The organism is Aequorivita sp. 609, assembly GCF_014212065.1.
Classification (GTDB): domain Bacteria; phylum Bacteroidota; class Bacteroidia; order Flavobacteriales; family Flavobacteriaceae; genus Aequorivita; species Aequorivita sinensis.
In genome coordinates this window covers 1-57,671 of sequence record NZ_JACJVM010000033.1, presented here as the reverse complement: position 1 = coordinate 57,671, position 57,671 = coordinate 1, and the positions used below count along the sequence as shown (strand labels likewise).

51 protein-coding genes and 3 tRNA genes (1 of these 54 running past the window's edge) are annotated in these 57,671 nt (G+C 35.0%); 27 read left to right on the top strand and 27 right to left on the bottom strand.

What is annotated here, in order from left to right:
* The 3 genes in view from H4O20_RS09220 to H4O20_RS09210 are tightly spaced (at most 9 nt apart) and all read right to left on the bottom strand, a layout consistent with a single transcriptional unit that may run on beyond the window.
* Positions 1-1,178: the beginning of a CHAT domain-containing tetratricopeptide repeat protein gene (locus H4O20_RS09220; protein ID WP_185099061.1), read on the bottom strand. 2,077 nt of this gene lie to the left of the window's left edge; only the first 1,178 of its 3,255 coding nucleotides appear in the window; it begins with the start codon at positions 1,176-1,178; the stop codon falls past the left edge of the window.
* On the bottom strand, positions 1,175-1,921 hold the full coding sequence (locus tag H4O20_RS09215) for a tetratricopeptide repeat protein (protein ID WP_139853831.1): 747 nt from the start codon (positions 1,919-1,921) through the stop codon (positions 1,175-1,177). The genes H4O20_RS09220 and H4O20_RS09215 overlap by 4 nt, the downstream gene beginning before the upstream one ends.
* A gap of 9 nt (positions 1,922-1,930) precedes the next feature.
* The gene (locus tag H4O20_RS09210; RefSeq protein WP_139853830.1) at positions 1,931-2,503 is read right to left on the bottom strand and encodes an RNA polymerase sigma factor; all 573 of its coding nucleotides are present in this window, start codon (positions 2,501-2,503) and stop codon (positions 1,931-1,933) included.
* A 289-nt stretch (positions 2,504-2,792) separates the two neighbouring features.
* Between H4O20_RS09210 and H4O20_RS09205 the strand changes: the two genes are divergently transcribed.
* The 3 genes from H4O20_RS09205 (at position 2,793) to H4O20_RS09195 (ending at position 6,043) form a co-directional block, all read left to right on the top strand.
* Complete coding sequence (locus H4O20_RS09205) at positions 2,793-3,884, top strand: diphosphomevalonate/mevalonate 3,5-bisphosphate decarboxylase family protein (RefSeq protein WP_139853829.1); 1,092 nt, start codon at positions 2,793-2,795, stop codon at positions 3,882-3,884.
* A 166-nt stretch (positions 3,885-4,050) separates the two neighbouring features.
* Positions 4,051-4,989: a mevalonate kinase gene (locus tag H4O20_RS09200; protein ID WP_139853828.1), complete on the top strand. Its 939-nt coding sequence runs from the start codon at positions 4,051-4,053 to the stop codon at positions 4,987-4,989.
* Positions 4,990-5,131: 142 nt separating this feature from the next.
* The gene (locus tag H4O20_RS09195; RefSeq protein WP_185099060.1) at positions 5,132-6,043 is read left to right on the top strand and encodes a geranylgeranylglycerol-phosphate geranylgeranyltransferase; all 912 of its coding nucleotides are present in this window, start codon (positions 5,132-5,134) and stop codon (positions 6,041-6,043) included.
* A gap of 38 nt (positions 6,044-6,081) precedes the next feature.
* On the opposite strand, the gene H4O20_RS09190 is transcribed toward H4O20_RS09195, so the two are convergent.
* Positions 6,082-6,615, bottom strand: coding sequence for an RNA methyltransferase (locus H4O20_RS09190; RefSeq protein ID WP_185099059.1), 534 nt, complete (start codon positions 6,613-6,615; stop codon positions 6,082-6,084).
* Positions 6,616-6,834: 219 nt separating this feature from the next.
* On the opposite strand from H4O20_RS09190, the gene mutS reads away from it, so the two are divergent.
* The 4 genes from mutS (at position 6,835) to H4O20_RS09170 (ending at position 10,503) form a co-directional block, all read left to right on the top strand.
* On the top strand, positions 6,835-9,471 hold the full coding sequence (gene mutS / locus H4O20_RS09185; protein ID WP_185099058.1) for a DNA mismatch repair protein MutS: 2,637 nt from the start codon (positions 6,835-6,837) through the stop codon (positions 9,469-9,471).
* 183 nt (positions 9,472-9,654) lie between these two features.
* Positions 9,655-9,727, top strand: a tRNA-Gly gene (locus H4O20_RS09180).
* 64 nt (positions 9,728-9,791) lie between these two features.
* Positions 9,792-9,875, top strand: a tRNA-Leu gene (locus H4O20_RS09175).
* Between the two features lie 121 nt (positions 9,876-9,996).
* On the top strand, positions 9,997-10,503 hold the full coding sequence (locus tag H4O20_RS09170) for a hypothetical protein (RefSeq protein WP_139853824.1): 507 nt from the start codon (positions 9,997-9,999) through the stop codon (positions 10,501-10,503).
* A 76-nt stretch (positions 10,504-10,579) separates the two neighbouring features.
* On the opposite strand, the gene H4O20_RS09165 is transcribed toward H4O20_RS09170, so the two are convergent.
* The 3 genes from H4O20_RS09165 to H4O20_RS09155 are packed head-to-tail and all read right to left on the bottom strand — an operon-like array spanning position 10,580 to position 12,940.
* A complete protein-coding gene (locus tag H4O20_RS09165; RefSeq protein ID WP_139853823.1) occupies positions 10,580-10,840 on the bottom strand; it encodes a hypothetical protein in 261 nt (86 codons plus the stop codon).
* Positions 10,841-10,892: 52 nt separating this feature from the next.
* Positions 10,893-11,660, bottom strand: a complete 768-nt coding sequence (locus H4O20_RS09160; RefSeq protein ID WP_139853822.1) for a TIGR03915 family putative DNA repair protein — start codon at positions 11,658-11,660, stop codon at positions 10,893-10,895.
* Positions 11,657-12,940, bottom strand: coding sequence for a putative DNA modification/repair radical SAM protein (locus H4O20_RS09155; RefSeq protein WP_139853821.1), 1,284 nt, complete (start codon positions 12,938-12,940; stop codon positions 11,657-11,659). The genes H4O20_RS09160 and H4O20_RS09155 overlap by 4 nt, the downstream gene beginning before the upstream one ends.
* A gap of 100 nt (positions 12,941-13,040) precedes the next feature.
* Here H4O20_RS09155 and H4O20_RS09150 point away from each other — a divergent pair, with 100 nt between their 5' ends.
* The gene (locus tag H4O20_RS09150) at positions 13,041-13,808 is read left to right on the top strand and encodes a LexA family transcriptional regulator (protein WP_179951764.1); all 768 of its coding nucleotides are present in this window, start codon (positions 13,041-13,043) and stop codon (positions 13,806-13,808) included.
* A 52-nt stretch (positions 13,809-13,860) separates the two neighbouring features.
* Here the strand turns inward: H4O20_RS09150 and H4O20_RS09145 are convergent, their stop codons facing one another.
* The 3 genes from H4O20_RS09145 to H4O20_RS09135 form a co-directional block, all read right to left on the bottom strand.
* Positions 13,861-14,109, bottom strand: coding sequence for a hypothetical protein (locus tag H4O20_RS09145; protein ID WP_139853820.1), 249 nt, complete (start codon positions 14,107-14,109; stop codon positions 13,861-13,863).
* Between the two features lie 52 nt (positions 14,110-14,161).
* The gene (locus H4O20_RS09140; RefSeq protein WP_139853819.1) at positions 14,162-14,377 is read right to left on the bottom strand and encodes a hypothetical protein; all 216 of its coding nucleotides are present in this window, start codon (positions 14,375-14,377) and stop codon (positions 14,162-14,164) included.
* Positions 14,378-14,524: 147 nt separating this feature from the next.
* Positions 14,525-15,769 carry a 3-deoxy-D-manno-octulosonic acid transferase gene (locus H4O20_RS09135; protein ID WP_139853818.1) on the bottom strand — a complete coding sequence of 415 codons (1,245 nt, stop codon included), beginning with the start codon at positions 15,767-15,769 and terminating at the stop codon, positions 14,525-14,527.
* A gap of 137 nt (positions 15,770-15,906) precedes the next feature.
* Here H4O20_RS09135 and H4O20_RS09130 point away from each other — a divergent pair, with 137 nt between their 5' ends.
* The 3 genes from H4O20_RS09130 to H4O20_RS09120 all read left to right on the top strand — a co-directional run bounded on the left by H4O20_RS09130 (position 15,907) and on the right by H4O20_RS09120 (position 18,478).
* Positions 15,907-17,067: a DegT/DnrJ/EryC1/StrS aminotransferase family protein gene (locus tag H4O20_RS09130; protein ID WP_185099057.1), complete on the top strand. Its 1,161-nt coding sequence runs from the start codon at positions 15,907-15,909 to the stop codon at positions 17,065-17,067.
* A 33-nt stretch (positions 17,068-17,100) separates the two neighbouring features.
* Entirely contained in the window at positions 17,101-18,123 is a 1,023-nt protein-coding gene (galE, locus tag H4O20_RS09125) for a UDP-glucose 4-epimerase GalE (protein WP_139853816.1), read from the top strand.
* A gap of 163 nt (positions 18,124-18,286) precedes the next feature.
* On the top strand, positions 18,287-18,478 hold the full coding sequence (locus tag H4O20_RS09120) for a hypothetical protein (RefSeq protein WP_139854400.1): 192 nt from the start codon (positions 18,287-18,289) through the stop codon (positions 18,476-18,478).
* A gap of 96 nt (positions 18,479-18,574) precedes the next feature.
* Here H4O20_RS09120 and H4O20_RS09115 read toward each other — a convergent pair whose 3' ends face one another.
* Complete coding sequence (locus H4O20_RS09115) at positions 18,575-19,042, bottom strand: hemerythrin domain-containing protein (RefSeq protein ID WP_139853815.1); 468 nt, start codon at positions 19,040-19,042, stop codon at positions 18,575-18,577.
* A gap of 166 nt (positions 19,043-19,208) precedes the next feature.
* On the opposite strand from H4O20_RS09115, the gene H4O20_RS09110 reads away from it, so the two are divergent.
* Complete coding sequence (locus tag H4O20_RS09110; protein ID WP_139853814.1) at positions 19,209-19,553, top strand: cupin domain-containing protein; 345 nt, start codon at positions 19,209-19,211, stop codon at positions 19,551-19,553.
* A 57-nt stretch (positions 19,554-19,610) separates the two neighbouring features.
* A complete protein-coding gene (locus H4O20_RS09105; RefSeq protein ID WP_139853813.1) occupies positions 19,611-20,936 on the top strand; it encodes a D-serine ammonia-lyase in 1,326 nt (441 codons plus the stop codon).
* 111 nt (positions 20,937-21,047) lie between these two features.
* Here the strand turns inward: H4O20_RS09105 and H4O20_RS09100 are convergent, their stop codons facing one another.
* From H4O20_RS09100 to H4O20_RS09085, 4 genes are all read right to left on the bottom strand, one after another.
* Positions 21,048-22,091 carry a hypothetical protein gene (locus H4O20_RS09100; RefSeq protein ID WP_139853812.1) on the bottom strand — a complete coding sequence of 348 codons (1,044 nt, stop codon included), beginning with the start codon at positions 22,089-22,091 and terminating at the stop codon, positions 21,048-21,050.
* Between the two features lie 229 nt (positions 22,092-22,320).
* Positions 22,321-23,202 carry an ACP S-malonyltransferase gene (gene fabD, locus H4O20_RS09095; protein WP_185099056.1) on the bottom strand — a complete coding sequence of 294 codons (882 nt, stop codon included), beginning with the start codon at positions 23,200-23,202 and terminating at the stop codon, positions 22,321-22,323.
* Positions 23,203-23,308: 106 nt separating this feature from the next.
* Positions 23,309-24,163: a fructosamine kinase family protein gene (locus tag H4O20_RS09090; protein WP_221442809.1), complete on the bottom strand. Its 855-nt coding sequence runs from the start codon at positions 24,161-24,163 to the stop codon at positions 23,309-23,311.
* Positions 24,164-24,193: 30 nt separating this feature from the next.
* On the bottom strand, positions 24,194-25,639 hold the full coding sequence (locus H4O20_RS09085; protein ID WP_185099055.1) for a M28 family peptidase: 1,446 nt from the start codon (positions 25,637-25,639) through the stop codon (positions 24,194-24,196).
* A gap of 167 nt (positions 25,640-25,806) precedes the next feature.
* On the opposite strand from H4O20_RS09085, the gene H4O20_RS09080 reads away from it, so the two are divergent.
* Together H4O20_RS09080 and H4O20_RS09075 are read left to right on the top strand one after the other, a co-directional pair.
* Positions 25,807-26,355, top strand: a complete 549-nt coding sequence (locus tag H4O20_RS09080; RefSeq protein WP_139853809.1) for a sigma-70 family RNA polymerase sigma factor — start codon at positions 25,807-25,809, stop codon at positions 26,353-26,355.
* A gap of 6 nt (positions 26,356-26,361) precedes the next feature.
* Entirely contained in the window at positions 26,362-26,616 is a 255-nt protein-coding gene (locus H4O20_RS09075) for a hypothetical protein (RefSeq protein WP_139853808.1), read from the top strand.
* On the opposite strand, the gene H4O20_RS09070 is transcribed toward H4O20_RS09075, so the two are convergent.
* Positions 26,613-27,431 carry a hypothetical protein gene (locus H4O20_RS09070; RefSeq protein WP_185099054.1) on the bottom strand — a complete coding sequence of 273 codons (819 nt, stop codon included), beginning with the start codon at positions 27,429-27,431 and terminating at the stop codon, positions 26,613-26,615. The genes H4O20_RS09075 and H4O20_RS09070 overlap by 4 nt on opposite strands.
* Before the next feature lie 244 nt (positions 27,432-27,675).
* Between H4O20_RS09070 and gcvP the strand changes: the two genes are divergently transcribed.
* From gcvP to H4O20_RS09035, 7 genes are all read left to right on the top strand, one after another.
* Complete coding sequence (gene gcvP, locus H4O20_RS09065; RefSeq protein ID WP_185099053.1) at positions 27,676-30,525, top strand: aminomethyl-transferring glycine dehydrogenase; 2,850 nt, start codon at positions 27,676-27,678, stop codon at positions 30,523-30,525.
* 115 nt (positions 30,526-30,640) lie between these two features.
* Complete coding sequence (locus H4O20_RS09060) at positions 30,641-31,699, top strand: 3-oxoacyl-ACP synthase III family protein (RefSeq protein WP_139853805.1); 1,059 nt, start codon at positions 30,641-30,643, stop codon at positions 31,697-31,699.
* A gap of 41 nt (positions 31,700-31,740) precedes the next feature.
* Entirely contained in the window at positions 31,741-32,262 is a 522-nt protein-coding gene (locus tag H4O20_RS09055) for a methyltransferase (protein WP_185099052.1), read from the top strand.
* Positions 32,262-33,116, top strand: a complete 855-nt coding sequence (locus tag H4O20_RS09050) for a glycosyltransferase family 2 protein (RefSeq protein WP_185099051.1) — start codon at positions 32,262-32,264, stop codon at positions 33,114-33,116. The genes H4O20_RS09055 and H4O20_RS09050 overlap by 1 nt, the downstream gene beginning before the upstream one ends.
* 102 nt (positions 33,117-33,218) lie before the next feature.
* A complete protein-coding gene (locus H4O20_RS09045; RefSeq protein WP_185099050.1) occupies positions 33,219-34,322 on the top strand; it encodes an alkaline phosphatase in 1,104 nt (367 codons plus the stop codon).
* Positions 34,323-34,539: 217 nt separating this feature from the next.
* Positions 34,540-35,280 carry an ABC transporter permease gene (locus tag H4O20_RS09040; RefSeq protein ID WP_179951763.1) on the top strand — a complete coding sequence of 247 codons (741 nt, stop codon included), beginning with the start codon at positions 34,540-34,542 and terminating at the stop codon, positions 35,278-35,280.
* Positions 35,277-36,047 (top strand): ABC transporter ATP-binding protein, encoded by a 771-nt coding sequence (locus H4O20_RS09035; protein WP_139853800.1) that lies wholly within the window; start codon positions 35,277-35,279, stop codon positions 36,045-36,047. The genes H4O20_RS09040 and H4O20_RS09035 overlap by 4 nt, the downstream gene beginning before the upstream one ends.
* A gap of 13 nt (positions 36,048-36,060) precedes the next feature.
* On the opposite strand, the gene H4O20_RS09030 is transcribed toward H4O20_RS09035, so the two are convergent.
* The 3 genes from H4O20_RS09030 to H4O20_RS09020 form a co-directional block, all read right to left on the bottom strand.
* The gene (locus tag H4O20_RS09030; protein WP_185099049.1) at positions 36,061-37,497 is read right to left on the bottom strand and encodes a DUF389 domain-containing protein; all 1,437 of its coding nucleotides are present in this window, start codon (positions 37,495-37,497) and stop codon (positions 36,061-36,063) included.
* On the bottom strand, positions 37,498-38,619 hold the full coding sequence (locus tag H4O20_RS09025; protein WP_185099048.1) for a mannose-1-phosphate guanylyltransferase: 1,122 nt from the start codon (positions 38,617-38,619) through the stop codon (positions 37,498-37,500).
* Positions 38,620-38,737: 118 nt separating this feature from the next.
* The gene (locus H4O20_RS09020; RefSeq protein WP_185099047.1) at positions 38,738-39,334 is read right to left on the bottom strand and encodes a SprT-like domain-containing protein; all 597 of its coding nucleotides are present in this window, start codon (positions 39,332-39,334) and stop codon (positions 38,738-38,740) included.
* A gap of 253 nt (positions 39,335-39,587) precedes the next feature.
* Here H4O20_RS09020 and H4O20_RS09015 point away from each other — a divergent pair, with 253 nt between their 5' ends.
* Complete coding sequence (locus H4O20_RS09015; RefSeq protein ID WP_185099046.1) at positions 39,588-41,969, top strand: TonB-dependent receptor; 2,382 nt, start codon at positions 39,588-39,590, stop codon at positions 41,967-41,969.
* 70 nt (positions 41,970-42,039) lie between these two features.
* Positions 42,040-43,194, top strand: a complete 1,155-nt coding sequence (locus tag H4O20_RS09010) for a PepSY domain-containing protein (protein WP_185099045.1) — start codon at positions 42,040-42,042, stop codon at positions 43,192-43,194.
* A gap of 14 nt (positions 43,195-43,208) precedes the next feature.
* Here the strand turns inward: H4O20_RS09010 and H4O20_RS09005 are convergent, their stop codons facing one another.
* The 6 genes from H4O20_RS09005 to porU form a co-directional block, all read right to left on the bottom strand.
* Positions 43,209-43,889: an SDR family oxidoreductase gene (locus tag H4O20_RS09005; RefSeq protein WP_185099044.1), complete on the bottom strand. Its 681-nt coding sequence runs from the start codon at positions 43,887-43,889 to the stop codon at positions 43,209-43,211.
* 128 nt (positions 43,890-44,017) lie between these two features.
* The gene (locus H4O20_RS09000) at positions 44,018-45,652 is read right to left on the bottom strand and encodes a pyruvate dehydrogenase complex dihydrolipoamide acetyltransferase (protein ID WP_185099043.1); all 1,635 of its coding nucleotides are present in this window, start codon (positions 45,650-45,652) and stop codon (positions 44,018-44,020) included.
* 3 nt (positions 45,653-45,655) lie between these two features.
* The gene (pdhA, locus tag H4O20_RS08995; protein ID WP_185099042.1) at positions 45,656-46,654 is read right to left on the bottom strand and encodes a pyruvate dehydrogenase (acetyl-transferring) E1 component subunit alpha; all 999 of its coding nucleotides are present in this window, start codon (positions 46,652-46,654) and stop codon (positions 45,656-45,658) included.
* Between the two features lie 177 nt (positions 46,655-46,831).
* On the bottom strand, positions 46,832-47,314 hold the full coding sequence (gene cdd, locus H4O20_RS08990) for a cytidine deaminase (RefSeq protein WP_185099041.1): 483 nt from the start codon (positions 47,312-47,314) through the stop codon (positions 46,832-46,834).
* A gap of 73 nt (positions 47,315-47,387) precedes the next feature.
* Positions 47,388-48,569 (bottom strand): type IX secretion system outer membrane channel protein PorV, encoded by a 1,182-nt coding sequence (gene porV, locus H4O20_RS08985; RefSeq protein WP_185099040.1) that lies wholly within the window; start codon positions 48,567-48,569, stop codon positions 47,388-47,390.
* Positions 48,570-48,603: 34 nt separating this feature from the next.
* Positions 48,604-52,443, bottom strand: coding sequence for a type IX secretion system sortase PorU (gene porU / locus H4O20_RS08980; protein WP_185099039.1), 3,840 nt, complete (start codon positions 52,441-52,443; stop codon positions 48,604-48,606).
* A 226-nt stretch (positions 52,444-52,669) separates the two neighbouring features.
* Between porU and gldJ the strand changes: the two genes are divergently transcribed.
* Positions 52,670-54,343, top strand: a complete 1,674-nt coding sequence (gene gldJ / locus H4O20_RS08975; protein ID WP_139854396.1) for a gliding motility lipoprotein GldJ — start codon at positions 52,670-52,672, stop codon at positions 54,341-54,343.
* A gap of 78 nt (positions 54,344-54,421) precedes the next feature.
* On the top strand, positions 54,422-55,702 hold the full coding sequence (gene murF / locus H4O20_RS08970; RefSeq protein WP_185099038.1) for a UDP-N-acetylmuramoyl-tripeptide--D-alanyl-D-alanine ligase: 1,281 nt from the start codon (positions 54,422-54,424) through the stop codon (positions 55,700-55,702).
* A 126-nt stretch (positions 55,703-55,828) separates the two neighbouring features.
* On the opposite strand, the gene H4O20_RS08965 is transcribed toward murF, so the two are convergent.
* Positions 55,829-56,809: a YitT family protein gene (locus tag H4O20_RS08965; RefSeq protein WP_139853785.1), complete on the bottom strand. Its 981-nt coding sequence runs from the start codon at positions 56,807-56,809 to the stop codon at positions 55,829-55,831.
* A 147-nt stretch (positions 56,810-56,956) separates the two neighbouring features.
* On the opposite strand from H4O20_RS08965, the gene H4O20_RS08960 reads away from it, so the two are divergent.
* Positions 56,957-57,034 (top strand) — tRNA-Val (locus tag H4O20_RS08960).
* Between the two features lie 158 nt (positions 57,035-57,192).
* Here H4O20_RS08960 and H4O20_RS08955 read toward each other — a convergent pair.
* Complete coding sequence (locus H4O20_RS08955; RefSeq protein WP_185099037.1) at positions 57,193-57,516, bottom strand: hypothetical protein; 324 nt, start codon at positions 57,514-57,516, stop codon at positions 57,193-57,195.
* Positions 57,517-57,671: the final 155 nt, after the last annotated feature.

Here is a 57,671-nt window from a genome sequence, read left to right as displayed (position 1 = left end):
AACTTAGCTTTTTCTAAATCTCCCATTTCTTCATATAGAGTGCCGCCAACAGAATAAGCTGAAGCTTTCCAATAAGAATCAGCAACCTCGTTGTTTTTGTAATAATCAATTACTTTTTTTAAGTGTAGTTCAGCGTCTTTAAAATTTTGATTCGTTGTTTTAGCTTGAGTTAAAATGATATGTGATATAATCAAATTCATATCGTTTTCTTCATATTCTTTTTGCTTAAGAGCATAGGAATACTCTAAGATTTCTTCGGTTCGTTTAAATTCACCTAAGGTGTTGTGATAAGAACCTAGATTGTCTAATGTGCTAAAAACAAAACCCTTTGCTTGTTTTACGGCATGTTCGTCATTAGAGGTTTTAATGAACTTTTGAAAGTCTTCAATTGCCTCATAGGAAATAGAAATAGCCTCTCGGTTTTTTCCCATTGCATTGAATAAAACAGACATATTCATTTTAAGTAAGCTCGGTCTAAACAGTTCGTTTTTTAAATCGGTGGAGTCGGTTTTATTTAAAGCATTTAAAGCTTTCTCGAAGTAATATTTCGAACTGTCTAATTTAGATTCTTGCCATAATATTCCACCAAGAGCTGTATAAACCTGATTGAAAGATGTGTAGTTTTTTGTTGTGCTTTTATTGTAAAGGGCCAATGACTTTAAATAATGGTTTTTAGCTAATACATAATCTCCAGTTCTCATTTTGTAGTACCCCAACATATATTGAACTGAAGCTGCATCGGTATTTTCAGGATCAGTAATACGTGAAGTTGGTGCTACGGCTTGTTTGAGAATGTTGTATGCTTTTTCTGTTTGCCCTGAATTGTGGTGAACAGATGAAAGTTCGTGCAGCGCTATTTTAATATAATGTGGGTTATTTGATGAGATTATATAATCTGAAAGTTGTTTCGCTTTATCTAATGCTTGTTGTGTTTCTCCATTGTTGAGTTTTAAACTACCTTCAAGCTTTATGTATTCGGAAAGACTGTCGTATTTCTTTATATTTTTATATAATTGAATGTTATTTTTTACAATGGTTTTAGCTTTTTCTAATGAATCTTGACTAATGAGATTTTGAATTTCACTAACCGTCAGAATTTTTTTTTGGGAATAAGATGAAACAGTGCCGAGAAAGCAAAGTAGGGCAAATACACCTATTATTTTGACAATTTGTTTCATTCTTTCTCAAGTTGTCTGAGGAGTTTAGTGTTTTGAATTGATGGGGTGTTTTTAAGTAAGTTTTTGGCTTCTTCAATTTTACCTTCCTTTATCTTAGCTAAAGCCGCATAATACGCAGCTTCTTCTTTAAACATACCTTCTTGAAAACGCTCTTGATTTGTCAAGTACTTTAATGATTCGCTAGCATCTCCTAAAGCTAAATTTGCTACTCCTAAGAAGTAGTTTAATGTGTCGTTTTCTGGGTTGTCTATTAGTAAAACCTCCCATTTCGAAATTGCTTTTTTATAATTTTCTTGCTTGTAGTCTAACATCCCTTCATAAAATTCATAACTATCTGCACTTCCCATTTTTAAAGGTAATCCGATATCGGGTTTAAAGTTTTCTGCAAAAATCTTTTCAGCAGTGTTGTTGCTATCTAACATCCAAAATATACCAAACAACAATATCAATATTGCAGCAGCTGAATACCACATTGTATAGGATTTTGTTTTGGGAGATGACAGGCTTTTTACTTTCGAATTTTCAGTTTCGTCTACGTGTTTGTGAAAATCATTCATTTTGGAACGTCTAATGCTGTCTTCTATCTCTTCACGTATTTTTTTTATGTGTTCTATTTTTTGTTCAAAATCAGGTATTTGTTTTATTTCTTTAGAAATAGAATATTTGTTTAAATCGTTTTCTCGATCTAAATAGGTTTCAATCATATCCCACTCTACTTGGGTGATTTCTATTTGGGTTTTCATTGTGGGGGATTATTTATAATTTAATGCTATTTCTTTTAACTTTTGAATGCATCTGTATTTCTTATTCTTGGCAGAAGCTTCTTCTATACCAAGGTTTTCTGCTATTGTTCTTAAGGGGGCTTTATAAAAATAAAACTGAGTTAAAATGTCTTTACAGGATTGCCCTAAGTTGTTGAATGCATTTAGTGTAATAGACATTTGTAATTCGGCTTTTTCTATTTCATTAGTTTGTACATTGTCTTCAATTGAAAATTGATACAACTTGTCGTTTATAGATGTTGTTTTCTTTTTTGTTGCACTTCTTGTGTAATCTATCCACTTGTTCTTCGCTATGGTAAACAAGTAGGCTTCTATTTGTTGTTCGTTAATAGGTTTAAAATCTCCAGAACATATTTTTTTCCAACAGATTAAAAAAGCCTCTTGGAATATATCTTTTGCATTATCTACGGCACCTCCATTTTTTAATATATAATACTTAGTTTTAGGGTATTCGGCCAGGTAAAATTTTTGCATAGGCATTTCTTTATTGGTCAAAAAAGCATCCAATAGCACGAATTTTTCCTTATTTAGTGTATTATTCATAGAAATTACTATGAAATATACAACATTTTTAAATTAGATTGTTAAAACACCTTATATTCTATATTGTGCTTTTGTGTTTTTTATATGTTACCAATGAATTGTTTATTGTTATAATGGGAAAATCTAAAAAGGTCATCACTAAAAAGCATTTATTTTGAAAAAAGTTTATTTCTGCTGGAAAGGGTGTGATTTTCAGATGAAGAGATAATCACCTCAAGAAGCAAAGGATTTTAAATTGTTATCGCATTCATCAAAAAGTATTTTACTTTTGTTTTCTTAATTTTTAATTATGGCAATAGATCGTTTTGTTGGTTCAAGTTATTCTCAAAAACTTTCCTCAGGGAGTGTTTCGTGGCAATCGCCTAGTAATATCGCATTGGTGAAATATTGGGGAAAGTACGGAGAGCAATTACCAATGAATTCTTCTATTAGCTTTACGCTTAAAAATAGTCATACAAACACCACAATATTCTTCGAGCCAAAGAGTTCTGGCGAATTCGAATTTGAAGTGTTTCTTGACGGAAAGAGGGAATCTTCTTTTGAACCGAAGATTTTAAAATTTTTTGAAAGAATAGAAAAGTACATCTCTTTCTTAAGAGATTATAAATTTAGAATTGAAACCTCAAATAGCTTTCCGCACAGTAGTGGCATTGCTTCTTCCGCTAGTGGAATGAGCGCTTTGGCACTTTGTTTAGTGGATATGGAGCATCAACTGCGCTCAGCTCCCGATGGCTCACCTTCATTGAGCGAAGCAGATATACAAAAAGCTTCATTTCTTGCTCGTTTAGGGTCGGGTAGTGCTTGCCGTAGTTTGCAAGGACCAATTATTGTTTGGGGAGAACATCCCGAAATAGAAGGAAGTAGTAATCTTTATGGAACGCAATACAAGTTCGAGGTACACGAGAATTTCCACAATTATCAGGATACCATTTTACTAGTAGATAAAGGTGAAAAACAAGTTAGCAGTACTGTAGGTCACGAGCTTATGCACGACCATCCTTTTGCGAAACAACGTTTTGAACAAGCTAATTCCAATCTTTCTAAACTCATTCCCGTTCTAAAAAATGGCGATGTTTCTGAATTTATAAAAATCGTAGAGAGTGAGGCGCTCTCATTACACGCGATGATGATGACTTCTATGCCTTATTTTATTTTGATGAAACCAAACACGCTCGAAATTTTAAATCGTATTTGGGCATTTAGAGAGGAGACAGGTAGTAAGGTTTGTTTTACCCTCGATGCTGGTGCAAACGTACACGTTCTTTATCCCGAAGCTGAAAAGGAAAGTGTGCTAAACTTAATAAACACCGAGCTTTCGCAATTCTGCAAAAACAATGAGTTTATTGTGGATGAGGTCGGTTTTGGAGCAGTAAAAAAATGATAAATAAATCATACTTTGTTTTAAGACAGATAATTGTATAAAATAGAATTTAGTTTTAGGACAAAATAATTTACGCTTGTAATTCTTAAAAACTGTATCTTTGCAGCTCATATAGGTTAATTATTACTAAAAATAGTATTTTTAGACCTCACTAAGAATTTATCATATGCACGGCCCCTTATTTTACTCTAAGATTTTACTTTTCGGAGAATACGGAATTATAAAAGATTCTAAAGGACTTTCTATACCGTATAATTTTTATAACGGGGCGTTAAAGATTGATAAGCATCATACAGTTTCCACACACAAGTCGAACGCTAGTTTAAAGCGATTTGCAGATTATTTGGAAAATCTTCAAAGTGAAAATCCTGAATTGGTTTCTTTCGATATGCAGGCGTTAAAAAATGATATTGAAGCCGGATTGTATTTTGACAGTAGTATTCCACAGGGATATGGAGTAGGGAGTAGTGGTGCATTGGTAGCTGCCATATATGATAAATATGCTACCAATAAAATTACTGTTCTTGAAAACCTTACACGTGAAAAACTATTAACCCTTAAGAATGTTTTTGCCGAAATGGAATCTTTTTTCCACGGAAAATCATCGGGTCTTGATCCTTTAAACAGTTATTTAAGCCTGCCTATCTTAATCAATTCTAACGATAATATTGAACCTGCAGGTATTCCATCTCAAACCGAAAATGGCAAGGGTGCAGTTTTCTTATTAGACAGTGGAAGCACAGGTGAAACAGCGCCAATGGTTCAGATTTTCATGGAAAATATGAAGCAGGAAGGTTTTAGAAATATGTTGAAAGACCAATTTGTGAAACATACAGATGCTTGCGTTGAAGACTTTCTTCAAGGCGATGTAAAATCACTTTTTGGAAATATTAAACAACTTTCTAAAGTTGTTTTGGAAAATTTTAAACCTATGATTCCTGCACAGTTCCACAAACTTTGGAAAAAAGGAATAGACAGTAACGCCTACTACTTAAAACTATGTGGCTCTGGCGGAGGTGGATATATGTTAGGTTTTACCGAAGATATCGATAAAGCTAAAGAAGCGCTAAAAGATTACAAGCTAGAAGTTGTTTATAATTTCTAATCTAAGGATTACAAGTTATTTACAATCGTGAATCTGTCTGGTCGAGCACATTCGGATCCTCACCATAAGTATATGTTATTATCGACTTCGTTCAAGTAGTATTGATAATTATTTAAGCATCCTATTTTCAACCTTATAGTTTATGCTCAACCGAAAACAAAAGCTCCTTTTTCTTAAGTTTTTTAGCCTGTTTTCAGTGGTTCGTGGATACAATATTTTAATAATTGTAATTGCCCAATACCTTACTAGCATTTACATTTTAGCACCCGAACTCCCCGTTCGAGAAGTTTTATTCGACGTTAATTTATTAATGCTAGTGCTAGCTTCATCTACTGCGATAGCAGGGGGTTACATCATCAATAGTTTTTACGATAGCGAGAAAGACCTTATCAACAGACCTAGAAAAACAATGTTGGACAGACTGGTAAGTCAGCGTACAAAACTTTCTACTTATTTTGTTTTAAACTTTCTTTCGGTAGTATTTGCTAGCTATGTTTCATTTAAATCGGTTGTCTTTTTCTCGATTTATATCTTTATGTTGTGGTTCTATTCGCACAAACTCAAGAAATATCCTTTTATAGGAAATATGGTGGCAGCCATACTTGCAGTAGTGCCCTTCTTTGCAATTTTTGTACACTATGCCAATTTCGATATAGTGATTTTTGTTCACGCAACTTTTCTGTTTCTACTTATATCTATGCGTGAGTTGGTCAAAGATTTAGAAAACCTAAAAGGAGATATCACGCACGGATATAATACAATTCCTGTGGTTTATGGTGAAAAGACTTCTAAACTTATGCTTACGGCTTTAAGCCTGTTAACGCTAGTGCCAATAGTATTACTAATTACAAAGTTTAAAGGTGAAATAGGGTATATGGATTTCTATTTTTACGCAAGTATTGTCGGCTTAGTATTGTTTTTAACAGTTCTGTGGAAATCGAAAAATAAGATTCATTATCTTATTTTACACAATATACTAAAGCTTGCCATTGTAATTGGGGTGTTTAGTATTGTATTGATTAACCCAGGCTTCTTAGCAAATAAATTGTTTTAAAAGAAAAAAACTAACCACTCACCACTCATCACTAACATCTACTTCATTTTAACAAATAAATCCCAAACCACTACGCCAGCGCTTACTGAAATATTAAGTGAATGTTTTGTGCCAAACTGTGGGATTTCAATAACTGCATCGCTTGCAGAAACAACTTTTTGCTGCACGCCTTTAACTTCATTTCCAAAGATTATAGCGTAAGTTTTGTCTTTTGCTACAGTAAATTCGTTGAGGTTTATTGAGTCCTCAGCTTGTTCGATAGACGCTATATAAATGTCTTCTTCCTTCAATTTAGAAATAACATCAAGTGTGTTTTCGGCGTATTCCCAATCTACACTTTCTGTTGCACCAAGTGCGGTTTTATGGATGTCTTTGTGCGGAGGTTGTGCGGTGATACCACAGAGATAAATCTTCTTAACTAAAAAAGCATCGGAAGTGCGAAATACAGAACCGATATTATTCAAGCTTCTAATATTGTCGAGAATAATAATTAACGGAGTTTTTTCTGAAGCTTTGTATTCTTCAGGATTAATACGGTCTAATTCGCTATTTTTTAGTTTGCGGTTTTTCATAGGCCGGCAAAGTTAATTCTAATAAATTAAAAGTGGAAGGCTAGTTTGTGCTACTTCATAAAAAGATAGGGTTAAGAAAAAGGTGAATTAAAAAATCATTCAACGCGAGTTTTACAAAATCTCGGTTTATTGTTGATAAAACAAGATAATTCATATACACTTCATTTTAAAGGAAACTGCAATTTCGTTACTTTTATCGGTTAAAGAATAATTAGAGTTATGGCGAAGAAGGTTACCCCATTAATGAAGCAATACAACAATATTAAAGCTAAGTATCCAGATGCTTTGCTGTTGTTTCGTGTAGGGGATTTTTATGAAACCTTTGGTGAAGATGCTATTCGTGCTGCCAAAATATTAAACATCACTCTTACGGCACGAAATAATGGGGGCGATAAGATGGAGCTTGCAGGATTTCCTCATCATTCACTAAATACGTATTTGCCAAAGTTGGTTATGGCCGGTTGTCGTGTGGCAATTTGTGATCAGTTGGAAGATCCAAAAATGACCAAAACCATTGTAAAACGCGGAGTGACCGAATTGGTTACTCCAGGTGTTGCCTTTAACGATGATATTCTTCAATCAAAATCAAATAACTTTTTAGCTGCGGTGCATTTCGGTGCTTCAAAGGGATCGGCCAAATCACAAAATATTGGTGTTTCATTTTTAGATGTGTCTACAGGTGAGTTTTTAGTTTCTGAAGGCCCGGCAGAATATGTAGATAAATTACTTCAGAATTTTAGCCCATCTGAAGTGCTCTTTTCAAAACAGAAACGCAAGCTTTTTGCTGAAACTTTTGGAAATGAATATCACGTGTTTCACCTTGAAGACTGGATTTTTCAAGGAGATTATTCTTTTGAAACCCTTACGAAGCATTTCAACACCAAAAACTTAAAAGGCTTTGGAGTTGATCATTTAGAAGAAGGGATTGTTGCTGCAGGGGCTGCGCTTCATTATTTAAGTGAAACTAGACACACCAAGCTTCAGCATATTTCAAGGTTGTCTAGAATAGCCGAAGACGAATATGTTTGGATGGATCGATTTACAATTCGCAATTTAGAGTTGTATCACTCCACACAACAGAATGCTGTTACGCTTTTAGATGTTATAGACAAAACTATTTCACCAATGGGTGGAAGGCTTTTAAAACGCTGGATGGCGCTGCCACTGAAAAACGTTGAAAAAATAAATAGACGACACGAAGTTGTTAGCTTTCTACTTGAGAATCCTGCAGTTTTAGAGAAAATTCAACAATACACAAAGCGGATTAACGATTTGGAGCGACTGATATCTAAAGTTGCCACTGCTAAAGTAAATCCGCGAGAGGTTATTCAGTTAAAAAACTCTTTGGAAGCCATTGTGCCTATTAAAGCACTATCGTTAAACTCAAAGAATGAATCGCTAAAAATTATAGGCGAACAATTACACGATTGTGAACTGCTACGAAATAAAATTAAAGAAACACTTTTTGAAGAAGCACCTGTAAATGTTGCTAAAGGAAATGTAATTGCAGAAGGTTTTTCAGAAACACTTGATGACCTTCGTAATATATCAGTAAATAGTAGAGGATATTTAGATGAAATGCTAGAGCGTGAAACCAATCGCACAGGTATTTCTTCTCTTAAAATAGGTTCAAATAATGTTTTCGGATATTATATTGAAGTTAGAAACACTCATAAAGACAAAGTACCAGCAGAGTGGATACGCAAGCAAACCCTTGTAAATGCCGAGCGTTATATAACCGAAGAACTTAAAGAATACGAGGCTAAAATTCTTGGTGCTGAAGAAAAAATCTTAGCCTTAGAACAAGAGTTTTTTGCTAAGTTAGTAGAGTGGATGCTAGAATATATAGCTTCAGTACAGCAAAACGCTGCCTTGATAGCGCAATTAGATTGTTTGTGCTCTTTCGCAACTCAGGCTAAAGAAGCGAACTATAGTCGTCCGCTACTTGATAATTCCTTCGATTTAGAAATAAAAGACGGACGTCACCCCGTTATTGAAAGGCAATTACCACCCGATTCCCCTTATATTGCAAATGATGTTTTCTTAGATAGGGAATCTCAACAAATTATTATGATTACCGGTCCTAATATGAGTGGTAAGTCGGCAATACTTAGGCAAACAGCTTTAATAGTATTATTGGCACAGATGGGGAGTTTTGTTCCTGCATCGGCTGTTAGGATGGGTTGTGTAGATAAAATTTTTACCAGAGTAGGGGCTAGCGATAATATTTCGATGGGCGAATCTACTTTTATGGTTGAAATGAATGAAACAGCAAGTATTCTAAATAACCTATCGGAGCGCAGTTTAATTCTATTAGATGAAATTGGACGTGGTACTAGTACTTATGATGGGATATCGATTGCTTGGGCGATTAGTGAATACTTACACGAGCATCCTTCTCGCGGGAAAACACTTTTTGCTACGCATTACCACGAGTTGAATGAAATGACTGAAACTTTTCAGCGAATCAAAAATTTCAATGTCTCGGTAAAGGAATTAAAAGACAATGTGCTTTTTCTGCGAAAATTGATTCCTGGTGGTAGTCATCACAGTTTTGGGATACACGTTGCAAAAATGGCTGGAATGCCACAAACGGTCCTTCAGCGCGCAAATAAAATCTTAAAAAGGCTAGAAAAAAATCACGGATCGGAAGAATTGACTGAAGAAATGAAGTCTATTTCACAAGATGAAATGCAATTGAGCTTTTTAAAATTAGACGATCCTCTGCTTGAAGAATTGCGTGAAGAAATATTAGATATTGATATTGATACACTTACGCCTGTGGAAGCTTTAATGAAGCTAAATGAAATTAAGCGAATGTTAGAGCGGAATGCAACGTTAAAAATAAAAAAGTAAATTTTGAAAATAATTTCTCAAAAAACACTTTGTGATTGAAGTAAAATTTATAAATTTGCCTCCGCTTTGAATAAGAAGCGACGTTCATTAAAAATCTTGCGAAAATAACCTTCTCAGGTAAAATTGAGAAAATAGAGTATCTTCAAATTTATTGGAGGTGCTTGTTTCGGTTTTTAAGAATACGCGAAAATAGCTCAGTTGGTAGAGCGCCACCTTGCCAAGGTGGAGGTCGCGGGTTCGAATCCCGTTTTTCGCTCAACTGAAATCCCGTTTTTCGGTGTTTTTGTTAAGTCCAGGTTGTATTAGACAACCTCTTTTAAGCTCGAGTGGTGGAATTGGTAGACACGCCGGACTTAAAATCCTGTGACCATTTGGTCGTGCGGGTTCAAGTCCCGCCTCGAGTACGAAATCCCCTTTGTTGTAAAACATTGGGGATTTTTTTTATCTGTTATTTATTAACCTTTTATTTCTCCCTAATTCTCTTCTATTCCGTAAATTTGCCATTCATCAAAATGCTAAAAGCTAATGGCTAATTTGATATTGAATATTCTTTCTCTTGGCACAAAACCACTCATCGAAAAACAGCGAAAGTTCCACAACTTAATCGTTGAATTTAGACATAGGTTTTCAAATCCACAGCGAGCTTCCAGGGCTTTAGATGATATTAAGGAGTTCTATGAAAAATTAGACAACCTCGATTTCAACTATGTTTTCTTTAAAGATTACTATCGTGAATATATAGAAAACCTAAACAGGTTTAGACCACAGGACAACAATCCCGATCTAACTTTTATCCGAATAGCGCTTACAGAGAATAAGTGGAAGCCAACCGAACCATTGCCAATATTTGTTCACCATTTAAAATATAAGAATAGACTAACTTCTGGATTGTTTATTTCTCGAGAGAAAAAACTAAATCTCAAAAAAATAAAAGATACCAAGGTAATTACTGAAGCGAGCAGTAAGTCTGAATCGGATAAAAAATGGACTAGGATTCCAATTAGAGAAGAAAGAGAGAAGATGTTAAGATAATCTTCGATTAAACTATAATGCAAAAAAAAGCCTTTTCAATTAAGAAAAGGCTTAAATTTTATAGCAAATTTATTGCTTACTGACCGTCAGTTGCGTCTTCTACAGCATCTTTAGTGTCTTCAGCAGCATCTTCGATAGCATCTCCTGCATCTTCCATTGCATCTCCTGTTGCATCAACAGCATCATCAATAGCGTCACCAGCGTTATCTAGTGCGTTTTCAGTTTCAGTTTCAATAGACTCAGCAGTTTCGTCAACTTTTACTTCAGTAGTTTCTCTACAAGAGTAAACAGAAGCAACTAAAGCAAGAGCTGCAAGTGATAAAAATATTTTTTTCATTTTGGTAATATATTAGTGATTAATAATGAGCAAAAGTAAGTAAAAAAATGATTCAAAATTTTTTTTCTGTTAAAAATTTCCAATACCGCTTAGGAATATGCTTAATATGTAGCTTAATATTCTTTCTTGAGCCTATATTACTGCTATTAAAGTAATTGAACCATAGCTTTTGAAACTCTATTTCTTCATACGTAAAATATAAAGAAGCTTTATCTCCTCTGTGGATATCTTTTGATAGCTCTAAGGTAATGGTTTGAACGTTTAATAAGTCGTAAAATATTCCATAATTTCTTTTTATATCGTAAATCAACCACCTTTGATCTGCATATCTACTTTTGAAGTGGGATGTGTTTAAAGGTAAAACATCAAAATCTGGTTCTATTGTAGCGAAGTATATTCCGTCCTTAGTAAGTTGAAATCGTACAAATGCATCCATTCTGTGTTTTTCTCTATCTACCTTTTTTACGGTTTTTTCTAAATGTAAAATTTCCGAATCGGTAAAATCATTTTCTATACTTACACTCGCGGATAACGCTTTTCTTATATAATAGAGAATAGTATTTTCAATATTTAAGGTTTCACTTAAAAATGCTTTATAAAGCTTAGTCTTCGCCTTAGGTGATATTTTCTTAGACAAGCCCTGCCAGACTCGCTTGGCTTTTTTTGGTTCAGAAAGTATTGTTATGCTATGGTCGAAAAAGTTAGGTTCGTAGTGCTCTTCTTTTATAATTGAAACTTCTTTTAACTTGTGTTCATAAACATAGAACACACTCGACAAAAGACCTTCAAAAGAACCATCGTATTTTAAAATGGTTTTCACGCAGATAGTGTATTCGGATTGTCGAAAAGGCTTAATTGATTGCTTAAAGTTGCCGAAAACTTGGAACTCGAGTTTGATAGAATTATGCTTTTGAGTTGTGCGGAGGTTCTATCCTTTGTTTCAAAAGTAGTAGAATCGCAAACAATAAAATATTTAGCTCGGTTTAAGGAAGCTCCAATAGATTTTAAGTTTTCCCAATTTAACTTTCGATATCTGCGTGCCTTGATAATTTTATTTACAGATTTTAGTCCTAAGCCTGGCACGCGTAATAACATTCTCATATCAGCTTTATTGACATCTATAGGAAACTGATCTAGATTTCTCAACGCCCAACTTAATTTTGGATCTATATCCGACTCTAGATTTGGGTGTTCTTTGTTTAACAGTTCACGAACGTCAAATCCATAAAAGCGAAGAAGCCAATCGGTTTGGTAGAGTCTGTTTTCGCGCAAGATTGGAACGGCCGATCCGATTGTGGGTAAGCGACTATCGTTGCTGATTGGGACGTAGCCCGAATAATAAACCCTTTTTAGATTAAACGATTTGTAAAAATATGCTGAAGTGTACATTATTTCAGCATCGGTTTCGCCACTAGCCCCAACTATCATTTGAGTACTTTGCCCAGCGGGAGCGTAAATGGGAACTTTTTTCAGAAGTTTCTTTTCATTTTTATATTGAATGATTTCATTTTTCACTTTTTCCATAGGTTTTATAAAATCCTTTCTATCCTTTTCAGGTGCAAGGAGTTTTAAACCTTTTTCAGTTGGAATTTCAATATTCACCGACAGTCTATCTGCATAAAGTCCGGCTTCTCGCATCAATTCATCACTCGCACCGGGAATAGATTTTAAATGAATATAACCGTTGAAATTTTCTTCTTGCCTGAGCTTTTTTGCCACTGCAATTAGACGCTCCATGGTGTAATCGGCATTCTTGAAAATTCCACTGCTAAGAAACAGGCCTTCTATATAATTTCTTCTGTAAAAATTAATAGTTAGATCTACCACTTCTTGAACTTTAAAAGCAGCTCGTTTTATGTCGTTACTTTTTCGAGTTACACAGTAAGCGCAATCAAAAATGCAGTGATTGGTTAAGAGTATTTTTAATAGCGAAACACATCTGCCGTCTTCGGTATAGCTATGACATATTCCCATGCCATTGCTATTGCCTAAACCTTTATATGTGTTCTTTCTATTACTACCGCTAGACGAGCAGGAAACATCATATTTTGCTGCGTCTGCCAGTATTTCTAACTTTTCATTTATTCTTTTAAAATCCATACAATATTGGAATATTGCCAAAATTAAGGAAATAATCCTAGAAAGTAGGTTTAAATCCAAAATTAATTTGGATATATTCCAAAATGAAGTATATTTGTGTATGGAATCTAAACTAACCATTGAGGCACAGCGATTTAAGAAAATTCGCGAAGAACAAAGACACACCCAGCAATCGTTTGCTGAACTTTTAGATATTGGGTCTACCACCGCTGATATTGAGCGTGGTAAAACAAAAATTACTGGGAAAGTAGTAATGGAGTTAATGGCGCAATTTAATATTAATCCATTGTGGCTTTACGGCAAAAGTTATGAGAAGCACATCGATTCTTCCAGAGGAGATGTTAGTCCAAAAATTATCACTTTAGATACCGAAGGCAATGACAGTATTCTTTTAGTGAATCAAAAAGCTGCGGCTGGTTATCCTAACAACATTCAGGATACAGGTTGGTATCAAACTTTACCAGCATTTAATATTCCTTTGCCAGAATATAGAAATGCCTCATATAGAGGTTTTCAAGTAGAAGGAGATAGTATGTTGCCAAATATAAAACCTAATGAATGGGTTTTAGGTAGGGCAGTAGCAAGTATTAATGAGGCTACCGATTCTAAAATTTATATTGTTGTTTTAAGAGATTCTGTTTTAGTGAAAAAATTACAGAAAATACCTGGTAACCCTCAGTCTATTAGGCTGATTTCACTAAACGAAAGTTATTTACCTATAGAAGTAAAAGTAAGAGACATTCAAGAGCTTTGGATGGTAAATAGTAAGTTGAGCTTCGGTGTAGATGAGCCTTCAGAAAGTAGTTTGCTAAGACAATTGCAGCAATCTATGGATGAATTAAAAGGACAGATAAGCGGGTTGAAATAAAAAAGGATGCTCATTTCTGGGCATCCTTTAATTTGTATAGGCAAGATGAAAATTAGTCTCTATCCTTTACTTTAATTTTAGTATCACCGTCTTCGTCGGTTTTAATTTTCACCTTTTCGTCTTCGGTTTTCATTTTAATTTTGTCACCGTCGTCTTTTACTTTAATATCTGCGCCCTTGTCTTGCATGTCCTCAATTAAAGTTTCTTCTAAGGTTTCTTCTTTAGTTTCTTGATCTCTACAAGATGTAAGAGAAACTGTTAAAAATCCTGCAAATAAGGCAATCATTGTTAATTTTTTCATTGTTTGATTTAGTTTTAGTTAGTGATTAGTTTATGTTAAAATTACAAAGTGATTAGTCGTTTCCGATTTCATCAATTGTTTTGTCTATTTCTTCATTTACTTCCTTGTCTACTTTTTTAGCAGCTCTTTCTAAAATTCCCTCGTTGTCTGTTTTTTCAGGAGTTTCAACTTTTACTTCGCGAATTACTTCTTTAGTTTCAGTTTTAGTTTCACGACAAGAACCAAGTGCTACAGCAGATATAGCAAATAATAAAATTAATTTTTTCATATATAGATTTAATTAGATTGTTTGGACAAATCTAAGGTAATTAAAAATACACTTATGGTAATTAAATACTAAAAAATGTGAAAGAATTACTAATATAAAAGAGGATTTTTAAATAAGTACGACGTAAATCGTGAAATAAATGAGGGTTTAATTGTGGTGTTTGGCAATGTAATCCAGCACTTTATTGGTGGCTCCAGTGTTTGAGTTAACAAAGTGTCCACTAATCATTCCTGTTTTCTTTCTATAGTTTGCGTCAGAGACCAACTTTGTTAAAACATCACTAAGTTCTAGGGGATTTGAAATTGAAAATAGGCCAGCTAAATTGCGGAGTCGTATGGCTTCGGGGAACTCATTGTAATTCTTTCCAATTATAATAGGCACTCCAAAAGTTGCTGGTTCTAAAATGTTATGTAATCCCGTTCTACCCATAGCACCACCTACATAGGCTATATCTGCATAGCTGTATAACTTGGTAAGAAGACCAATGCAGTCAATAATTAATACGGAGTATTCGGCGAGATTAACATCGTCTTTCTGTGAATGAAGAATAACTTTTTGTTTGTATAGTTTTTCGGTAAACGCCTCAATTTTACTTTGTTCAATTTTATGAGGCGCAATAATAAATTTCACATTTCTTGGTGCTGAATTTATATAATCTAAAAGTACAGCTTCATCTTCTGGCCAAGTACTCCCGCAAACAATACAAAGTGAGTCTCCTTTAAATTCCTTAGCAAACTTTAGCGTATTGTTCATTTCAATTTGATGAGATACTCTATCAAATCGAGTGTCGCCACTTAAGGTTGTGTTTTTAAAACCTATGCTATTTAATAGTTTAACCGAATTTTCTTCTTGTAAGAAAAAGTGGTTGAAACTTTTTAGCGCTTTCCGCATAAATCCTCCATAAGGTTTAAAAAAGATTTGATTATCTCTGAATACCCCAGAAACAAGTAGGGTAGGGATGTTTTTCTTTTTTAATTGAAGAAGGTAGTTTGGCCAGAACTCATATTTTACAAAAATTGAAAGCGATGGATGTATAGCATCTATAAATCGCTTAGCATTTAAAGGTGTGTCCATAGGTAGATAAACAACTACATCTGCTAAAGATGTGTTTTTCTTAATCTCATAACCCGAAGGTGAAAAGAAACTAACTATGATTTTATGATCGGGTTTTGCCTTTTTCATCTCCTCCATAATCGGTACTCCCTGTTCAAACTCACCTAAGGATGCGCAGTGAAACCAAATAGTTTTATCGGAAGTCGAGATGTTTTTACCAAGAATATGCACCACATCTTTTCTGCCATCAACAAACAATTTTATTTTTTTGCTGAATAGCGCCACAATCCTCAAGGCGAAGGAGGCTAAATAAATAAGTAGGTTATAGATTATGTGCATCGCGTGTAAAAATACCAAAATTCGACATCCAAATTCTAAAATATCCTCTCAATAATCTAAATCGCCAATAACTCGTTAAGTTGAAGTTTACAAACTTCATTTTTCGTAATTTTACAAATTCAATACTATTACAAAAAATGAGAAAAATTCAAATGGTAGACCTTAAGGGTCAATATAAAAATATTAAGGAGCGTGTAGATAGTTCTATTATGAACGTAATTGAAACTACAGCTTTCGTAAATGGTCCAGAAGTTCACCAATTTCAAAAGGAGCTTGAAGATTACCTTGGGGTAAAACACGTTATTCCTTGTGCAAACGGTACCGATGCCCTTCAAATTGCTATGATGGGTCTTGGCTTAAAACCTGGTGATGAGGTTATCACTGCCGATTTTACTTTTGCCGCAACTGTAGAGGTTATTGCACTTTTACAGTTAACTCCGGTTTTAGTTGATGTGGATCCGGTTAACTTCAATATTGATATTGAAGCAATTAAAAAAGCCATTACTCCAAAAACAAAAGCTATTGTTCCTGTACATCTTTTTGGTCTAGCGGCCAATATGGATGAAATTATGGAAGTTGCTGAACAACACAATCTTTATGTAATTGAAGATAACGCCCAAGGAATTGGCGCAGATTATACTTCAAAAGATGGCACTAAGAAAAAAACTGGTACTATTGGGCACGTTGCTTCTACTTCATTTTTCCCTTCTAAGAACTTAGGATGTTATGGTGATGGTGGAGCAATTTTCACAAATGACGATGATTTGGCGCACATAATTCGCGGCATTGTAAATCACGGTATGTACGAACGTTATCACCATGATGTTGTAGGCGTTAATAGTAGATTAGATTCTATTCAAGCTGCTGTGCTTCGTGCAAAATTACCTCATTTAAATGACTACAATAAAGCTAGAAAAATTGCAGCTCAAAAGTATTCTGAAGCTTTTAAAAATCATAAGAACATCATCACACCTACTGGCTGTGGAAAGTGTTCGAATGAAGAAATAGATGGATGTAACTGTCACGTTTACCACCAATACACCTTAAAGATTGTAGATGCAGATCGCGATGCTTTAGTGAAACATTTGAATGAAAACGAAATTCCTTGCGGTGTTTATTACCCAATTCCGTTACATCTTCAAAAGGCTTACAGAGATGAGCGATATAAAGAGGAAGATTTTGAGGTTACCAATCAGTTAGTTAAAGAAGTTATTTCTTTACCAATGCATACCGAGCTTGATGATGAGCAGATAGATTATATCACAAAAACTGTCATCGAATTTATGGAGAATAATTAATAAAGAAATAGCCTGAGTTACAGGAGTAGAATTATGAAAAAAATATTAGTAACAGGAGGATTAGGATATATAGGTAGTCACACTGTAGTTGAATTACAAAAAACAGGATATCAAGTTGTAATTATAGATAACTTATCCAATTCGTCTTTAGACGTTTTGGAAGGTATTACAGATATTACTAAAACTCCACCCACTTTTGAACGTTTGGATCTTCGTGAGAAAGCGGCAGTATCCGACTTTTTTAAGCGCAATAATGATATTGATGGTATTATTCACTTTGCAGCAAGTAAAGCTGTAGGGGAAAGTGTAGATAGACCATTATTGTATTACGAAAATAATCTAAACACTCTTATTTATTTGCTTCAGGAGTGTAACACTCATCATATCAATAATTTTATTTTCAGTTCATCTTGCACTGTTTATGGTGAGCCAGATTCGTTGCCAATTACCGAAGATGCTCCTGTAAAACCTGCTACTTCACCTTATGGTAATACCAAGCAAATTGCTGAGGAGATATTAAAGGACACTTGTTCTGTTTCTTCTTTAAAAACTATTGCACTACGCTATTTCAATCCAATTGGAGCACACGAAACTGCGTTAATTGGTGAGCTACCTGCGGGAGTGCCTCAAAATTTAGTTCCGTTTATCACTCAGACTGCAGCTGGAGTTCGCGAACAACTTTCTGTATTTGGTGACGATTATCCAACTGAAGATGGTAGCTGTATTCGCGATTATATTCATGTTGTAGATTTAGCAAAAGCACACGTTATTGCTTTAGAACGCCTTCTTTCAGAAAAAAACAAATCGAATTATGAAGTTTTCAATTTAGGTACAGGAAGAGGAAGTTCTGTGCTGGAGGTAGTAAATTCGTTTGAAAAAACTACAGGGGAAAAATTGAATTACAAAATTGTAGATCGTCGCCCAGGTGATGTTATTTCTGTTTACGCCGATACTAAAAAAGCTAATGAAGAACTAGGTTGGAAGGCACAAAAAACAATGGAAGAAGCCTTAGCATCTGCCTGGAAATGGGAGCTGAAAGTACGTGAAAATTCATAGAAACGTAAGGGTTTATAAAATCGTTTATTTAAACTTAAGATAGGTTTAACGCTCATTTTTTGGAATTAGGAGCTAATATTTGTTTCTTTGCACTCGAATAGTACTCTGGACTTCTGCTTCAAAATGAATGCTTTGCGAGCTGAAGGGGGTCAAAAAAAATATGATGAAGTTAGTTTCAGTGAAACGACAAACAAAAACAGAAAAACGATTTACACAAAAAATGGGAATGTTCACAACAAGTGTGATTTACATTAAAAAAACATTTTTAAACATCCCTTTTAAAACATTACACAAATATCGCGAAACCTATTATGGTGAAATTAAAGATTGCGAAGATTGTGTTATAAGTGCTTAGAAAAATTGTGAATTCATAATTTTGAATTCAAAAGAAACGCCGAATGATTCCTTATCATTCGGCGTTTTTTATTTTAGTTGATTTAAGATATACACATCAAACCTCCCAAAACCGGTCTGTCCACTCATCATCCGAAAACTTTAATTGGGAGTGTTTTTCCTCGACTTCCTTCCACGCTTCTTGAGTAGTAATAGCTCGTATTTCTTGGTATAATATGCGTTCTTCAAAGCCTATATAAGTAGTTAGTTCCTCTTCAATTTTGTGAAAAACTGTATGGAGGCTAGACGTTTCATTAAACAATCGATTTAGTCGTCGGTGATTTGCAATAGCCCTTTTCACTCGAACATTATTATTCCCTAATATTGGAAAAATAAATTCTTGTTCAATTTCAAAATGTGGATCTAGATAAGTTTCTTTAAACCAATCGATATAACCCTTAATCCGATTACTATCAATTTTTCTTTGAAGCGCTTCTCTTATTCGTTCACAAAAAAGAATCACCTCATCGTGATCTTCAATAAGAGGTGTAAGTGATAAATATTTATTTTCGATTCCTTTATGCATTTTTTTTATCCATTCTTAAACAATTAAACAAATTTCATAAAACTGATTTCTAATAGTTATGAGGTTAATCATAAGTAGAAAACTTGTTGTTTTAATTTAGGACAATAAGGTAATTTTATTTAATTTTGAATGATTCTAAATAACGAAACTAAAAAATGTATTAATTATGAAACTAGCATCACTTATAGACAATCTAGAATACAATGAAAACAGACCAGCGATTCAGGTTTTAATAGATACCGATTCAGGGAAGGAAATCAGGATTACTTTTAAGGAAGGTCAGGTAATGAAAGAGCACAAAACGCCATTCCCAATTGTGGTGGAAATTTTTGAAGGCGCCATAGATTTTGGAGTAAATGGGACAATTCATAATTTAAAGAAAGGTGATTTAGTAGCGCTTGAAGGTGGAGTGCCACACGATTTAAAAGCACTTGAAACGAGTACTGTTAGGTTGAGCTTAAACAAAGCTGATTCAGCTACTCGTGTAGAAGGTGTAGCCAAAAATTCATAATTGCTATTCTATTTAGTTATTAAGTTATCACCGGTTTTATTATAAAAACTAGAAAAAATGTATTCATCAAATAAAATAGATTCATTTGTAGAAAAGTCGCCTATTCTCAAGGAAGTAATCGACTTAAAACCTGTGGTTTGGCTTAACGACAAAAAGAAACGCCATTCTGAAATGCCTAAATTTCCTATAAAAATGAAGGATATACAGGCTGCGGAAGAATTGTGGAAACGATTTGCTCCGTTTTTTGTTAAAGCTTTTCCAGAAACTGAAGCTACAAACGGCATTCTTGAATCTCCTTTAAAGGAAATTCAAAATATGAAAGAGCTTTTAAACCAAGAATCGCCAAAGATTGAAGGTCGTTTATTTTTGAAATGTGATAATGCCTTACCTATTGCTGGATCTATTAAGGCTAGAGGAGGTTTTTTTGAGGTGTTACACTATGCAGAAGAATTAGCCTTAAAGGCTGGAATCTTAAATAAAGTAGATAGCTATGAAGTTTTTCTTTCTGATAAATTCAAGCAATTTTTTAGCAAATATAAAATAGGCGTTGGCTCTACAGGCAACCTCGGGTTGAGTATTGGAATTATTAGTGCTAAGCTCGGTTTTCAAGTAACGGTTTATGTTTCTGCCGATGCTAAACCTTGGAAAAAAGATTTGTTGCGCTCCAAAGGAGTTCAAGTAGTAGAGTTTGCAGGAGATTTTAGTGAAGCAATTTTGGCAGGAAGACAAAAAACAAAAGCCGACCCAATGGCTTATTTTGTTGATGATGAAAATTCTAAAAAACTGTTTTTAGGCTATACAGTTGGGGCGCTTCGATTGGCGGAACAATTAGAAAAAGCTAATATTAAGGTGAACGATTCGCATCCGTTGTTTGTATATTCTCCTTGTGGTGTTGGTGGCTCTCCCGGAGGAACTGCCTTTGGGCTAAAACAAATTTTTGGCGATAATGTACATTGTTTCTTTGTAGAACCTACACATTCACCTGCGGTGTTAACAGGTTTAGTTACGGGTGAAATGAGTAATATTAGTGTACAGGATATTGGGATAGACAATAAAACTGAGGCCGATGGCTTAGCAGTAGGACGTCCTTCAAAATTTGCAACTTCGGTTAGTGAACATTTAATTAGTGGTATTTATACTCTTGAAGATCATCGTCTCTTTAGGCTATTAAGTCAATTGATGGACACTGAAAAAATATTCTTAGAGCCTTCAGCTACTGCTGGCTTATGCGGTCCGCAGATTATTTCAAAAACAGAGTATGCCGAAAATAATAATATTAATATGAACAATGCCACCCATATCATTTGGGCTACAGGTGGTGACTTAGTACCAGATTTTGAAAGAAAAGAGTTTTATAATAGAGGTAAAAGTATTACAGAGTAAAGCATAGTGTTTACTAAAAAAAGCGAGAGAAACTTTGTTTCTACTCGCTTTTAATTTGAAGGCCCCCTCAACCTTCAAAGATGTATTATGGCTAATTCTATAAAGGGTTTTTTAATCTATAAGTTCTATTCCAAAGACATAATCGTTGAAAACCTGAGTGTTTGAAATTGAATTTGCCACTAAATCAAATTCAAAATAATTGGTTTGTACAGTATTTCCGTTAGCCAAAGAAGTGAGATAGTAAGTCTTGTTGCATTCACTGTAAACTGTAGAATAAAATTCAGTATTTATATTTGTCGGAATTGAAAGTAAATCTGAATACGTTCCGTTAGTAGGATCTATTTTTACGATTTTTCTCGAATTGATATCAGGCATATCCATTATTGCTAACAGTCCAAAGCTTTTAGAATATTCTAATCCGATAAATCTCACAAAATCTGTATTTGAAAATGATGGATATAAATCAACATGAGAGCTTGTATTATTAGATACATTTACGGTTATCAAATTCGTTCCTGAAACAAAATACAATTCGTTTACACCGTTTGAAGCTGCACTCATAGATTCTACGTGAAAGAAACTGTTATTGTTAAAAGTGGTGTTTATCGCTGGAATTGTAAGTGCTGTACTTGTAGTTCCATTGCTCATATTAAATGGTTTTACAGAAAAGTGATTGTCGGTTCCAGAATTTGCGTAACCAGAGTTTGAAACTTCAATTACATAACTTTCTCCACCGACAATTATAGGTGCAGCTATATTTGATGGAGTAGTAAATTCCTGTCCTGTCCCCGTATTTGTGTTGAAAGTGAAATATTTTCCAGCTCTCGTTACAAGAATACCGTGTAGCCTACTATTATCATTATATAAGGAAGTACTTGTAGGTAATTGATAAGTGAGATTGGTATTAGTTGTTAAACTTCCCTCAAAAATAGGAGCGGAACTGTCTAGGTCGTTTATAAGAAACGAATTGTAATCTATAACAGCATTTACATTGTTGTCGAATACTGTATTTAAAGCCAGTAGATTTTTATTGTAATTGAAACATGGTGAATTGTTTGTGTCATCGTTTATAGTACTGTCGTCATCAGAAGAGCAACTAGTAAATATTAAGCAAGTTAGAACTGCAAAGCTGAAAATTGATAAAAAAGTTTTCATAGTATTGATATTTTTGATGTTATATCATTATATCAACACGGGTTATAAATTGTTACCCTTAAAAAATAAAATAAATAGAAAATTAATGGGAACTCGATATCGAGTTATAAGTGTATAGCCTTTAATATCTAGGCTAAGATTAATAATACATCTTAAGAAAAGGAATAAAAAAACGTCGAAGCAAATTGGCTTTCGACGTTTTAGATTATTTTAAATATGAAGTTTTGCTTTACATTTCTGCTTTTTCAGTTTCTGCCGAACGGTCAATTTTCTTTACCAAACCTTGTAATACATTTCCTGGTCCAACTTCAATAAATTTTGTTGCGCCATCTTTAATCATATTCTGAATGCTTTGAGTCCATTTTACTGGAGCTGTAAGTTGGAATATAAGATTTTTCTTTATTTCAGAAGGGTCTGTAACTGCGAATGTTGACACGTTTTGATAGATAGGGCAAGCTGGAGCTGTAAATTGAGTAGCTTCAATGGCAGCAGCAAGTTCTTCTCTTGCTGGCTCCATTAATGGGCTGTGGAATGCACCACCTACTGGTAAGATAAGTGCTCTACGTGCTCCTGCTTCTTTTAAACTTTCACAAGCTGTGCCTACAGCATCAATTTCACCAGATATAACTAATTGTCCTGGGCAATTGTAATTTGCAGCAACTACAATTCCTGGAGTATTTGCACAAATCTCTTCAACTAAATGATCTTCTAAACCTAAAACAGCAGCCATAGTCGAAGGTGTTTGCTCACAGGCTTTTTGCATTGCTAAAGCACGCTTGTAAACCAACTGCAATCCATCGCTAAATACTATGGTTCTATTTGCTACTAAAGCTGAAATTTCCCCTAATGAATGTCCAGCAACCATATCAGGTTGAAATCTGTCGCCCATTACTTCTGCTAATATTGTAGAGTGTAAAAATATAGCTGGTTGTGTAACTTTTGTTTCCTTCAATTCGTCGGCAGAACCTTCAAACATAATTTTGGCAATATCAAAGCCTAAGATTTCATTGGCTTGATTAAATAATTCTTTTGCTTTCGCAGAATTATCGTAAAGGTCTTTACCCATTCCAGTGAATTGAGCACCTTGTCCAGGGAAGATATATGCTTTCATTTAATTCGTTTTTTTATTTGAGTTGCAAAAATAGGAATTAATTCCACGATTTTACTTGCTAACCATAAAGGATTGGTTTTGCGATAAGCGACACGTTTTTATTAAATCAAGAATATTTATTTATAATTGATTTCACTTTCGGTAAATAACTACTTCCAAATAGATTAAGATGCACGAGTAAGTAGTAAAGTTGCCAAAGAGAAACCCTGTCTTCCCAACCTTTTTCTAAAGGAAAAATAGAATTGTAGTTGATGATTAATTCTTCTGAAAATCCTCCAAACAACTCCATCATTGCAATATCCATTTCCCGAGGAGCAAAGGCGACTGCAGGATCTATTAAAACAGCTTGACTTTTTTTACTGACCATATAGTTGCCACTCCACAAATCACCGTGAATTAAAGATGGTGCTTCATTTGGGATTATTTTGGAAATGGTTTTATAAAAGCTAGCTAGCTTTTTAAACTGAAATCCATTTTCTGACGCCATATTGAATTGTGGCTCTAACCGATTACTTATATAAAATTCTGAAGCAGATTTACTAAAGTTGTTTTTTTGAGGCAGACTACCTATATAGTTATCGTGGTCTAATCCAAAATCTGTTTGTGTTACCTGGTGAAGCTTTGCTAAATTATCGGCAAAAGATTCCCAAAAACCAGCATTTAACTCTCCATTTGAGATATATTGGAGTAATAAATATGAGGTGTTTTCAATTTCCCCATTTGCTAAAACCTTAGGGATTTTAAAACTATTCGAATCTCTCAAATAGTTTAAACCTTTTGTTTCAGCAGTAAACATTTTAGGGAATTTTGTAGCATCATTCAATTTAACTACAAAATCCCCTTCTTTACATTTCAGTAGGAATACTTCATTGATATCTCCACCAAAAAGTTGCTTAACCTCAATTAGATTTAAGTTGTTTTGGGTCGCAATATTTTGAATTCTACTGATATAAATAGACAAGCTATTAAGGTGTCCTGTTGATTACGAGAATTAATTTAGAATAAACTTTTTACTCAATGTTCTACCGTTAGTAAAGTTGAATTTTACAATGTAAAAACCTTTGTCTAAGGCTGTAAGATTAACACTTCCAGATTGAGAATTTGCTTTTTCATTGATAACACTTTGTCCGCCTATATTGTAAATAGAGATATCGCCAACGTTTGTAGTTAGATTGTTTAGTCGGTAATTAAGTATGTTTTCATTTATAAATACAGCAATAGCGTTTTCTGAAAAATCATTTACCGACATTGTTTGTGGCTTGGCAGCTTCAATTAAGAATTGTAAGCCTAGTTTGGTAAATTTTGCTGAATGTTCAGGGGTGTCGAAAAAAGAATAAACATCCTCATCTGTATGTATTTTTGGATTAGACTCGCTGAATTTAGCTTCAAAAGGAAATGCCGCTTCGTAACCATTGTTTGCCCAGCTTGCGTGATCTGAACAACCGTATCCACATTCGGTAAAGTTATAGGTAAAAGCGTGGTTACCGGTTCCGTTATAATGATCCATTAAATCAACCAAAAAGTTGTTTAATGCGCTACTGTTGTACCAATCTGTAGAAATCCAAACATCTTCGTTAGAACCATTGTAGCCTGTCATATCAAACTGAACGTAGGCCCCAACATTTATTCCGTTGCTTGCATATTCTGAAGCAATTTCTTCTGAACCTACAAGTCCAATTTCTTCAGCAGCATAAGCCATAACTTCAATAGTGCGATTTGGAACAAACTCCTTTGCTATAAGCACACGAATCATTTCGTTTAAAGAAGAGATTCCCGAAGCATTATCATCGGCACCAGGAGCATCATTAATATCCCAAAATGAAGTTGAATCTAAATGTCCACCAATAATAACATATTCATCTGGAGTGTTGGCTCCATCAATAGTTAGAATTACAGAAGGCATTGGTGTGTTTTGATGATTGTAAATACGAGTGTGAATGTCGGTTCTGCCGGATTGTGCAATCATAGCATCCCATTTGGCTTTTAAGTCGTGAACAGATTGTTCGCCTTGAGATGTTTCGTGATGACGGGTTCCGTAAGCTTGCAATTCTAGAATATCATCTTCTATGTTTTGGTTATTAACCAGATCTAGGCATTCATTTACCAAATCGGTTTCTGTGATTGTGTATTCTAAAAATGAATTTCTGCTTTGAACTCTATTTAAAGCTTGTAGCGCCTTTTCTTTAGAAGGTCTAAAAATATATCCTGGACCGTGAACTTGAACGTTTTCGTGTATTTTGTGAGAAACTTCCTCAGTAAGATAAACAGCACATTCGTTGTTTTTTGTATCTAAAATCTGAATATCATTTGGATATAACTGCTTAAATTTTAAAGCAGTCTCTCCACTCATTGTTGCGTAAAATGAATTGTTGTTTTGTGCAATTACCGCAGTTGCTATAAAAAAGAATAAGATAAAGGTTGTTGTAAGGTTTTTCATTGGGAAGTTTGTAAGTTAATTTACGTAAAATTAAAACTTTTAATGAATTTAATCTCCTAATAATGAAGTTTAAATTTTTTGACGTATCTTATGGTGTTAAATAAGAACTTAACTTAAGTCTAAATTAATATCCTCCTCTATTTTGAAAAAGATAAAACAATTATATAGTGGAAGTATTAAATCCGAGTAAGTGGGTAGATAATTACGCCGATTATCTTTACAATTATACAATTGTAAGGGTGAATGATGCTGTGATTGCGCAAGATTTGATTTCAGAAACTTTCCTAGCAGGACTAAGGTCCAAACACAATTTTAAAGGTGAAGCTAGTGAACGCACATGGCTTATTTCGATTTTAAAGCGGAAAATAATTGATTATTACCGTAAAAAAAATTCGAATAAAGGGAAGGCTGAAGTTCTTGTTTCATATAAAAACGATGATATAGAAGGTAATTGGCTTGAGGAAAATGCTGCAGATTTATTTGACAGAACTGCCGAAGATAGGATGGAGAATAGTGAACTGGGACTCGCCATTATAAAGTGCTTAAATAAACTACCAACAAAACAAGGCGAAATTTTTAAAAAGAAAACAATCGAAAATCAAGATACGGATGTTCTTTGTAAAGAATACAATATTACTCCGTCTAATCTGTGGGTTATTATCCACAGAGCACGTAAGAATTTGATGGAGTGTTTAGAAAAAAACTGGTACAATTAATATTCTATGAAGTTATTTTTAAAATGTCACGAAGCAGCATATTTGTGTGACAAAAACCAATATAAGGAGATTAGTATATCCGAAAAATTAAAACTTAAACTACACCTCTTGCTTTGTAAACTTTGTAACAAATATGCGAGGAAGAATCAAAAACTTACAAATACTTTAAAAGCTGTAGAGATTAAAACTCTTAATCCCGAAAGTAAATTACAGTTAAAAGAGAAACTTCAAAAAGAGCTAGCCGATAAGCTTAATTCTTAGATTGTTTTAAGAGTGACATACATTACAAACCAGAGTATCGGTAAACCCTCAACCCAAAATGAAGAGAAATATCTCTTCTGTTCTTTTTTTGAAATAAATACAGCCCAACCTAGAATTATTGAGAATAATAGCAAACTTGTGATATAAGCAGCTTCTGATGCTTCTTTAAAAAACTCAATAAATAAACTAATTGATAAAGCAGCTAAACCTGCTTTTTTAGTGTTTTTAATACCAAGTTGTTGTGGAATAGTTTTTAAGGCTAACGCATCATAATGAATATCGCGAATTTCAAAAGGTAAAATAAGCACAACTACAATTAAAAAACGTTGTATAAAAGTAAGAATCACATCAGTTGTGATTGCTGATTCCGAAGCTATAAATGGAATAATAACCGTAATTCCTGCCCAAACAAATGCAACTACAAATATTTTTAATCCTGAAAACATTCGCAGACTCCTGTGTTGTGCAAAAGGAACTGCATATAGTACCGTTGTGACTCCAAATAATGCGATAAAGAGAATTGTTGTAAATGAAAGTTGAAGCGCTAGAAAAATCCAGAGCAGAAAGCATACTGCAGAAAAAATTTGAATCGCCCGTAAAGAATTGGTAAGACTTCTGTGATGTAAACCTGCTATTGAAGCGTATTTTACAAAGTTGTAAGCCGATATTGTTCCTAGAAAAATAAAGGCTGAGGTGGTAGTTGATGGTTTTAAATTATACTCTAAAGCGGTTATGAAATAGAAGGCTAAAACAGCTAAAGCAACGTGTATGCTGCTGTTTATATAAAACCTGAAAACACCTCTCAGAAAATTCATGATTTCAAAATTAGACAAACTGTTAGTAACCTATTGATTTAGTTGAAAAAATTAATTTTTCAAATCACTAAAAAGGAATTGATTCTCGTTAAAAATCGTAATTTTGCGCCGCATTGCAAACTATTGAGTTTTAATAGTCTGCTCATATTAAAAATCTAAATGTTATTATTATATAAATCCTAAGTTTTTTTGATCGTTTTATTTGGCAATCAATAAGGCTAAGGATTAAAATTCGGCAATTTTTATGAACACAGATTCTTTTGCATTAAGACATATTGGCCCAAGGGAAAGTGACCTTCCTGAGATGCTTGAAACAGTTGGTGTAAGCTCTATGGACCAACTAATTTATGAAACCGTTCCAGACGATATTCTACTAAAAAAACCCCTCAACCTAGAAACGGCTATGAGTGAGCAGGAGTATTTAGAGCATATCACAGAATTGTCGTCTAAAAATAAATTATTTAAAACATACATTGGTTTAGGATACCACCAATCTATTCTTCCTCCTGTAATCCAACGTAATATTTTGGAAAATCCAGGATGGTATACTGCTTATACACCTTATCAAGCAGAGATTGCACAAGGTAGGTTAGAAGCATTATTAAACTTTCAAACAGTAATAAGTGACCTTACAGGAATGGAGCTTGCAAACGCTTCTCTTCTTGACGAGTCGACTGCAGCAGCAGAAGCTATGTCGCTTCTTTATAATGTACGTGAAAGAGATAAGAAAAAAATTAACGCTTCTAAATTCTTTGTTTCAGAAGATATTCTTCCACAAACACTTTCGTTATTACAAACTCGTTCAAATCCTTTAGATATTGAATTGGTTGTAGGAAATCACGAAGATTTTGATTTCGCTGATGAGTTCTTTGGAGCTATTCTTCAGTACCCAAGTAGAACAGGAAAAGTTCACAACTATAAAAACTTTATCGAAAAAGCTAACGCAAACAATATTAAGGTTGCGGTTGCTGCAGATATTTTAAGTCTTGTGATGCTTGAGTCTCCTGGACATTATGGAGTTGATGTAGTTGTTGGTACTACACAACGCTTTGGAATTCCATTAGGATATGGTGGCCCACACGCTGCTTATTTTGCTACAAAAGAAGAATACAAACGCAGTATTCCAGGACGTATAATTGGAATTACTAAAGATGCAGACGGAAACCGTGCATTGCGTATGGCGCTTCAAACTAGAGAGCAGCATATTAAACGTGACAAGGCAACTTCAAACATTTGTACTGCACAAGTATTATTAGCTGTAATGGCTGGTATGTACGCTGTTTACCATGGACCAGAAGGATTAAAGTATATTGCAAGAAAAGTACACAACAGTGCAGTTACGCTTGCAAATGCATTAGAAGAATTAGGTTTCGAGCAAGTGAACGATACCTTCTTTGATACTATAGCTATTAAAACAGATGCTACAAAAATCAAATTCTTAGCTGAAGCAAAAGAAGTAAACTTCTATTATCCAGATAGTGAAACAGTTTCTATTTCGATAAATGAAACTACAACAGTAAAAGACTTAAATAAAATACTTGCTATTTTCGCTGAAGCTGTTAAAAAAGACTTTAAAAAGTTAACTGAACTTGAAACTGGCAATAAAATTCCACAAGAAATAGCTCGTAAAACTGAATTCCTTCAACAAGAAGTTTTCAATAAGTACCACAGTGAAACAGACATGATGCGTTACATCAAAAAATTGGAGCGCAAAGATCTTTCATTAAATCATTCAATGATTTCATTGGGTTCTTGTACTATGAAACTAAATGCTGCAGCTGAAATGTTGCCATTAAGTGATCCAATGTGGGGGAATGTACACCCATTTGTACCAGTAGAACAAGCTGAAGGGTACCAAACAGTTTTAAAGAAACTAGAAAAACAACTTACTGAAATCACAGGATTTGCTGGAACTTCACTACAACCTAATAGTGGTGCGCAAGGTGAATTTGCTGGGTTAATGGTAATTCGTGCTTATCACGAATCACGCGGAGAAGGACATAGAAATATTTGCTTGATTCCTTCTTCTGCACACGGAACAAACCCTGCAAGTGCGGTAATGGCAGGAATGAAAGTGGTGGTTACTAAAGCTACAGATGAAGGGAATATAGATGTTAACGATCTTCGTGAAAAAGCGTTAAAACACAAAGACAACCTTGCTTGTTTAATGGTTACATATCCGTCAACACACGGAGTTTACGAATCTGCAATTCGCGAAATTACTAGTATTATTCACGAAAATGGTGGGCAAGTATATATGGATGGTGCAAACATGAACGCTCAAGTAGGGTTGACCAATCCTGGTGCTATTGGAGCAGATGTTTGTCACTTAAACCTTCACAAAACTTTCGCTATTCCTCACGGAGGTGGAGGTCCTGGAGTTGGTCCTATTTGTGTAGCAGAACAATTAGTTCCGTTTTTACCAACCAACCCAGTAATTCCAACTGGAGGTGATCAGGCAATTACATCAATTTCATCGGCTCCTTACGGTAGCTCGTTGGTTTGCTTAATTAGCTATGCATACATCTGTATGTTGGGAGTAAATGGTTTGAAAAAAGCTACAGAACACGCAATATTGAATGCCAATTACATCAAAGAAAGATTAAGCGGACATTACGAAGTGCTTTATGCAGGTGAAAGAGGTCGTGCAGCTCACGAAATGATTGTGGACTGTCGTCCGTTTAAAGCAAAAGGAATTGAAGTTGTAGATATCGCTAAACGATTGATGGATTACGGATTCCACGCGCCAACAGTTTCTTTCCCTATTGCTGGTACTCTTATGATTGAGCCAACTGAAAGTGAAAGTAAAATGGCGTTAGATCAATTCTGTGAAGCTATGATTTCTATCAGGCAAGAAATTGAAAGTGCTGATAAAGATGAGCTAAACAATGTATTGAAAAATGCACCTCATACTTTACAGATGCTTACCTCAAATGAATGGGACTTCCCTTATACAAGACAAGAAGCAGCTTTCCCATTAGAGTATATTTCAGACAACAAATTCTGGCCTTCAATTAGAAGAGTAGATGATGCTTATGGAGATCGTAACTTAATTTGTACTTGCGACCCAATTGAAGCTTATATGGAAGCTTAATTAGTTAAAAAGGAACGGTATTCAGTAAATAAATTCAATACTGAATACCGTTTCATTATTTAGCTATCGGGATTAACTATTTTTTTCCGTATTTTTAAAAAAAACTTTTCAAAATATGAATGTCAAAATAACAGGTATAGGCAGTTATATTCCAAGCGAAATTGCAAAGAATGAACAGTTTGGGAATCATCATTTTTACAATGAAGATGGCACCCGATTTGGTCAAAAAAATGATACAATTATTGAGAAGTTTAAGGCTATTACAGGAATAGACGAACGTCGTTATATCCCTAAAAACTTAAATACTTCTGATATAGCAACTTTTGCTGCCGAAAAGGCTATTAAAGATTCGGGGATTGATAAGGAAGATTTAGATTACATTATTGTAGCGCATAATTATGGTGATGTTAAACACGGCTCTGCGCAAAGTGATACGGTTCCAAGTATTGCAACTCGCGTAAAGCACAATCTTAAAATTCAAAAACCAACCTGCGTAGCATACGATATGCTTTTTGGTTGCCCTGGGTGGATAGAAAGTATGATTCAAGCCAATGCCTTTTTAAAATCTGGTATTGCAAAAAAATGCTTGGTGATTGGTGCTGAAGCGTTATCTAGAGTTGTTGATCCTCACGATCGCGATTCAATGATTTACAGCGATGGTGCAGGTGCTGCGGTTGTTGAAGCGACAGATGAAGAAGGCGGCATATTAAGTCATTTTAGCGCTACCTATGCGTTTGACGAGGCTCATTTCATCTATTTTGGCGAAAGCAATAATTTAGAAATTAAAGATAAGCGCCGATATATAAAAATGTATGGCCGTAAGATTTATGAATTCGCCTTAAATCGAGTGCCAGACGCTATGAAAACTTGTCTAGATAATTCTGGAATTGGAATTGATGAGGTTAAGAAAATTCTTATCCATCAAGCCAATGAAAAGATGGACGAGGCTATTATTAACCGTTTCTATAAACTCTACGACAAGCCTACTCCAGATAAAATTATGCCTATGAGTATAGGTAAGTTAGGAAATAGCAGTGTAGCTACAGTTCCAACACTTTACGATTTAGTTTTAAATGGTGAACTTGAAGGACATTCCTTAAACAAAGGAGATGTAGTTATTCTAGCAAGCGTGGGTGCAGGAATGAATATTAATGCGATAGTTTATAGGGTGTAATTAATTCAGAATTCCGAATTCTGAACTCTGAATTAAAAAATATGTACGAAGGTAAATTTCCTACTAAAAGATATAAACACACATTACGTTTTTTAAATGATGTAATTTCTAAAGAAGAGAAAATTCTTGATTTAGGGGTTGCAAACCCTTTTTCTGAAATTCTTACTAAGGAAGGTTACAACGTAACAAATACTAAGGGGCAGGATTTAGACCTGGAGACCGATGTTGTAAAAACTGATTCCTATGATGTTGTTACAGCATTCGAGATTTTTGAACACTTAGTGTCTCCTTTTAATGTTATAAAAGATATTGAAGCTAAGAAATTAGTAGCATCAATCCCGTTAAGACTATGGTTTGCTTCGGCCTATAGAAGTAAAACCGATAAATGGGATAGACATTATCACGAATTTGAAGATTGGCAATTTGATTGGCTTCTTGAAAAAGCTGGGTGGCGAATTATTAAGCGCGAAAAGTTTACAAACCCAGTAAAGAAAATAGGAATACGTCCAATACTACGTAGTTTTACACCGAGATATTATTTAGTTTACGCTGTTAGAGATTAATGGATTTTTACATCATCATACCCGCCCATAACGAAGAGGCTTATATAGGTAAGATGCTGCAATCAATCGTTGAACAAACAATTCTTCCAAAAAAAGTTGTTGTTGTAAATGATGCTTCAACTGACGACACTCAAAAGATTGTCGATCAATTTTCAAAACAGTATCCCTTTATCCAAAGTGTTTTTCACAATTCAGAAGCACTTCACGAGCCTGGAAGTAAAGTAGTAAATGCATTTTACAAAGGCTTAGAATCGCTGGATTCAGATTTTGAACTAATTGGAAAATTTGATGCCGACTTAATACTTCCTAAAGATTATTTTCAAAAAACTATTCAACTTTTCAAGGCTGATAATAACGTAGGTTTAGCTGGAGGGAATCTCTATATTGAAAACGATGGGGAATGGAAGTTTGAAGCTATTTCAGAGAAAACTAAAGTTCGCGGACCTATAAAACTGTATCGTAAAAAGTGTTTTGAAGATATAGGCGGACTTAAAAAATCTATTGGTTGGGATTCTGTAGATGGTTTATTGGCAGAATATCACGGGTGGACTATAAAAACTGATACTTCCTTAAAAGTAAAGCACTTAAAACCAACGGGGAAAGTTTATACAGAAGCTTCAAAATATAGACAAGGAGAAGCTTTTTATAAAATGCGTTATGGGTTTTGGCTAACGTTTATCGCTTCAGCAAAACTAGCTTCCAAAAAAAATAGCTTTTCATTTCTCATAAATACAATAAAAGGTTTTTACAAAGCGAAAAGGGAAAACCTAGAGTATATGGTTTCAGAAAAAGAAGGAAAGTTTATCCGAGATTTGCGCTGGAAAAATATTTTTAGGAAAATAGGAGTTCGTTAATTCAATGAGCGGGAGAATAGTGTAGAATACCTTATTTAACAACAAACTCTTAACACATCATAACCTTATTAATTCCTATTTTTACCGGAAAAATTAAATAATATGAAGATTAAGTTTTCTCTCCTTACAATTTTATTGTCAGTTTCAATTATTTCAACTTCTTGTGTTTCTGTTAATGTGAAAGATAACACCGTTTCACATGTGCCTCAAGAATCGAAAAAACCTAAAAATATTATCCTGTTAATAGGTGATGGTATGGGCTTGAGTCAGGTTTCAGCAGCTATATATTATAAAAATGCGAAGCCAAACTTTGAGCGTTTTAATACTATAGGTTTGAGTAAAACTTCTTCTTCAAACGAGTTGATTACCGATTCTGCTGCAGGTGCAACAGTTTTTTCTACAGGGGTTAAAACCTACAATGGAGCTATTGGAGTAGATAAAGACACCATTCCAGTTCCAACTATTGTAGAACATCTTGTAAAAAGAGGATACGGCACCGGACTTGTTGCAACTTCATCTATACAACACGCGACGCCTGCTTCTTTTTACGCACACGTAAAAAGCAGAAGTATGTATGAGGAAATTACTGAATTTGCTCCAAAAAGTGGAGTTAACTTTTTTGCAGGTGGTGGTCTAAAGTTTTTCAACAAAAGAAAGGACGGTAAAGATTTATTGGCGTCTATGAAGGACAATGGATATGAGGTGATAACAGATAAATTACCAAAATCTCCAAGTGAAAAAAATCAATTGATTTTACTTGCTGAAAATGGAATGCCAAAAATGAGTGAGGGTAGGGGGGATTTCCTTCCGAATGCAACAAAATTAGCGATGGAGAAATTGTCTAAAAACGAAAATGGATTTTTCCTAATGGTTGAAGGTAGCCAGATTGATTGGGGCGGACATAATAATGAAGGTGACTACTTAATTGAAGAGCTTTTAGACTTTGATAAAGCTATAGGTGTTGCTTTAGATTTTGCTGCTAAAAACGGTGAAACTTTGGTAATCGTTACTGCAGACCATGAAACCGGAGGCTTTACTTTAGCTTCTAAAGATGGAGATTATAATAAAATAAACCCAGTGTTTTCAACTACGGGACACTCTGGGACTATGGTGCCTGTTTTTGCTAAAGGACCTGGAGCAGAATTGTTTAATGGGATTTATGAAAACAATGAGATTTACTTTAAAATGATGGAACTTTTAAAGTAATTGTTTCTTCGAATATTGATTTTTATTTTAATGACTGTTATTTAAGCTTAATAATTGCATTAAGCTTAAATAACAAGTTATAAAAGGTCTGGGAGGTTAGATACTATGTTTTGAATTTAATTTAAATTGTAAAAAGCATCTTACCAATGAATTCTTAACGCACTTTTATAAATTACACTAATGTAAATTTAGTACTTTAGCCATAACTATAGATTTTATGAAGTATTTACATGATATTGGTTCTTATTTTTTGATGCTTAAAAAAGTGTTCGCTAGCTTCACTAAAACATCAGTATTGAAACATATGATCTTTAAGGATATAAACGACCTTATTATAAGTTCTTTGGGTATCGTTGCTTTTATATCTTTTTTCGTGGGAGGTGTTGTGTCTATTCAAACAGCATTAAACATGGACAACCCAATTGTTCCAGATAGTTTAATTGGATTTGCAACTCGACAATCTGTTATTTTGGAGTTTGCTCCAACTTTTATCTCAATTATTATGGCGGGTAAAGTTGGATCTTTTATTACTTCCAGTATTGGCTCTATGCGAGTTACAGAGCAGATTGATGCTTTGGAAGTTATGGGAATAAACTCCCTTAACTACTTGGTATTTCCTAAAATTGTCGCTCTAATGTTTTATCCTTTTGTGATAGTGCTTTCAATGTTTTTAGGAGTTTTTGGAGGTTGGGTAGCAGCGGTATATGGTGGTTTTAGTAGTTCTGCCGATTTTATTGCTGGAGTTCAAGAAGATTTTATACCCTATCAACTATTTTACGCTTTCTTTAAAACATTCATATTTGCCTTTATATTAGCTACTGTACCTTCTTGGCAAGGTTACTATATGAAAGGTGGCTCACTTGAAGTAGGTAAAGCAAGTACAAATTCCTTTGTGTGGACTAGTGTACTTATAATTGCCGCAAACTATATAATAACCCAACTCCTTTTAAGCGCATGATAAAAATTGAAGATGTACATAAAAGATTTGGTGAAGAAGAAATCCTAAAAGGGATTACCACTGTATTCGAAAAAGGAAAAACCAACCTTATTATCGGGCAGAGTGGTAGTGGTAAATCCGTTATGCTTAAATGTCTTATTGGATTATTTAAGCCAGAACAAGGTAAAATCTATTACGGAGACGAGGCTATTCAAGATATGGACGACGAAAGGCAACGCAAGCTTCGCGAGGAAATGGGGATGCTTTTTCAAGGTGGAGCATTATTTGATTCGATGAATATTGAAGAAAATGTCATGTTTCCGTTGCGAATGTTTACAAAGATGAAAAAGCCAGAAATGCTGGCTCGAGTAAATGAAGTTTTAAAACGTGTAAACCTCGAAGGGGTTAATAAAAAATATACTGCCGAAATTTCTGGTGGAATGCAAAAACGTGTTTCTATTGCTCGTGCAATTGTAAACAAGCCGAAGTATTTATTCTGTGATGAACCTAACTCTGGACTAGACCCAAAAACAGCTACCTTAATCGATACGTTAATTCAGGAGATTACTCATGAATACGATATTACAACTATCGTGGTAACTCACGATATGAATTCAGTTATGGAAATTGGTGAGAAGGTAATGTTGCTTAAAAACGGCAAATTAGTTTGGCAAGGGACTAACCAAGAAATTTTCAAAACTGATAATGAAGATGTTACCAGTTTTGTGTATTCATCAGATCTATTTAAGAAAATACGCGATGTTCAGTTAAAGGAAAATAAAGCTTAATCAGCCTATTACCCTATCTGTATTCTGATACATCAAGCGTATCCAATTTCATTTTAAACTTAATCCAAGCTTCAATTTTCTTTAATTCTGCTTGGCGTTGTCTAGCTGGTACATTTTTCTTCCAACGTATGTTTATAACAGGCAGTGTATCTGTTTTTTTAAAGTCGGTTGTAATTTTATTTGAATAGCTAAATGTTTCAACGTTTTCGTAGTTTATCTTAAGCTCTTTACTCACTTCACCAAAAGGAATACTCTTAACTTTTAACATGGTGATTTGATCCTCTAAAAAGCGAATTCTTTCATCCTTATTTTGGATAATCTGTTCGTTTTTTACGTAAAGATCTTCTAAAATACCTGCTTTAATTTCCCCGGAAAGCCTTGCTGCCATTTCTCCACTTTGATCAGTTCCTTGGTAAATTCGCAAGCGAGCTGTTTCTAGCTTGTCAGTGTTTTCTAACTCGGTTAACCATTCATTTATTTTAGATTGTGGCACTGGGCGACCAATAAAATAAACGTCTATATCTTTTGTCTTGTAATCTTGAGTGAATTTAACTACTTCGGCTCCGTCGTATTTTACAGTTTTGTTTACAAACTCTTTAGCTCTGTTTTCAAAAACTTGTTGGTCTAATAGTTTTATAAATAACCATACACTAGGAACCATTACCGCAATAGCAATTAAAGATGCAATTTGTGAAATTCGCTTACGTCTTTTACTGTTTGCATACCTTACTAATGGAAACCTTAAAATTTTTGAAACTATAAATGTAGATAGCGCAATAAACACTGCATTAATGCTAAATAAGTATAAAGCACCACCGGCATATGAAGCATTTCCAATTGCTAATCCATAACCCACAGTACACAAGGGTGGCATTAAGGCGGTGGCAATTGCAACCCCAAATATAACGCTAGCTATTGTCCCGCTTTTTGTTTTAGCAACTATAAGTCCCAATCCACCAAAAATAGCGATCAGCACGTCCAAAATTGTAGGATATGTTCTTGCAATAAGCTCAGGTGTTTCTTCGGTAAGTGGAGATAACTTAAAGTAAAGAAACGCTGTAAGCACACTTAAAAATACCATTACCCCTAAGTTTATAAGCGAACGTCTAAGGGTTTCTACATCGTTAATAGCTACAGACAGTCCAATACCTACAATTGGTCCCATAAGTGGAGAAATAAGCATCGCTCCAATTACAACAGCAGTACTACTTACGTTAAGGCCAATAGATGCAACGAATATGGAGAAAATAAGAATCCAAGCAGTATGCCCTTTAAAGGAAATGTCTTTTTTTACTGCATCAATTGTAGCGTCTCGGTCGGTGTCTGCGCGAATGTCGAAAAGTTCTTTTAAGAACTGTTTGATGCTTTGCCAAGTATTGAGTTTTACTTGCTCAAACTCCTCGTCATTAGGAGTAACCTTTATTTCATTATTGTTATTTGAATTCTCCATTTATAAATATTTTTTACCAAACTTATTGGAAACGTCTTTTAAAAGTTCTTTTATCTCTTGTTCCTTATCCTTTGGAAATACAAGTAAAACATCTTCTTTATCCACTACAATATAATCTTCAATTCCGTCTAAAACAACAAGTTTTTTTGACGATGTAAATATCATATTGTTTTTCGAGTTTTCTATGAGAGTGTCAGCATTTACAACAGAATTGTTGAAATTATCTTTCTCTAACTTGTCGTGAAGCGCTCCCCAAGTACCCAAATCGTTCCAATCGAAAGTAGCTTTTTTTACGTAAACATTATCAGCTTTTTCTAAAATTCCGTAATCAATAGATATGTTTTCTGCCGCTGAATAGTTTTCTTCAATAAAAGTCTTTTCTTTATCTGTGTTTAAAAACTCATTTCCATTTGAAAACAAGGTGTGCATCTCGCCTAAATATTTCTCAAATGAACTCACTATACTTTTGGCACTCCAAATAAAAATACCAGCATTCCAATTAAAATTCCCAGCGGCTATAAATTTCTTGGCGGTTTCATAATCTGGTTTTTCTCGAAACTGTTTTACTTTAGTGATGTTTTTATTTGCTACTTTTTGGCTATCAAGTTCTTCAGCTTCACTTAACACAGTTTCTGTAGTGCTTTCTATATAGCCAAATCCAGTGTTAGGAAAAGTAGGTTTAATTCCTAAAGTGAGTAAAATATCCTCTTTTTCAGCAGCCTCAAAACATTCTTGAACGTCTTTTGAAAAAGCAAGTTCATCCTCTATCCAGTGATCGCTTGGTGCTACCAACATTAGTGCATTCGGGTTTTCTTTCTTTATTTTTAAAGCGGAAAGCAAAATGCAAGGTGCGGTATTTCGCATAGCAGGTTCTAATACTACCTGCTTTTCTGAAATCTTAGGCAATTGCTCAAGTGTAATCTCCAAATACCTTTCGTTGGTAAGTATATAGATGTTTTCCGAAGGTATAATTTTGTTAAGCCTCGAAAACGTTTTCTGCAGTAAGGTTTCTCCAGAACCCAACATATCGTGGAATTGCTTTGGAAATTCTTGTGTGCTTACTGGCCAAAATCTTGAGCCAATTCCACCCGCCATTATTACTGCATAATAATTTTTATTCATAGTTAATGTTTTGATTCAAGACACTAAAAAATTAGAGAACAAGATCTAATTCGATGTCTGTATGTTTTAATAGGTTAAGTCCAGTTCTTGCTAACTGTTAACCGGAATTTTTTCATATTTATTTCAAAAACTCCACTTCAGCATTTGGATTAAAAAGGTAAACTCTGCCTGTTGCAATTTCTACACATTCATATCGCTTCACTTTCTTTTTTCCGCGTTTAAATATTCTCCCATTATATAGTCTAAAACTACCACCTAAGGGGATTTCAAAGATATAGTTTTTATCATTCTCGGGATCGAACTGCTTCAACGCTAGTGATAATTTTGCGTCGGTGTCACTAGATGCTGTCGGATTTTTAAAATGTCGCGCTAATAATGGTAAAAGTTGATTCGGAAATACCTCTGGACGTAAAAAGGGAAGCATTAGCAATTGAAATGTACGCTTCCATTCAATTCCGTGTGGCTTAATAAGCCTGCCGTACTTTTCGAAAGCTTCTAAATGTGCTATTTCGTGAATAAGGGTTATAAGGAAACGATATTGATTTAAAGAAGTGTTTACAGTAATTTGATGTTGCCCATTAGGCATTCTTCTGTAGTCTCCGTGACGTGTAACACGTTGGTTAACAATTTTTAGGTGAACATTGTGAGTCTTTATTAGCTCAAAAACTGGAACAACAGACGCCTGTGGAATATATTTCTCAAGAATCTCTATCATAGAAGGTCAAGATATGAATTTTTACACCTAGAAACAGCTTCAAAAATACCCAGATTTAGCCTTAGAAAGCTCATTTAGATGTCAAAATATAAAATTTAAATCAGAATGGAAAGCGAAAGGATCTGTCATTTATTTTAGTATCAAATAGTTAAATATTTTTATTTAAATTAATTCTAAATAGTCTTGGATAATTGAGTTTTGCACAATAGTTTTGCGCTTTATTTAAATTCAATCTAAATTAATATAACATAAAATGAAATACATTACTTCGTTACTTTTTATGATTTGCGCACAGTTTGTGATAGCGCAGGAAGTAGCAACAATTCAAGGAAAGGTTATCGATATCGACAACAATCCTATCCCTTTTGCTAGTGTTTATATCTCCGAAATAAAAAAAGGAGGAACAGCAAATGGAGATGGTGAATTTACCTTAAACAATATTCCTTATGGGGAATGGCAATTAACTTCAAGTGGAGTAGGGTATCAGGCAATTTCAATTGCAATTCATCCAAAACAGCCAGTATTAAGCGGGATTGTTTTTCAGCTTCCTTTTGATAATGAATTAGAGCAAGTGGAAGTTTTTGGCAACCGAAACGACCATCCAGACAAAATTGAATCTATTACTCGATTACCATTAAAACCTTATGAGCAGATTCAGAGTATTTCTGTTATTTCTAAAAAGGTAATTGAAGATCAAGGAGCTCTATCTATTTCTGAAGCTACTAAAAATGTACCCGGGGTTTATACTTTTGCCACTTATGGGAATAAACGTGAAAGTATGTCGTCTCGTGGATTTAGGGGTATTCCAATACTTAAAAATGGCGTGCGAGTACACTCCGATTTTAGAGGTGTGGGTGTGCTAACCGATATGCAGGGAGTAGATAATATCCAAATTCTAAAAGGTACAGCCTCAATTACACAAGGGGTGGCTACCGATTTAGGAAGTCCGGGTGGAATTATAAACATAGTTACCAAAACCCCTAAATACAACACAGGAGGAAGTGTGAGTTTAAGAGGAAATAGTTTTGGACAGATTAGGCCAACCTTCGATTTATATGGACCGCTTAACAAAGAAAAAAACATTGCATTCCGTTTAAATGGAGCATTAGAAAGAGCTGATAGCTATCGCGATATGGTAGATAAAGAAAGTTTTTATTTCAACCCATCTTTCCAATGGAAAGTGAATAAGAAAACTACTGTAACACTAGAGTTAGACCATTACTACGATAGTCGTACGCCAGATTTAGGAACCGTTAACCTTGCAGATAATGATGTAAACGCAATCTACAATCTTCCAAATTCACAGTTTTTAGGGTTTGAAAATGATCGTTCCATTACCCAAAATACGACCTATGCAATTCGAATGGATCACGAATTAAACGATAAGCTTACCTTAAAAGGTGCATTTTACAGCTCGTCTTTAAGTTTAGACGATAAAGGTGCTAGCCTAGGGAAAACAATTGAAGAAAATGACGCTCCATTATACAATGTTCGTCAGCGTAGCTATACTACATCAACCCGAGATGATAACAACAGCGTTTTGCAATTCGATTTAATTGGTGACGATGTATACACGGGTTCTATTAAACACACTTTTCAAGTTGGGTTTGATTATCGTTCTTCTCGAGTAAGTACTAGTAGCCAATCTGCCGGAGTAGTCGATACCATTAATGTTTTTCAGAACATAGCACATCGCTTACCAAATGTTTCTTTAAACGACCCCAATATTAGCGGTGGAAAAACAAATTCACTAGGTTTTGTGGCACAAGATGTAATTTCATGGAATTCATGGTTAAAAACATTTTTAGGAGCGCGCTATAGTTCTACGGAAACAATTTCTGAAACTGAAAATACGCGTAGCGACGCTTTTAATCCATTAGGTGGTTTTATTATTTCACCAATTAAAAACATCAATATTTTTGCTTCATACACCAATAGTTCTTATCCAAGAACAGCTTCACGCTTAGGTGAAAACGGTGAGGAATTGGGTAATGAGCGTTACGATCAGATTGAAACAGGTTTAAAAACTACTTGGTTAAACGACAGACTGCGTTTTAATGTGACACTTTTCAAAATCAAAAATAAAAATATTAACCTCCCTGTTTACGACGAAACTTGGACTAACATCTTGTATTACACCCAAGGTGGTAATGACCAGCGACAAGGAATAGAAGTTGAATTAACAGGTCGTCCGCTTCAAAACTTGGAGTTGATTGGTGGGTATTCGTATATAGACGCTCAATACAAGGAGCACACCTCTTATGTTTACGGATCTGCCCCGCTTAATACTCCAAAACACACGTTTAATGCATATGCTAATTATTCGTTTGCAAATACAGCTTTAGATGGTTTAACTATTGGAGCAGGAGCTTACTTTACAGGTGAACGCCCAATTAACGATTGGTCTTCAGGTCCCGTAACGCACGAAGGGATTGTTCCTGGGCAAAAACCTTTCGATGTAGAAGCATATACGCTAGTAAACTTCCAAGCTGAATATAAATTCGACCAAAACTGGAGTGTTCAATTTCTTTTAAATAACGTCTTTAATGAAATAGGCTACAACGCCTATAGAACTCGCTATATCAACCAAACTGACCCAAGAAGTGTTGCTGGGGTAGTTCGTTATAGCTTTTAGTTGTTTGAGTTGTTAATTAATAAAGGCACGACCAAGGTTGTGCCTTTATCATTAATTGAATTATTTTTAGATGAAAACCAAAAAATATACAATCCGAAGGTTTATAAATGATGTTCACTTGTGGTTAGGAGTAGGGAGTGGAATCATTTTACTTATTATTTGCTTATCGGGAACCATACTTACTTTTGAAGAAGAAATTAAAAGTGTTTTTGCTGAAGAAATTACTGTTTCACCAACCGAAACAAAGCTGCCTATTGAACAATTAGCGCAAAAACTAATTTCTGAAGGTGAAGTTATGCGCGTGAGTATTAGCCCAGAGCCTACAAAACCCTATGAATTTTCTGTAAAGACAAATAAAAATGACCGTCGTGGGACTACGTTTTTTGTTGACCAATACAAGGGGGAGTATGCCAAAAAACCTGAAAACCCGTTGGATGGGTTTTTTATGGCTAACTTTAAATTGCATCGGTGGTTGTTACTAGATATATCTATCGGAAGGCCTATTGTTGGAATATCAACTATTATATTTTTAATTCTTTCTATTTCTGGAATCGTACTTTGGTTTCCGAAGAAAAAATTGTCAAAACTGAAGTGGAAACATTTAAAACCTGGTTTTAAAATTGCTTGGCGAGGCAAGTGGAAGCGTATTAACCATGACCTACATGTAACTTTGGGATTTTACACTGCTATATTTTTAGTTATAATGTCTGTAACAGGTTTGTTTTGGTCTTTTCAATGGTATAGGGATGCCGGGAGTGCAGTACTCGGGACTGAGGTTTTTGGAGGTCGAGGTGGCGGTCCTAAAATAGAATCTAAAATTGATTTAGATAAAAGAAGTGTAGATTTTACTGATATATTAAACATTACCGAAAGAGAATTACCTTTTGAGGGAACTACGGTTTTACAAATTCCTGCAGATGAAAAAGAAATATTTAATATTAGAAAATACCACGATCAAGATTTTTTTAAGACAGCTGTAGACGAATTGAAAATAGATCGTGATGGTTCAATAATAGCTAAAGAAATTTTTTCAGACAAACTCCTAAACGAGCAAATTGCGAGTTCCATAAAATCACTTCACATGGGAACAATCTTTGGCTGGTTTTCAAAAACTATTTACTTTATTTCCTGTTTGATTGCCACAAGTCTTCCGATTACAGGGGTAATTATTTGGCTTAAAAAATTAAAAGATAAAAAGAAAAAACTTGCTAAAAAGAAAGCTTAGATAATTGTAAAAAGTTAAGGCGTAGTACTCGAAACCTGTAAAATTTTCCCATTGTAAAACTTGTTTCCCGTAAGCGAAAAATCCATTATGTATTGCGCCATTTCGGTGGCTGAAAGTGGGGCTTTTAAGCCTGGGAAAGCTTCTTCAAGCATTTCCGTTTGTACAGAGCCTAATGCTAAAGCATTAAAAGAAGGACCCGTTTCTTTATACTCTTCAGCAAGCAATTCTGTTAGGGTAAGTATTGCACCTTTACTACTGCTATATGCACTTAGTCCTGGGAACTTCACACTGCCTTGAACACCACCCATGCTACTTATATTTACCACGTGTCCATCCTTGTTTATATAAGGTAGCAAGGTTTTTATTAAAATAGAAGGCCCTAACACATTTACATCGTAACAAGCCTTAAACTCTTCGGCAGTAATTTCTTCAAAAGGTTTATTAACTAAGTGTCCAGCGTTGTTTATTAAAACATCTACCCTTTCCATTCTTGATTGAAGAAAGCTGGATAGCTTTACAATTGCAGCTCCGTCAGCGATATCAAATTCTAAAGAAGTAACATTTTTCAAGTTTAACTCTGAAACAGGCTTAGAGTTTCTCGAAAGCGCCAATACATTATGTCCAGCTTCTGAAAATAACTTCACCATTTCAAAGCCAATACCTCTTGATGTTCCTGTAATTATTATGTTTTTCATGGAGTGATATTTAATAAAAAGACCTGCAAGGTGTTGCCGGAGCCCACCTTGTAGGTCTAAACCTAATGAATATTAAACTTACAAGGAGATCTGTTAAAAAGCGGAAAAACCTTGTAGTCTTTTAATTTCTACACAAACATAGTAACAGGATTCTCGATATACTGTCGTACTGTTTGTAAGAATTTAGCTCCTGTTGCACCATCAACTGTTCTGTGGTCGCAAGCAAGTGTAACCTTCATAGTATTACCCACAGCTATTTGCCCGTTTTTAACCACTGGTTTTTGTACAATAGCCCCAACCGATAAAATCGCTGAGTTTGGTTGGTTTATAATAGAAGTAAATTCATCTATTCCAAACATTCCAAGGTTAGAAACAGTAAACGTACTACCTTCCATTTCTTGTGGAGTTATTTTCTTATTTCTTGCTTTTCCAGCCAACTCTTTTACTTGAGCTCCAATTTGCGAGAACGTCATTTGGTCTGCAAATTTCAATACAGGTACAAGCAATCCTTCATCTACTGCTACTGCAACCCCGATATGGATGTGCTTTGCGATTTTTGTAGCTTCTGGTGACCATTGGCTGTTTACTTGTGGGTGCTTACGCAACGCCATTGCACACGCTTTGATGATCATATCGTTAAACGATATTTTAACATCTGGATCAGAGTTTATCGCTTGGCGTGATGAAATTGCGTTATCCATGTCCAACTCAACAGTTAGATAGTATTCTGGAGCCGTAAATTTAGATTCAGACAATCGCTTGGCGATGGTCTTACGCATCTGAGAGTTTTTCACCTCTTCAAAACTTTCTGTTCCAACTGGAGTGTAAGCTTGTGCTCCACCTAGTGCAGCTGGCTGATAGTTTTCAATATCGCTTTTTACAATACGCCCATTTTCACCACTTCCACGAACATGACGCAGGTTAATTCCCTTTTCTTCAGCTAAAACTCTTGCTAAAGGAGATACAAATAGTCTTCCTTCATTAACAGTTTCTGACCTTGTGTTTTCTTTTGAAGCTTGAACCGGAGTCGCTTTTTCCGCTTCTTTTGGTTTAGAAGTTTCTTTCTTCTCCTCTTTAGGTGCCTCAGAAGTATTTGATTTTGTTTGATAGCTTTCAACAATTCCAGATACGTCAGTTCCTTCTGGACCAATAATAGCAAGTACAGCATCTACAGGTGACGACTCGCCTGCGCCAATGGCAATTTTTAAAAGCGTTCCAGAATAGAACGACTCAAATTCCATGGTAGCCTTATCGGTTTCAATTTCAGCTAAAATATCACCTTCTTCTACCTTATCGCCTTCGTTTTTAAGCCAGCTAGCAACAGTTCCTTCCGTCATTGTATCACTTAGACGAGGCATTGTAATTACTTCAACACCTTCAGGTAAATCTGCTTTTTCTGATGTTGATGACTCCTCAGTTTCCTTTGGAGAATCTTCAGCCTTTTCCTGTTCTTTCGATTTGTTGTCGGTATCAGTTTCTTTTTCTTCAGAACTTTTACCTTTTAGTAAATCAGAAATGTCTTCGCCTTCTTCACCAATTATCGCCAAAAGAGTATCTACAGGTGCGGTTTCACCTTCTTGAATTCCTATGTGAAGTAATGTTCCTTCGTAAAAAGATTCAAACTCCATTGTGGCTTTATCGGTTTCAATTTCGGCTAAAATATCGCCTTCGTTTACGGTATCCCCAACTTTTTTAAGCCAAGTTGCTACCGTTCCTTCCTCCATGGTGTCGCTTAAACGCGGCATGTTTATTACTTCTGCCATCTCTTATAATTTATCTGATAAAAAAGGGTAATCTTGTTGTTCATAAACAGAATCGAACATCACGTTCTTCTCTGGATATGGAGATTCTTCAGCGAATTTTTCACATTCGTCTACCAAGTCTTTAACCCTTTGGTTTATCTTTTTAATCTCGTCTTGAGTTGCCCAATCGTTTTCATAAATTTGGTGAAGAACATAGCTAATTGGATCTTCTTCTTGTTTCTTGGCAACTTCTTCTTTTGTTCTATAATGCTGTGCATCACTCATTGAGTGTCCACGGTAGCGATACGTACGCAACTCTAAGAAAGTCGGTCCATCTCCGCGACGTGCGCGTTTAATAGCCTCGTCCATTTCTTTTGCTACAACTTCTGGCTTCATAGCATCAACTGGTTTACACGGCATTTCGTAGCCAAGACCAAGTTTGTAAATATCGGTGTGGTTTGCGGTACGTTCAACCGAAGTTCCCATAGCGTACCCATTATTTTCAACACAGAATACTACAGGAAGTTTCCAAAGCATTGTAAGGTTAAAAGTTTCGTGAAGCGAACCTTGACGCGTAGCACCGTCTCCCATATAGGTTAAGGTTACAGCATCTCTTTCAAAATATTTATCGGCAAAAGCCAAGCCAGCACCTAGTGGAATTTGTCCTCCTACAATACCGTGACCTCCGTAAAAACGGTGTTCTTTAGCAAAAATATGCATAGAACCTCCTAAACCTTGAGAAGTACCAGTTGCCTTACCATAAAGCTCTGCCATTACTTTTCTTGGGTCTACACCCATGCCAATAGGTTGTACGTGGTTTCTATATGCGGTAATCATTCGGTCTTTAGAAAGATCCATAGCGTGCAAAGCACCTGCTAGAACAGCTTCTTGACCATTGTAAAGGTGTAGAAAACCTCTTACTTTTTGATTGATATAAACTTGCGCAAGTTTGTCTTCGAATTTGCGCCAAAAGAGCATGTTTTCGTACCAATCTAGGTACGTTTTCTTAGTGATTTTCTTCATCTATCTGCTATAAGGTTTTCCCAGGGGAAAATTTATTAAACGGATAACAAAAATAGTACTTTAAAAGGAGAAAATACAAATAACAATTCCTAAAATACAAATGCCTGAAAAATTGCTAAAAGCGAGTTTTGGACAAAGTTTATTTAGAAAGTGAGTATTTTAGATTTAATGCTGCTGTTAGAGGTATTTGGCATCGAAACCTAAGGGAAGTAAATCCATTACTGAATTAGTTTTAACAATCTTTCCAGTTTCCCCCATAAAATATACAGCGATTGGAGATTTTTGTTTTTGTTCGTATTCCGCCAAAGACTGTCTGCAGGCGCCACAAGGTCCAATGGGTTCGGTTAAAACTTGCTTAGAAGAACTGGCAGAAATAGCAATTGCTTTAATTTCTTCATTTGGATAGAGTGCTCCTGTATGGAAAATAGCCACACGCTCTGCGCATAATCCTGAAGGGTAGGCTGCATTTTCTTGATTACTGCCAATAGTAATTTCGTTTGAAGCAAGCCTAATAGCTGCTCCAACTTTAAAAAGTGAATAAGGCGCATAAGCATTATTACGTGCTTCTTGCGCCTTATTCATTAATTCTTGAATATCTTTTGGAAGCTCTGAAACAGATTCAAAAACTTCAATTGAGATTTCTATTTTTTGTTTTTTCACGTGTGATTGTTAATATTCCTAAAAGGTTTTGAAAACCTTGTAGGAAGAGAGCTCAATTGCTCAACTTTTTATTCTAATACTCGTCGTAAGTATCACCAAAGTTGAAAGTTAATCCAAAACGAAGTGTTCCGTCTAGTGGAGTAACAACTTTACCAGTTCCAAATAAGTAAGAAATATCAATGTTGATAGCAGTATAACGGAAACCTGCACCTACAGAAGCAAATTTTCTTCCCCCTTTCATGTCGCTTTCGTTGAAGTAACCCGCACGGAAAGCAAATACATCTTGATACCAGTATTCAGCACCTAATGCCCAAGTAAATTCTTTTAATTCTTCAGACATTCCTCCTGGAGCATCGCCAAACGACTTAAACATACCAGAGATAAAGCTTATGTTTCTGTAATCTCTGTTGTTTTGAGCGATCTCTTCTGAAGTAACTTCACCATCACCGTTAAGGTCTGGATCTTGTGGAGTTGGTACTAAAAGTTTATTAACTTCCAATGAAACCCCTACTTTGTTGTACTCATCAAGAATAAAGTCGAAACCTCCACCTAAAGCTAGGTTTGTTGGAAGGTTGCTTTCAGAATTGTCTGAGTTGTCATATTTAATTTTAGGTCCAATGTTTGAAATATTAAAACCCATTCTCCAACGGCCATCAAAATCGCTGTAAGGAATTTCTTCACTTTGGTAATATCCTGAAACATCTACTGCAAATGAGCTTGCTGCAGAAGCATCGGCATCACTTGTTTGAAGTTTTAAATCTGAACGAAGGTATCTACCAGAAACTGCCATAGAAAAACGCTCACTTAATCGAAGTGCGTAAGACACATCGAAAGTAAATTCGTTAGGGCTTAAGATTAATGGGTCTTGCTCTAATGTTTGACGTGCTTCAATGTCACCAAGTTTAAAATACCTTAAACTAGCACCTACAGCACTACGCTCGCTTAGACGGTTGTAATAGGTTACGTCGGCTAAGAATATATCGTTTACCAATTTACTTAAATATGGCGTGTATGAAATACCAACTCCTTGTTTAGACAATGCAAAAACGTTTTGAGCTGGGTTCCAGTGCTGTGAAAAAGCATCGTGAGAAGTCACAACACCAATGTCTCCTAATGCGCCAGCACGAGGGTCAGCGGCAATAAGTAAGAAAGGGACACCTGTTGTAATTGGATTAAATTTTTCGATATCATTTTGTGCTTTCACCGATTTAAAAGCAACTAAACCTATTAGTACGGTAATAAGAATTTTCTTCATTATTGTGAATTTTGAGCAAATATAATTTTAATTTTTAAAGGATAACGAGTTTCTCAAATTTTTCAACTCGCTGATTGGTTAACGCAGATTTAACTGTAATCTTATATACATATACACCTTTTCCTATTTTATCTCCAAAATCGTCGCGACCGTCCCAAGTAATTTCTCGAGATAGATAGCTTCCAGATGGCGGAATTGCTGCATTTTTTGTCCAAACTATTTTCCCAGTAACTGTAAAAACTTGAACTTGTACATCTAGTGTTTCATCAGGTCTATTGTGGTTAAACCAGAATTCTGTGTAGTTTACAAATGGGTTTGGATAGTTTAAAACGCGAGTTATTTCTAATTTTTCATTACCAGCAACCACAAATTGTATCTCTGCAGTAGAAGAATTGTTGTAAACATCCCAAGCTTTTAGCTTTAATGTGTGCAATCCGTCTTCTAAATCACGAAACTTAAAAGTTGCCGTACCTTTAGTGTAATCGTCCACTTCGGCTTGGTAAAATTCGTTTAATACAAATGGATTTGATTCATCTCCGTCTAGTGTAGCTACTATATCGTGACCAATCCCACTTGCAGTATTTATTCCATTAGGGTCCTCAAGTTTTGCTAATAAGATAGGGGAGTCGTCTGTAATGCCACCCGAAACGAAACTTTCGTCGTTCATAAATAATTTAATAAGTGGGCCTTCGTTGTCTTCAGGAGCATTTTCATTTAATCCTCCTACGTTAATATCTAGGTTTACACCTGCTTGATCTTCTAAAGCGTTTTCTCTCTCGGCATAAAGGCTTACTCGGCCTTTACCTACCGGAATTTGAATATCTCGAGGAACAACAAATTCAAAGTCGAATTGCCCATTTTGTATAGACGCTTGTCCGTTAAACAATACTTCACCTAATACTTCAAAATCCATTATTTCACCAATATTGTCGTTGTCTAAGGTTTGGCGTTGAACTTTTTTATCGAAAACTTTCGCGCCAAGGGTGCCGTTGTAATCTGTCATTGGTGTCCCATTCGGGCTTAAAATTTGACCGCTAAATTTTACTTTGCTCAAGGCTTTAAGTGTGTCGGTAGCTTGGGCAATTGGAACATCGTTTAAATGAGTAATTTGAATATCTTTTTTTGGAAAAGCAAGATTCATCGCAGGATCTCCAATATAGAAAACTACACGACGAAGTGGTGTTCCTATTCCTAAGTCGGCTTTTGATAGACGAAGTCCTTCAGAAGGAGCAACCGGTACATCTCTGCCATAACCAAAAAGGTGTTCTGCTAGGTATTCATTAAAAGTTACCCCCGTTCTAATAAAAATTGCACGGGTAGTAGTAACCATAGAAATTGCACCGCCTTCTTTGTTTTGATAAGTTAATTCTCCAGCGGTAATGCGAAGCGGATTATCAAACTTTGTGAATTCGCAAGTTACGGTAATAACACAAGGCAGTTTGTTTTTGTTTTTAAGTCCTTCAGCTATTCCTTTGGTGTATATAAATTCGTGCGCTAGTCCATCTTCACCCCCGTGGCCAAAGTAATCGAGAATAATTGCTCCCGCTTCAAATGCAGTTTTTATGGCTTCATTTACTTCAGGGTATCTATTTCCACCAGCGGATGCTTGTTGCTGGTATGAGTCGGAGTGAATTTTCTTTACATTTATAAAAGGTTTTTCGTCCGATATTTGATCTCCGAGGGCATCGAGATTACGCTGTAAGGTTGCGTCTGTGCTATTATCGGCATCATCAGAAACTAAAACAAAATTTGTTCTCCAGTTGCCATAAGTGCTTTCAGAGGTGTAGTTGATTACCTTGTCGACCATTGCATTTGCTAATGGAACATTATCTGCAACAATTCTTCCCATAGCGATATCTAACAAATCAATATCGCCAGACCTTTGCCCGATAGTACCTTCATTTTCATCCATATTTCCAAAGAAATCATCAGACATGAATGAAAAACTTATACTAGTACTCGATAAGGTGTGATAAGTTGGTACTATATTATTGTTGTTTGAAATTCTGTTTTTATAGTCAATAGAGGTGTCTCCTAATATACCGACGTATTTAACGCGATTAGCTTCGGAAGAGGCATTGAAATAAACATATCGAATAAAGTTTCGAATTGCCGATATATCTTGACTGCCAGAGCTAAACTCTTCGTAAATCTTATCTGTAGTAACCACTTTTACATTAAGGCCGTTTAAGTTTTTATGGTGATTAGCAAGGCGTAATGCAGGTTGAATTAAAAAAGGAGCCGTTATAATAATATAGTCGATGTCTTTAAACTGGCCAGATTCATCCTTAAATATACTTCCCTTTAAATTTTGATTTGCTACTGCAGATTGAGAAATCTTAATAGGCGTGAAATAATCGTTTGGATTAATTGCTACATATTTTCTGAGTCTGCCTAAATTTTGTTTAAAACTTATTGAAGATGCGCTTTCTTCATTTTTTTTTGAAGTGATAAACTGTGGGTCTGTAACATCCCAAATCTGACTTATCTGACTTGCATTTGCTATTTGATAATCTGCCACTCCACTTAGGTTAACAGCATCGTTATATTGAAAAGCCATTTGCTTAGCTGTTCCCGTAAGTTTTCTTTTAACCCATATACTAATATAGTCTAAGTATCCTATACTAGACGGGTTTCCGTTGTTGTTATAAGCTAGGTCAATTGTTACCGACTCTCCACTAGCAGGAACTTCGGTGTCAAGTTGAGATAGGTTTAAAAGTCCAGAAGAGCCTAAAGCAGAAAATGTAATAGGATTAAGGCTGGTGCTATTTACTGTTACATTCATAGAAGTAGCACTTTCGGATGCTGCGGCAGCCTTAATTAATATTTTCATTGGAGCGCCCGATACAATATTAGGGAAGTCGAAAGTGAAGCTTTGTTCACTTTGAATGTCGAATCTGTTTCCAAACCATCTTCTCCCCAATTTTGTTGGGCTTTCCTCGTCTTTTTCGTGAAATTGATAATCGTCAAATTCATCGATAATCACAGTAGCCGAAGCGGTTGGTTCAACCATTTGAGTTATACGTTTACCGCTTTCGCCACCTGCTGTAATATAATAATAGGACTCATCGGTATAAGGGTTAATGTTGGAGTCGTTTTCTTCAACATAACCTTTGGTGCTTGTACCGTAGAAAAGTATATAATCGCTAGAATCAAAGCTTCCGTCTGCTTCTCCAACTACCTGTATAGGGGTTTCAGGTAAATCGAAAAATCTGTTTTCAGCATTTAACAAGGGTAGCGATTGTCCGCCATGCCCGTAAATTTTTATGGTTTGCGGGTTTATTCCGTCGGTATTCATGCCTAAGCTATTTAAAAAAGCTTTGTCAATTTTATGAACACCGGTTTTTTCAACTTTAAATTTAAACCACTGGCCTTGTGATAGAACAGAATTAGTAATACCCGGAGGCATATTACGACTTTGTGGCCCGTAATTATAATCAACTTTTAATGCTGTAACGCGTCTATAATTTCCATTTGAACCTACAATTGGAGAAACAATAAATGTTGTAAAAAGTTTTTCTCTAGATTTTGTACTAACTAGATTATAGGTCAGCTCATTTGGAATTAAATCTGTATTTAGATTGCTAACAGCGCTTGATGACAGTGGGGCGTAGGTAACGTTGGTAACTCTTACTGAATTTTTATCGGCGAAGCCTTGATCCTCCCATTGTGTGCCATAACTGATGGTTTCTTCGTTAATTTGAAGTTTTAATTCTTCAAGTTTTTCTTGCTTTGTAGCATTATCTGAAAAATTATTTCCTGATGTTTCAACAAATTCAGGTTTGTTGTTCCAGCTAATTGAAATGTTTCGAGACTGTGCTATACCTATAGATGGGATGCAAAAAAGTAGTAATAAAAATAATTGTTTTTTCATCAATATTATTAACGCTTTAAATAAACAGTTAGTATAGCTGATCCTTTTTAATAACTTTGTGCAATATTGTAATTAGGATAATATTATCAAAACTAATACGTTTGCTATCGTGAAAAGGTTTTTTAACAAAGCCTTTACTAGAACGCAATAATAATAAAATATTATTGTGATTTTGTCGTTAATTACTATATTGCGAACCCAATTCTCACATATTTTTGAATTTATGATGTTAAGAAAAAACCTTGCATTAAAGCTATTTGTTGCTGCGCTTGCAGCCACAGTATTTGTTAGTTGCAATAAATCTAGAGACTACAAAGACAGTTCTCGTGCTACCGGATGGAAGCTAAACTCTAAAGAAGGCGGCTTTCAGTACGACCCTCAGTTTAAAGAACAAGAAACTGGTCCTGGACTAGTATTTATTGAAGGAGGTACATTTACCATGGGCCGTGTTCAGGATGATCCAATGCACGACTGGAATAATACCCCAAACCAACAGCACGTTCAGTCTTTTTACATGGACGAAACCGAAGTAACTAACCTAATGTACTTAGAGTATTTAGATTGGTTAAAGAAAGTTTTCCCACCTTCTAACGAAAATTATCGCAGAATTTACGAAGGAGCTGTTCCTGATACATTAGTTTGGAGAAATCGTTTAGGTTTCAACGAAGTGATGACTAATAACTACTTGCGTCACCCTGCATATGCAGAGTATCCAGTGGTAGGAGTTAGTTGGGTTCAGGCAGTAGAATTTAGTAAATGGCGTACCGATAGAGTAAATGAAATGATTCTAGAAAACGAAGGCGTTACTTCTAGAAATGCTCGTTATGAAGTTGAGCCAGGTGAAACCTTTAGTACTGAAACGTATCTTAATGCACCAACTAAAACATATGGTGGAAACGATTCGATTACAAGAGGAGGAAAAAAATCTGAAGCTATTGCTAAAAGAAGTAAAGACAGTACAAACCTATATATTCAACGTCAGGATGGAATGTTGCTACCAGCATACCGTTTACCAACGGAAGCTGAATGGGAGTATGCTGCTTTAGGTTTAGTAGGACTTCGTGAGTACAATGCATACAGAGGTAGAAAGAAATATCCTTGGGAAGGACAATACACTCGCTCTGGTAAGAGAAGATCATTAGGTGATCAAATGGCTAACTTTAAGCAAGGGTCTGGTGATTACGGTGGAATTTCTGGATGGAGTGATGATGGTGCCGATATTACTGCTCAAGTAAAATCTTATGCGCCTAACGACTACGGTCTATACGACATGGCTGGAAACGTTGCAGAATGGGTAGCGGATATTTACAGACCAATTATCGATGACGACTTTAACGACTTTAACTACTATCGTGGAAATGTTTACACTAAAAACGCAATCGACGAGAATGGTCAAGTAAAAGTAGTTACTATGGATTCTATAGTTTACGACACCTTAAGTAACGGTAGAATTATAGCACGTAACTTACCTGGTGAAATTCTTCAAGTACCAGTTGATGAAAAAGATACTTACTTAAGAACAAACTTCTCTAAAGCAGATAACCGCGATTTTAGAGATGGTGATAAAGAATCAACTAGATATTACCAATCATTCCAAAACGATTTTGGAGAAACTGGTGACGATACTAAAAGAATGTACAACGCGCCAGTTCACAATGTATACGCAGATACCACAGGGCAGTTAGATCGCGTTTATGACAAATCTAATAACCGTACAACTTTAATTAGTAACGAAGTTAGAGTATACAAAGGTGGATCTTGGAGAGATAGAGAATATTGGTTAGACCCAGCTCAAAGAAGATATTTCCCACAAGATATGGCTTCAGACTTCATTGGCTTTAGATGTGCTATGAGTCGTGTTGGTTCTAAATCTAAAAAAGGAAAGAAAGCGAGAAACTAAAGTTCAAACTTTTTTAAAAATTATGCCCTTCAAAGTGATAAACTTTGGAGGGTTTTTTTATATATTCACACTAAGATTATGGATATAAAAACAATACATCAATACTTTTTAGAAAGCTCTGGAGTAAGCACCGACTCTAGGAATGTTCCCGTAAAATCAATCTTCTTTGCATTAAAAGGCGATAATTTTAACGGCAATATGTTTGCACAAGAAGCCTTAGATAAAGGGGCTTTTAAAGTGGTAATAGACGAAAAGAAATTTCATAAAGATACCGGTGAAACAATTTTAGTAGAAAATGTTCTAGTAACGCTACAACAATTGGCGTACTTCCATAGAAATTATTTAGGACTTCACATTATATCGCTTACAGGTAGTAATGGTAAAACCACTTCAAAAGAACTTATAAATGCGGTTTTATCTCAAAAGTTTAAAACGGTTGCAACTAAAGGTAATTTAAACAACCATATAGGGGTGCCGCTTACTTTGCTTTCGATGGATTCGGAAACGGAAATAGGGATTGTTGAAATGGGCGCAAATCATCTAGGTGAAATTAGAATGCTAAGTGAAATAGCAAAACCTGATTTCGGATATATTACAAATTTTGGAAAAGCGCATTTGGAAGGATTTGGTAGCCTAGAAGGTGTAATACAAGGGAAAACTGAGCTTTATCAGTTTTTAAAAGACCACAATAAAAAAATATTTGTAAACGCTAACGATTCAAAACAACTAGAAAATTCTAAAGAGATATATAGAATTACCTTTGGCGACTCAAATGCTGATTATGTTATAAAACTTTTAGATGGTTCTAATCATCTTTTAGTTGAGTACAATGGCACTGAGATACAAAGTAACCTGGTTGGTGTATACAACTTCGCAAACGTCTCTGCGGCCATTGCTATAGGCGCTTATCTAAACGTTTCAGTTAACGATATTAAACAGGGGATAGAAAATTATGTTCCGTCAAACAATCGTTCGCAATTGATGCAGCGGGGTTCAAATACTATATTGTTGGATGCTTATAATGCAAACCCAACAAGTATGATGGCGGCCTTGGAAAATTTCAAACAAACCAAAGGAGATAATAAAGTTATATTTCTAGGTGACATGTTTGAGTTAGGAACAGATTCTGAAGCTGAACATCAAAGTATTGTAAATTTCTTGACAGAAAACAATTTTGGAAAAGTGTTTTTGACGGGAAGTAATTTTTATAAAGCAAAAAACAGTGCTTCACATATAAAGCAGTTTAAAACATTTGATGACTTAAAAGAAGTGATAAAAACTCAGGAGCTAGAAAATGCTACTGTTTTGATAAAAGCATCAAGAGGAATGGCTTTAGAGCGAATTTTAGATCTCATATAATTGAGGTGAAACTACTTCACCTTTAATGAAACATTGCAGCTGAATTCCAGAGATGATTAGTATTATTGATATTCAACCTGGCTTGATAAGAATCAGCTTTTAGTAGTTAGCCGAAATTTTATAAAACTATTTGTCGAATTTTTTAATTGGCTTCTTTTTAATCATTCCGCCTTTGGCGTCTTTAATGGAAGTCATAATAATAAAGGCATTGCTGTCAATCTTTTCTACTTCAGTTTTAAGTTTTGTCATCTCTAACCTTGTTATAACCGTGTAAACCACATCTACAGGTTTGCGCACTTCTCCGTTTTGCGAGTAACCTTTTTCGGCTTTAAATAAGGTACAACCTCGTCCCATTTTTTGAATAATAGCAAGTCGAATTTCATCACTATAATCTGAAATAATGGTTATCCCCATAAATTCTTCAATACCGTCTATCACAAAATCTACAGTTTTTGAAGCTGCGAAATAGGTAAGAATAGCATAAAGAGCAATTTCGGTAGAAAGAAAATAAGCAGCATTTATAAAAATGATTACGTTAAATAGAAGTATAACGTTACCAACAGTTAAGTTCGTTTTGCGGCTTATATAAATTGCAAGAACCTCTGTGCCGTCTATAATCGCTCCACCACGGATGGCCAAACCGATTCCGAGTCCTAAAAAGAGACCTCCAAATGAAGCAATTAAAATCTTATCATCTGTTATTTGCGGGAATGGAATTAGAGCAACAGCTATTGCTAAAAAGGTAATTCCCATTACACTCTTTATGGCAAAGCTTTTTCCTACAGTAAAGTAGGCCATTATTAAGAAAGGGAGGTTAAAACAAACGAGTAATAAGGGTAGTGAAATATTTGTAAGCTCATTTACCATAAGTGAAATCCCTGTAATACCTCCGTCTATAAAACTATTCGGCATTAAAAACCCTCTAAGTCCAAATGAAGCAGCTAAAACTCCAAGTAGTAGGTAGAAAAACTCATAAATTTCGTGTTTAACTTCTACTTCAAGGTTTCTTACACTTTTGTCAAAAGACGATTCGTTTTTCGCATTTTTTGGTTGTTGGTTTTGCCTTTTTACAACCGATATGATAATTTTTTTAATGAATGGAATCAAAAAGTAGATTTTTTATGGTTAATCGATTTCAAAGATAAACCATAAAAACCCTCTCACAAGATATAATTTTTATAGAATTTGAATTTTTTTTTAAAAAATGTTTGTTGGTATTAAAAAGTAACCTATATTTGCAACCGCTAAGTGAAAGGGCGATTAGCTCAGCTGGTTCAGAGCACCTCGTTTACACCGAGGGGGTCGGGGGTTCGAACCCCTCATCGCCCACCAACTTTCAGAAGCCGAAGTCTATACTTCGGCTTTTTTTATGGAATATTTCGTCTACATATTATAGGATCAAGAAGGATCAAGAACAATTGTTGTGTTTATAAAAAAACCGCCCTAATTAATTTAAGACGGTTTGTTTCCTGAAAGAAAATTTTAATTATTTATTTAGAGCAAGTATCTATAAAGGTAAGTGTGTGATTAAAGCCGTTAGAATGTGAGAATTTTACACTATACGGAGTTTCAAGATCTATCTTGTACTTATTGTTGCTTATAAATCTTTGTTTTAATCGCTTCTTCCCATTTTGGGATTCGCTTGAAATTATTGAACTTATATCCTGTGGAGTACAGTCTAAACCACTTTCCACATAAATTGGACCGGTTGGAGTTATGGTTTTGGTTCCATTTTTTCTGTAACGGAACTTATGAATAATTTTAGTTCCTCCGAATATAGGCCATCTATTCTTGATTTTTATTTTTAATTTCATTCTTTTTCCGTCTACTTTTTCTTTGTAAACTTCACGGATCAAGAACAATTGTTGTGTTTATGCAAAAATTGTTGTTAATCTATACAGAAAGAATTCTACGTTTTTCACTCCTCTAAATTGTGCCCTAAATGCTTTTATCTTTGCATTGAATGATT

Excerpts from the sequence above, each read along its gene's own strand:
- H4O20_RS09050 (WP_185099051.1), top strand. The coding sequence starts at position 32,262 with ATGGATTTTTACATCATCATACCCGCCCATAACGAAGAGGCTTATATA.
- H4O20_RS09010 (WP_185099045.1), top strand. The coding sequence starts at position 42,040 with ATGAAAACCAAAAAATATACAATCCGAAGGTTTATAAATGATGTTCAC.
- H4O20_RS09030 (WP_185099049.1), bottom strand. The coding sequence starts at position 37,497 with ATGGAGAATTCAAATAACAATAATGAAATAAAGGTTACTCCTAATGAC.
- mutS (WP_185099058.1), top strand. The coding sequence starts at position 6,835 with ATGGCGAAGAAGGTTACCCCATTAATGAAGCAATACAACAATATTAAA.
- gcvP (WP_185099053.1), top strand. The coding sequence starts at position 27,676 with ATGAACACAGATTCTTTTGCATTAAGACATATTGGCCCAAGGGAAAGT.
- H4O20_RS09215 (WP_139853831.1), bottom strand. The coding sequence starts at position 1,921 with ATGAAAACCCAAATAGAAATCACCCAAGTAGAGTGGGATATGATTGAA.
- H4O20_RS09105 (WP_139853813.1), top strand. The coding sequence starts at position 19,611 with ATGTATTCATCAAATAAAATAGATTCATTTGTAGAAAAGTCGCCTATT.
- murF (WP_185099038.1), top strand. The coding sequence starts at position 54,422 with ATGGATATAAAAACAATACATCAATACTTTTTAGAAAGCTCTGGAGTA.
- H4O20_RS08955 (WP_185099037.1), bottom strand. The coding sequence starts at position 57,516 with ATGAAATTAAAAATAAAAATCAAGAATAGATGGCCTATATTCGGAGGA.
- H4O20_RS09130 (WP_185099057.1), top strand. The coding sequence starts at position 15,907 with ATGAGAAAAATTCAAATGGTAGACCTTAAGGGTCAATATAAAAATATT.
- pdhA (WP_185099042.1), bottom strand. The coding sequence starts at position 46,654 with ATGAAGAAAATCACTAAGAAAACGTACCTAGATTGGTACGAAAACATG.
- H4O20_RS09025 (WP_185099048.1), bottom strand. The coding sequence starts at position 38,619 with ATGAATAAAAATTATTATGCAGTAATAATGGCGGGTGGAATTGGCTCA.
- H4O20_RS09040 (WP_179951763.1), top strand. The coding sequence starts at position 34,540 with ATGAAGTATTTACATGATATTGGTTCTTATTTTTTGATGCTTAAAAAA.
- H4O20_RS09000 (WP_185099043.1), bottom strand. The coding sequence starts at position 45,652 with ATGGCAGAAGTAATAAACATGCCGCGTTTAAGCGACACCATGGAGGAA.
- porU (WP_185099039.1), bottom strand. The coding sequence starts at position 52,443 with ATGAAAAAACAATTATTTTTATTACTACTTTTTTGCATCCCATCTATA.
- H4O20_RS09060 (WP_139853805.1), top strand. The coding sequence starts at position 30,641 with ATGAATGTCAAAATAACAGGTATAGGCAGTTATATTCCAAGCGAAATT.
- galE (WP_139853816.1), top strand. The coding sequence starts at position 17,101 with ATGAAAAAAATATTAGTAACAGGAGGATTAGGATATATAGGTAGTCAC.
- H4O20_RS09115 (WP_139853815.1), bottom strand. The coding sequence starts at position 19,042 with ATGCATAAAGGAATCGAAAATAAATATTTATCACTTACACCTCTTATT.
- H4O20_RS09015 (WP_185099046.1), top strand. The coding sequence starts at position 39,588 with ATGAAATACATTACTTCGTTACTTTTTATGATTTGCGCACAGTTTGTG.
- H4O20_RS09155 (WP_139853821.1), bottom strand. The coding sequence starts at position 12,940 with ATGGATTTTAAAAGAATAAATGAAAAGTTAGAAATACTGGCAGACGCA.
- H4O20_RS09210 (WP_139853830.1), bottom strand. The coding sequence starts at position 2,503 with ATGAATAATACACTAAATAAGGAAAAATTCGTGCTATTGGATGCTTTT.
- H4O20_RS09170 (WP_139853824.1), top strand. The coding sequence starts at position 9,997 with ATGGCTAATTTGATATTGAATATTCTTTCTCTTGGCACAAAACCACTC.
- H4O20_RS09100 (WP_139853812.1), bottom strand. The coding sequence starts at position 22,091 with ATGAAAACTTTTTTATCAATTTTCAGCTTTGCAGTTCTAACTTGCTTA.
- H4O20_RS09110 (WP_139853814.1), top strand. The coding sequence starts at position 19,209 with ATGAAACTAGCATCACTTATAGACAATCTAGAATACAATGAAAACAGA.
- H4O20_RS09070 (WP_185099054.1), bottom strand. The coding sequence starts at position 27,431 with ATGAATTTTCTGAGAGGTGTTTTCAGGTTTTATATAAACAGCAGCATA.
- H4O20_RS09150 (WP_179951764.1), top strand. The coding sequence starts at position 13,041 with ATGGAATCTAAACTAACCATTGAGGCACAGCGATTTAAGAAAATTCGC.
- H4O20_RS09005 (WP_185099044.1), bottom strand. The coding sequence starts at position 43,889 with ATGAAAAACATAATAATTACAGGAACATCAAGAGGTATTGGCTTTGAA.
- H4O20_RS09035 (WP_139853800.1), top strand. The coding sequence starts at position 35,277 with ATGATAAAAATTGAAGATGTACATAAAAGATTTGGTGAAGAAGAAATC.
- porV (WP_185099040.1), bottom strand. The coding sequence starts at position 48,569 with ATGAAGAAAATTCTTATTACCGTACTAATAGGTTTAGTTGCTTTTAAA.
- fabD (WP_185099056.1), bottom strand. The coding sequence starts at position 23,202 with ATGAAAGCATATATCTTCCCTGGACAAGGTGCTCAATTCACTGGAATG.
- H4O20_RS09020 (WP_185099047.1), bottom strand. The coding sequence starts at position 39,334 with ATGATAGAGATTCTTGAGAAATATATTCCACAGGCGTCTGTTGTTCCA.
- H4O20_RS09140 (WP_139853819.1), bottom strand. The coding sequence starts at position 14,377 with ATGAAAAAATTAATTTTATTATTTGCTATATCTGCTGTAGCACTTGGT.
- H4O20_RS09120 (WP_139854400.1), top strand. The coding sequence starts at position 18,287 with ATGAAGTTAGTTTCAGTGAAACGACAAACAAAAACAGAAAAACGATTT.
- H4O20_RS09205 (WP_139853829.1), top strand. The coding sequence starts at position 2,793 with ATGGCAATAGATCGTTTTGTTGGTTCAAGTTATTCTCAAAAACTTTCC.
- H4O20_RS09165 (WP_139853823.1), bottom strand. The coding sequence starts at position 10,840 with ATGAAAAAAATATTTTTATCACTTGCAGCTCTTGCTTTAGTTGCTTCT.
- H4O20_RS09045 (WP_185099050.1), top strand. The coding sequence starts at position 33,219 with ATGAAGATTAAGTTTTCTCTCCTTACAATTTTATTGTCAGTTTCAATT.
- H4O20_RS09075 (WP_139853808.1), top strand. The coding sequence starts at position 26,362 with ATGAAGTTATTTTTAAAATGTCACGAAGCAGCATATTTGTGTGACAAA.
- H4O20_RS09145 (WP_139853820.1), bottom strand. The coding sequence starts at position 14,109 with ATGAAAAAATTAACAATGATTGCCTTATTTGCAGGATTTTTAACAGTT.
- H4O20_RS09195 (WP_185099060.1), top strand. The coding sequence starts at position 5,132 with ATGCTCAACCGAAAACAAAAGCTCCTTTTTCTTAAGTTTTTTAGCCTG.
- H4O20_RS09085 (WP_185099055.1), bottom strand. The coding sequence starts at position 25,639 with ATGAAAAACCTTACAACAACCTTTATCTTATTCTTTTTTATAGCAACT.
- H4O20_RS09200 (WP_139853828.1), top strand. The coding sequence starts at position 4,051 with ATGCACGGCCCCTTATTTTACTCTAAGATTTTACTTTTCGGAGAATAC.
- H4O20_RS09190 (WP_185099059.1), bottom strand. The coding sequence starts at position 6,615 with ATGAAAAACCGCAAACTAAAAAATAGCGAATTAGACCGTATTAATCCT.
- H4O20_RS09055 (WP_185099052.1), top strand. The coding sequence starts at position 31,741 with ATGTACGAAGGTAAATTTCCTACTAAAAGATATAAACACACATTACGT.
- gldJ (WP_139854396.1), top strand. The coding sequence starts at position 52,670 with ATGTTAAGAAAAAACCTTGCATTAAAGCTATTTGTTGCTGCGCTTGCA.
- H4O20_RS09135 (WP_139853818.1), bottom strand. The coding sequence starts at position 15,769 with ATGCACATAATCTATAACCTACTTATTTATTTAGCCTCCTTCGCCTTG.